This window comes from Nostoc sp., assembly GCF_036917095.1.
In the GTDB taxonomy this organism is placed as follows: Bacteria; Cyanobacteriota; Cyanobacteriia; order Cyanobacteriales; family Nostocaceae; genus Nostoc.
In genome coordinates, this window is record NZ_JBALFH010000044.1 from 749,728 (window position 1) to 807,398 (window position 57,671).

The following is a 57,671-nucleotide window of genomic DNA, read 5'->3' on the forward strand; positions in this document are numbered from 1 at the left end:
AGTTACTCTTAAAGCGGATCGCTTCCTGTTAAGAATCTACCCTGACAGAAGTGTATAAAGATATAGTTAAATTTAGCAATTCTGTCCGAGATTTTTAATTTGCAAACTGAATAGTTTGATACGGCGCTCAAAACTCCGATCCACTACCCTAAACAAGGTAGTCAATTAACGACTCAATATCATCTGTCTGGGAAATGTAATGAATAGTTTACAATACCAGTGGGTGAGAAAATCTAAAGAAAATATAAAAGAGACTCAAATAACTGTGGTGTCTGGAGGACAAAAGTGTTTCTGAGACTAGCACATCAACATAGACAATTCGTCCAAGACTTGGTAATGAACCTGCAAGCCTTGGCGATTGTACTAGAGCGGCGTGGGTATCCTGCGTCCTGTTACACCTGTGGCGACCAAATGAATAGTGCATCATTTATGGTTAGCTTGGGTGATAACCATCTGATTCGGTTTTTAGTGTCCGATTACGGGATTACTTGGACGGAAATGCGGGATGACCGCGAATTAATGAAGTTAGAGGGTGCGGAGGCAATTAGCCAATTAGACGAACTGGCTAATATTGTCAAGCAATCTATGCAAACTGATACAGGCTCTAAAACTCTTGCCAAGAAGTATTAAGGTTCCAAAGGTCGATCGCAAATTAGAAATTGATTATCGGTAACTGGCAATCGGTAATAGTGCCCTAGTTAGCGATCGCTCTCACCTATTCTTCATTACCACTCAGTGATTGGCTCGTGGCTAGCCCATCGCACATTTTGTTGTATCTGCCAAAACCTCACGAGCGAGATTTTAAGCCTTTAGCTAGAAGGTGGCAAACCGCACTGCTAATAACAATCAACATAATTAATAATTAGTAATTCATAATTAAAGGATAGGTCAAAAAGGCCTGCAATTATCAAGCAAGCAACCCTATTTTCCTTGGAGCCTGAATCTATTTAGATAATGCAATTATGAATTATGAATTTTTAATGAATTTTCTCGCTGACACATCAGCCACAAGCTTGAAAAAGGCATCCTCTGGCAGAAGTGGAGAACAATCGACAGCTAAAGTCCATTGCCAATTAAAATAAAGGGTGCCCAATAGTACGGCTGGCTAAAATCACTAATTCCTGCTAAGGGTACATTGTGACTGCTTTCCTTCCAGTCTCCAGTAATTAATGAGATTTGAGCTTGTCGTAAAGCTTCAGTTTTAGTTAACTTATCAGTGGAGAGGATAGCATAAAAAGCGCTCATGAGTGCCTGTGTACCACCATCATCCACAGACCACAACGAGGCGATCGCGGCTCTAGCGCCGGTTTGCTGCATCTGATAGCCAAAGCCCAAAATTTCCTCACCGTTACCTAACTTGCCTCCCAAGCCGGTTTCACAGGCGCTCAATACTACCAAATCTACATGGGGGAGCGACCAAGTGGCGACATTTCTAAAGTTAACGCGATCGCCATTCCCAAATAAAATAAACGAATCTTCTGGTTTACCTACTACAAAGGCTGCATGAGTTGCTAAATGGACAATTGTATAATCATCCATTTGGGGTACAGCGGCTTTGGGGCTAAAGGCATCGTTTAAAAGCTTCGTAGTTTCAGGAACCGTAGCTGCTAAACTTTCCACTTCCCGCGTTGCAAAGGGCAAGCCAGCGAAAGCAATCTGCCGATTACCAACCTTGATTTGATAATTACCTTTAGTAAAAGCACCTGCTAAAACCCGCAAAGTAGATTGTTTTGGGGTGTTTAAGTTAGTCAAGCTGGCAGATGTAATGTGATTTACATTGAAGCGCTGCACTAGCCATTGTTTGCCATCATATAAAGCAGTTAAAGGAATGTAGCGTAATTGGTCATCTGGAGCATAAATCAGAGTTTGTGTACCTGAAAGCTTCAGGTCTTTTTCTATCGGCTTAATTAGCCAGTCATACAATTGGCGTGCAGGTGCTTTGATATTTCGACTGGGATTGATTAAAGCTTGGCGGAAAGCACCAATTGTTTGATAAAGGTTTTCACGTTTTACGGCAACGGTGCGATGAATTGGTGGAGATTCAGGGGTTACCAATACCAATTCCAAACTATCTTTTAAAATCAGTGGGTAGAGTAGTGCCGATTTTTGAGGTAATAGCGCCAAATTATCTCGAAGTTCGTTGAGACTCTCCAAATCCAAATTTTGCCGCCTAGCTGTAAGGGTAATTTGCTCTACCTGTGCTTTCACTGAAGGACTATTGATAAATTCGTTAAATCCATCCAGGAGTTGCTGTTGATTTAGGACTAATTGCTCGATCCGTTGTTTCTGTTCGAGCGATCGCTCTTTGGGGGAAATTTTCCGTAGTGTTGTCAGTTCTTTACCCAGCACAACAGCATTATCCAGGGTTTGCTCTAACTTTTGTTTAATTGGTTTTTCTGTTGCCGCTATATTAATACCTTTGACAGTACGTTGATTACCTGGCACATTCTGGAGATATTCCTCTAGTTCTTCAACTTTGAGTAAATCCATTGTCCTTTGCGCTTCAGCAACACGTTCCTGTTTGAGTAATTGTTCGCCCAAAATACGATATGTCTGGCTAACAGTTATGCTATAAGCATCTGGTTGTAGCGTACTAAGTGCTGATGGATTTAAGCGAGCTTTCTCACGATTAATTAAGCAATGTTTGTAGAAAAAAATTGCTAACTCTGGTTTGTTTTGGATATCGAATAAATAACCTATATTACTGTAGGTTTTGCCAAGTCGAACGAGATCCCCAAGTTCTTTGTTAATTAATAGGGCTTGCTGATAGGATTGAAGTGCTTCGGGATACTTTTTTTGGGTTTGGTAGATTCTGCCAATGTTGTTGAATGTTACAGCTTCCCAAGAGCGCTCTCCAAGTTCTCTGCTAATGGCTAATGCTTCCTGTAATCTCTGCAACGCAGCTTTCGATTGACCTTGCCGAGATTCTTTGATAGCTTCTTCGTTAAGCCTTGCAATTTCTGAAAGCTGATTATTCTTGGGTAAAGCTTGAGCTTTTTCTCCGGAGTCGTACCTAAATTTTGCATTTGTGCTTACCTGATTATTTTCTGGGTAAGCCATCCCAAAACTTAGTAAACTAAGTAGAGTTAAAGTAACAACACCAACATACCGGAGATTAGGCTGCATAACAAAACACTCCCTATACTCGGAAGGTAAATATTAAATCAATAAGTCCGGCAGTGCAATTAATTTTTATGCTATTCAATGATTTGGAAAATTTATAGGTGCTGAGAAACTTGAAGATGTCAGAAGAAAAACCCAGCCAACCAAAACTACCACCAACCAGCGCTCTTGACAATCCATCAAGTCATGAATTTGGGAATTGGTTTGAATATCTTGTGAGAGTGCAACCCCACCACACTGACTATGCCGGTCTTGTCTGGCACGGTTCCTATATAGCTTGGATGGAAGAAGCACGGATTGAATGTTTGCGATCTATAGGGGTTGAATTTGCTGATTTAGTCGCGATAGGTTGTGATTTACCAGTTGTAGAACTGTCTGTGCGCTATCACCGTTCAATTCAATTGGGTATGGCAGTAGTGGTAAAAACGCGCATGGCTGAGGTGACTGGCGTCCGAATCAATTGGGATTATGCCATTGTCTCAACTGATGGACAACAATTGTACGTCACTGCCAAGGTTACATTAGTAGCTTTAGATCGCGAAAGAGGCAAGATTATGCGTCAGTTGCCGCCGAGTTTTAAGGATGCATTAGCCAAGATTTCAGCATTAAATAATGATTGACCAATAAAGGTTGTAAACACCACAAAAACTTTGACGCCAGTTACGTCAAAGTTAAAAATTTTGTCATTTCATAATCTATACTTCACTTTTGCTAATGAAAAGTGAAGTATAGATTTTTACTTTACAGTTTGGATCTGCGACATATTTTGAGCAAACTGGGTTACGTAATGCCAAATATCTTGTGGAGTAATGCCAAAACTAATATTTAATAAAACAAGGATTGCCGCAAGAGTTAATGCAGTACTCACGGTTGCTTTCAACAATTTCCATAATATTATGAAGACTATCCAAGCTATAATCAACGTAATAATCATATATATTAATTCCTTAATAATTGCCCTTGTCTGAGAAGGTCTTTATTTAGAAAGGGTAAATTTTTATCTGAAGTCAAAATTACTATTGCTAAAGCTATTAGACCTAATTTGAAATAGATACTAAAGCTAAGATTTTTGTCTAACTGTGCCAATGCCATATTAGCTGAAAATGATCCAATTATTCGGGTAAAAGGCAACTTATTTGGCAATTTGGCAGAATTGCTGGAAAGGCTTTTTTAAAAAACTTGTATCAATAATCACAATATATAAGAGTTAGATTAGGACTCCGATTTGATTTTTGAAAACATCCTGAGACTGAAAAGGCTGTTGTATCAGGGTTTAATTTGAAATTTTGTTCAGAAATCAGACAGGAGTCCTAATAGTTGCTAAAAAAATCTATTCAGCAACTAGTAAGATAATTACTGTATCAACTCGAAGGAGTCAAAAAACTTTCTGACATCACTGACTTGAGGATTTTTATTGCTTCCAACAAAGAGTATATACAACCGTTGATTAACAATAAAAACTCTACCCGTCATAAAAATTCCTTCTTTTTCATCCCACAGCTTCATTTCTATGCCAGGATATGCACCTAGAGTAATATTTTCCTGACTTAGTAATTTTTTCCCATCTTCTAATATCCCTTGTACAGCGAAATCCAATAATTCACTTGAAGGAATCTGAGTCACATCATTGTTAAAGTCAGCATAGCTAACCATAAACACATTTGTTTCATTAGTACTCAGATACATTTTTGTAGACTCAACACCGTCAGGCTTTTCACTTTTATCTGGTGTGATGTCTGAAATTTCCTCACCGGGCATGAGAATAGAGAATTTACCTTCATCTGGAGAGAATTTTTTCCATTCTGGTGCTGGTGCGATACCTTCGGTGCCGCACGCATTGCAGTTCGCACTTGATGTCGGTAATTGGGTTAGATTTAGATTCTGGCTATTTCTTGCATCAACTTTGGGACTATTGAATGTTGCTGCTGATACCAAAACCAAAGCTGTTAGAAGTAATTTGTTGGACTTGATGATTGTTTGTAACATTGAATTGCCTGTTGAACTCGACAATTCCATCATCTACAACTGATACTTGGGTACAAACTGGCGTTGTAATTGAGTTAATTTAGTTAAATAGTCTTTTTAATGACTGCGAAAATATTGACGGTATAACTCACATCTCGGCGTTACTTCATCACCTTGTAACTTTACTAATCCTAGACTATATAATTTAAATCTTATAACATTGGGCAAATGTACTGGACTATTACTAGAAGCAACCTCTTGCATTGCATCCCATAATTCTGGTTGTTGCTGCAAAATAGATTCTAGGCGTTGCAGATGTTTACTATAAATGCCTTCTGCTGTGGCTGCGGTTTGCAAAAATTCCGCTAAATTGATTTCTTGCCGAGCAATTTGATACAGAGCTAAACGCACTAAAAATGGATGCCCTCCCACCAATCCTGTCAACTTTTCTACCTCTATATCGCTCCAATTGAGTTGATGCCGTTGGGCTAAATCCTTTTTATTGGGTTGATGGATTAGTGCGATTGCCTTTGTGATATTGAGGAAGTGCGATCGCATTTATTGTTGAGGGGATGAAGGGCGATCGCGTTTAGTTTGGGTTTGAATGGGATTGAGCTATAAATTCCTAGATTGAACTACCAACGCTCTAACATCAAGCCATCAACATAATCAAAGTCTGTATCATCCGTAACTAATATCCAGCCCTGCTCTAAACATTGTGCCGCAATCCAAACATCATTCATTGGAATTGGTCGTCCCTTCCGTTTCAAAGCCAGTCGGGTTTGAGCATAGACTGCTGCTGTTTCTCGACTTAATGGTAGAACTACACAAGCCTCAATAAACTCCAGATAACGAGGTAAATTTTGTAATGGACGAGTAGAGTTTTCCGCGCCAAAAAGTAACTCCCCCACTACGACGGTAGGTAAAATCACCTCTGGTAATGCTAGTACTCGTGCAACTATCCCATTGTCCCCATTCAAAAAACGCACCGCCACGGAGGTATCCAGAGCAATCTCACCACTCATTTACATCCACCTGACGACATTCTGTGGCGATCGCCCGTTTTAATTCTTGGGCTTCGACATCACTTAAAATACCTGCAAATTTTGCAAGAGGATGAGTTTTGCGTGTTGCTTTTACTCTACGAACAAAATCCAATACTGACTGAACTATATCATCAGGAGCTTGTTCGAGTTCCTGGATCAATTCTTCACGATTTGTCATGCATTCAATTTGTCTTGGCTAGTTCTTTCTATTTTCAGTATATCCAAAGTCCCAAAGCGATCGCATTTTGGTTATTTTCGGGAGAGTGCGATGTTTGACGACAAGCCTCTGTGCGTCTACGCATTTTTGTTGCAGTGGGGAAAATGCGATCGCAAAGCTTAATTTTGGGGAAGTCCTTAGATTAAAATTAATTAATTGTAGTTGTGGCGTACAGTAATTAGCGTGAATTACGAAGAACTCATTAATGATATTAGTAATATTAACAACACAAGTTTAGCTACTGTTGTACGAGCCGTTAACAAAATTTTAACTATTCGTAACTGGTTGATAGGTGCTTGTATTTTTGAGTACGAGCAAAACGGAGTTGATAGAGCCGCTTACGGTCTTGAGAAACAGTTTGATTTTAGTTCGACAAAAAAACGTGATTTTTAAATGGGGTTGATGGGAAAGTGCGATGTCTAACGACAAGCCTTACGGCTACGCATTTATTGGGATTTGTGGGAGGGCACTCCCTTGAGGTAGCTTTTTTTGTACTAATTATCGCCGCTGAATTTAACCGTTAGCCTTCAGCATTAGGCTGAAGGCTAAATAAGAATTGGTCAAGAACCAGAAAATCTGCCTTTTGGGGATATGAGTAAAGGTTTTTATCGCAGAGAAATTATCCGCGAGTGAGTTTCTAACTTTTCAGTTGCGATTAAAACTTCTTGTCTTGCCCATTTATCTGCTGCCAAAATGTCATCTAAAGAGGGATTTGTACGGTTATCATTTTGATGGCGATCGCACACCCATTCGATACACCGGGGAATATCTAAAAAGCGAATTTTTTCATCTAAAAATAAAGCCACAGCTTGCTCATTTGCGGCATTCAACACAGCTGGCATCGAACCACCAGCCTTACCCACAGCATAAGCCAACTGCATACAAGGATACTTCTGGTGATCTGGTTCGCGGAAGGTTAAATTTCCAGCTTTGACTAAATCTAGTCGTTCCCAGTTGGTATAGATGCGATCGGGCCAAGATAGAGCATACAGTAAGGGTAAGCGCATATCCGGCCAACCCAGTTGGGCTAAAACTGAAGTATCTTGCAGTTCAATCAGCGAGTGAATAATGCTCTGGGGATGAATGACAATTTCAATATCGTCATAATCCAACCCAAACAGAAAGTGAGCCTCAATTACTTCCAGTCCTTTATTCATCAAAGTAGCAGAGTCTACTGTGATTTTCCGCCCCATCGACCAATTAGGATGTTTGAGGGCGTCAGCAACGGTTACATCTGCTAACTTTTCTACATCCCAGTCTCGAAAAGCCCCACCCGATGCCGTGAGTAAAATTTTCCGCACGCCTCCCTTTGGTACACCTTGCAGGCATTGAAAGATTGCGGAATGTTCGGAATCGGCAGGGAGTAATTTTACACCGTGTTTTTCGACTAGGGGTAGAACCACAGGGGCCCCAGCAATCAGAGTTTCTTTGTTTGCTAAAGCAATATCTTTACCAGCTTCAATAGCTGCGATCGTGGGTAGCAAACCAGCACAACCAACGATCCCAGTTACAACAGTTTGGGCATCGCCGTAACGAGCAACTTCTATCACTCCAGCGTCGCCACCCAGTAGAATCGGTTGGGGATCGAGGTCAATGATAGCTTCTTTGAGCGCTGGTAATTTATCTTCTGAGCAAATGGCTGCTATTTCCGGTCGAAACTGCCGAATTTGAGCAGCCAACATCTCTACATTGTTCCCAGCTGCCAATCCCACAATCCGAAACTGATCTGGGTACTGAGTGACAATATCTAAAGTCTGAGTACCAATAGAACCAGTGGAACCAACAAGAGTAATCGCTTTCACAATTGCTTAAGGATTTACAGACAACTCCCACTATAAATTGCCGGGGACTCTTTAATAACAGGAATCACTATAATCGATACACTGACGAGGAGGTGAGGGGCAGAAGGAAGGTGTCGGCGTGTCTCTATCTCCTCTTGTCCTCGTCCCTGCGCCAGCCTCAATCCGTTAATTTCAAGGTCTTATAACAGATAAATCTAAAAAAATGCATGAATATTTGCCATGACAAATAAACAACAAGATATGATAAATCTCCTGGATGAAATGTACTGGAATGCAAATTATTCTAGTTCAATAGATTACTTTAGCCAGTTTATAAATGAATTAAAAAAATATGAGCTTGCAGAAATATTAGCTTACCAAGCTAAGTTCCCTTTTCTCTATGTTATTAGCTTTCTTTTATCGACTCCGTTACTATGGATGAATAAGTCGGTTATGGACTGGGTTGTAATTATGTCCGCGTTGAACCCAAGACCAAAACCATTCAAAATAGATATTGAAGATGCAGGTTATATAGATATTCCTTTTCTGTGTAAATACATGAGAGTTAATGCTATAGAACTATTTTTACAACAAGAAATATTCAGTAATCAAGATAAAGAAAAGATACTTCTTTACTCCAATAAAGTAGCAATATTTTTATTTATGGATGAGTTAGATATTGAATTTCTAGATGGTGAGGATTGGGTACATCTGGATCTAATAGAAGTTGCAAAATTAAATCTTGTTTCTAGTGGAAGAATTAATCAATTTCAATATACTGAAGATGAGCTTACGGAATACATACAAAAAGAGCTAAAAGCCTTTTCTATACTTGAGGAGTAATAAAAGCGATTAATCCTGCGTACTATTTTATACAATTGTATTGTATAGTGCGTAAGTCTTAAACTATTTCATCGGCTTTTAAAATACGTCTTCAAGCTGCTAAATTTTCATATAACTAGACAAAAATTATATTTATAAATACTATATTTTAATGATAAATTCTGAGAAAATTGGCAAAAGTAACCAAATAAGAAATAATTTCAAGTAGTTGCGGATTTGTCCAGTTTGTTAATGATGTTGGTGGAGGATTTAATATGCAAAATATTACTCATAAATTGCTGTGTTGCAGCCATAGGTAAAAGGATGCATAAAGGAGTTTGTTGAAGCACTCAATCTTATGGTCAAAGTTCAGATAATTATAAAAAAAGTTTTATGGAAAAATGATTTCCTGTTTCCAGCAGCAATATGGCTTGCCAGCCGAATATTCATCTGGACTGCTATGTTACTGGTTGCACCAAAGCTACCGTTAGCAGCAGAAGAATTTTTGCCCAGTTTTGGCTGGGGGGTTTTTGATGCATGGGATAGTATGCATTATCGAGCGATCGCTACTTCTGGCTATGAATTTGTGAATGACGGCAAGCAACATAATCTTGCCTTCTTTCCCCTGTTTCCCTTAAGTATCTGGGTTTTGATGAAGTTGGGCTTACCGTTTGAATTAGCGGGTACGTTGGTAAACAACTTGGCATTTTTCGCAACGCTTTACTGTTTATACTTTTGGATCAAAGAGCATTATGGCATCAATATAGCGCAGTGGGTTGTTGCTGTGGTTTCCTGGTATCCATCTTCAATGTTTACGGGGGTGATTTACACAGAGGGGCTGTATTTGTTTTTGAGTACATCAGCTTTGCGGGCGTTCGACCGAAGGCATTATGGCTGGACTGCCCTTTGGGGTGCGATGGCCACAGCAACACGTCCTACAGGTATGGCACTAATTCCAGCATTAGCGATCGCAGCATGGAAAGAACGCCGACCACCCATTGCCTATATAGCTGCTTTGACTACCGCTATTGGCATACTTCTATTCAGTTTGTATTGTGCGATTTATTTTGGCAGCCCTTTAGCTTTTATCGAAGCACAGCGGGGATGGCGACCAACTCTGGGGTTTGACTGGCAGGGTTGGTTAAATATGCTCATGCAAATTCTAGTCGGTACAAAGAATTGGCAATATGGTTGGATTCAAAAACCATTTGGCGGCATTCAAGACCCCTGGTATCTCTGGTTATTTGGCGCGATTGTTGCCAGTAGCTATCTTTTATGGCGTTTCCGTCAACATCCTCGTACTGTGAAATTGTTCTATGGCTTTTATGCTTTAGTCTTATTTTTGTTGATTCTGGCAAGCGAACAGTGGATCAATAACTTGCTCAACTTGTTCATGGTTTTGGTTGGTGGCTATGTGTTGTGGCGTTTACACACACAACTAACCGCAGTTACAGTTATTTATGGCTTTTGTGGTATTGGTTTGCTGCTAGCCTCTGGAGGTACTATATCCTTGAGCCGTCTCGCCTATGGTATTGTGCCTCTGAATATAGCCATTGGTGTGCAGCTATCTCGCCATCCTCGTCAGGGATATTTGATATTGGGTGCTTTTGTGATATTACTAGCCAAAATAGCTGTAGGATTTGCCCAAGAGCGCTGGGTTGGTTAGAGGGTTCGATCCATTATTGCTAAGAAGTTGAATTTAAATTCCCTAATGAATGTAACCAATCAAACGAAGATAGCGATCGCTTCATTATTTCTAGGTGTAGGTGCCATATCTTTTGGCTCTATTTTTATGAAATTGAGCGAAGTTGAACTCAGCCCCAGTGCTACTGTATTTAATCGCTTTTGGCTTGCTAGCGTGGTCTTCTTGCTCTGGCATGGCTACAAGGCAATACGACAGCGATTTTCCTTAGACAAACCTGTAGAACAACAGCCATACACCACTCAGGATCTTTGCCTATTGCTAGGCGCTGGTATTCTTTGGGCTGCCACTTTAGTTTTTTTGGCTTGGTCGCTGACTCAAACTAGCGTTGCGATTTCTAGTGTATTGCATAATCTCGCCCCCATATTTACTAGCTTAGGCGTATGGCTGTTATTTCGTCAGGGTTTTGAGAGCCAATTCCTGATTGGGATGGTCATCGCACTTGGGGGAGCGATCGCCATTGAATTTGAGGAACTACAAATCGCCACAGACGAAGTTCAAGGAAGCTTTGCTGCGATCGTTTCTGCGATTTTCTTGGGTGCATACTTGCTGATCGTAGAAAAATTACGAACTAAATTTTCTCCGGTTACAATCCAGTTGTGGATCTGTGCGATCGCTTCTTTAGTTATCTTCCCCATACTTTTGTTTACTCAAGATCGGGTTTTCCCCTCTACAGTCAGTGGGTGGCTTTGGGTCATTTCCCTAGCCCTGATTTGCCAAGTTTTAGGTCATGGGCTTTTAACCTATAGCCTTGCCAGATTTTCCTCTGTAGTTGTCTCCTTGGTGCATCTGTTAGAGCCAGTATTTAGCGGCATTTTCGCTCTTGTAATATTTTCCGAAGAATTAACTTTCTCAAATTGGGCAGGTTTTGCTGTAGTTTTAATGGGTTTATACTTAGCCATATCTAGCCAGGCTGCTGTTACTTACCCGTTCCAGAAATCAGTTAAAAATATAGTTAACACTTTCGTTAAAAGTATGACGTTAAAACTGTCATTACTAAAGCAACAATTCTCCGATACACCAGCTTTATTAGGAACAGTCTCATTATTATTTGCCCTAATTCCCATATCTTTAGCACCATCTCTGACCAAATTATGTCAACAAGAAATTGGTGCAAATGCTGTAGTATTTCATCGCAGTTGGATTGCTACAGTTGTCTTTGGGTTGTGGAATGGAATTGAGGCTTTCCGCTACCAACAGTCCGACAACCAATCTATAGAACAAAAGCCTTTTACGACACAAGAAGTGTGGCTATTGTTAGCAATGGGAACAGCTGCTGGAACTTATCTCCTCTTGTGGGCTTGGTCGCTGAGTCAAACTAGCGTTGCCAACGTAGCTTTACTGTCTAATTTGAACTCCTTATTTGTTGCTTTGGCTGGGTATCTGTTATTCGGTCGGCGCTTTGATAACAGATTCGTTATTGGTCTGGTCATAGCTTTGGGGGGAGCGATCGCCTTTGAACTCAATAAGGTGCAATTTGCAACTGACCAAATACTGGGTGATGCATTAGCATTGCTAACTGCGGTTTTCATGGCTACGTGTATGCTGTTGATAGAACGACTCCGAACCCGATTTAGCACCGCAACTATAATGCTGTGGCGTTGTGGAGTGACAACAATGCTTCTACTACCCGTCCTCCCATTCCTCGAAAATCGACTATTCCCCTATTCCTGGACAGGTTGGTTTTTCATAATTTTCCAAGCTCTTTTTTGCCAAGTGTTGGGTCAGGGACTTTTGGCTTATAGCCTCAGCAGAATCTCTTCAGGCGTTGTCGCCGTCACCCTTCTCCTCGAACCAGTCTTGGCATCCATTTTTGCGTGGTTCATTTTTTCAGAACAAGTCGGTTTGTTTGACTGGGCGACTTTTGCCGTAGTCTTGGTGGGTATCTATCTAGCCCAATCTAGTCAATCCATTGTTCAAGTAACCAACGAAGGATCGTAGTATCATGACTGAAAATAAAGAGTTACCACATCATTAACTTATGGTGAAATCAGTGTAAAACCTTCAGACGATCCGATTATTTTACTACCAGTTAAATTGATTTGCTGTAAAGCTATATTATCTAGCAGCAAATAAGATTTATTAGATAACATTTTTTGTAAAAGTGGCGTACTTGCAGCAGTTACCTTGCAATCGCTATAAAAGTCTAAACTAGGACGGCCATAAGCAAAAGAAGTATAAATTTGTGTTCCTGGTGAAACGTTTGCTCGAATTAAGCCCGCTACTGGTTTAACTGGAAAAGCTTCCTTTAATTCCCAAATCCATGATTGCGAACTCATCAGCAGTGCTAAAACTAAGTACATCCCAGAAAATAACACTGGAATAAAGTTGCGATCGCGCTGTTTTATTAGCCAAGCTGTGATGCCCATACTTACTGCCAAAACAACACTCATCACTATTAAAACAGGCTCTTTCTTTGCAAGAATAAAGTAAACACAACCTCCTAAACCAGCAATAGCAATAATAGCGATAAATATTGTCCAACTTCGCACTCGAAAATGACCGTGTTGCCAAATTTCGCTAAGTTTAGCACCAATTGCCAAAGCTAAAAATGGATATACAGGCATAACATACCACGGGAGCTTAGTTCTCATTAAAGAGATAGTTACTAAGTAAAGAATTGTACCAATAATAATTAGGCATCCCCAGGAAGTATGACGTTTTTTCCAAGCTAGATAAAAACCTCCCGGTAAAAATAATAGCCAAGGAAAACTATACTTAATTATCTCAATTAAATAGTACCAGGGAGGCCCGCTATGACCTTCAACAGCTTGGGCAACGCGAGCAAAGGTTTGTGCTTGAAAATTCACTTGGAAGAAATTTTGGCCATAATGTTGCCATTGAGCAGCAAACCAAGCGATCGCTGGCGCATTTCCTAAAAACATTCCCGCTAATAAATAGGGGCTTGTTAACAAAGCAAATTGCCGATCTGCAATCAGGAATAAACAAGCGATCGCTCCTAGCGGCAAAACCATCATCCCTTTAGTTAAAGTTATTAACCCTAGACAGAATCCCACACCGAGAGCATACCGACGATTCTGACGTGCTTTTAGCAAACAAAACAACAACAGCAAGAAAAAGGTAATAGTTGCACCATCTAGCATTGCTAGCCGTCCGTGACGCACTACAGGCAGCATCGTCAGGTAAACTAAAGCGGCAAATAGAGCTGGTAAACTTTCGTTAAAAAGCAAACATCCCACTAAGTAAAGTAAAGGTACTCCCAAAGCAGTTAACACTGCACCTGGTAGACGTGTTGTCCACTCATTCACCCCTCCGATAGAGTAAGTCCAAGCAATTAGTAAGTGCATTAGTGGTGGCTTATTATGATAAGGTTCACCTCCCAAAGTAGGGTAAAGCCAACGCATTGAACCAAGTGGGGCACGCCAAATTTCACGGGCAACCTGTGCCACAGTCCCTTCATCCCAATCTCGTAAAGGGGAGTTCCCTAAAAATATCAGCCATAAAACTAGAGATATTACCAGTAGGCTAAATAACCATTCTTTTTCTCGGAATAGACGCATATTTAAAATCGGGATAATCATCTCAAAGGCTGTAAGGCGATATTTTACCCCAGATTCTGCAATGGGAGTTTGGTTACTTTTGTAAAAGGGCGTTTATATGGTGCGATCGCTCAAAATGCCAGAATACTAAAAATTACTTATTAGCCAGGATACTTTGACTAAAACAACTATGTGGTAGGTTGACAAAGCGATACAAGCGTATGATCTTAGAGTGTTTAGAAGGTAAACCAGATGAGTAACCACATTAAGAGTCTATGCTAACAGCACGACCTATGACTATTGATTTGTTTGCTGGGGCTGGCGGTTTTGGTCTAGGTTTTGAGATGGCAGGTTTCTCTATTCCTTTATCCGTTGAGATTGATACCTGGGCTTGTGATACACTGCGCTATAACCGCCCGAATATGACAGTTATTCAACAGGATATCCGTAATTTAAACACTGCAAGTAGCGTTAAAGATATCTGTCACTTCAAACCTGATGTTGTTATTGGTGGCCCTCCATGTCAAGGCTTTAGTATTGCCGGGCCAGCACAAAAAGATCCTAAAGACCCTAGAAATAGTCTATTCATTCACTTTGCTGAGTGGATATGTTTTCTCGAACCTAAAGCTTTTGTAATGGAAAATGTTAAAGGTTTACTTTCGCGCAAAAATATTGAAGGTAGAAAAGTAACAGATATCATTAAAGAAACTTTTGAAAATCTCGGATATTTTGTAGAACTCTGGTCATTAAATGCTGCTGAATATGGTGTACCACAAATTAGGGAGCGAATTTTTATTGTTGGAAATAAAACAGGAAAAGAGTTAGGTATTCCTCCAAAAACACATTCCTTAGATTTCTTGCATCTTAATAGCTCTCAATTATCAATATTTGCCTGCATGGGTTTACTTCCTGCCATAAGCTTGTGGGATGCTATATCAGACTTACCATCACTGAATGCATGTGAGGGTGAAGAGGAACAACTTTACATTTCAGAACCTTTGAATAACTATCAAAGCTGGATTAGAAATGGCAGTAAAACACTTTACAATCATGTTGCAATGGATCATTCCCAGAGACTTGTAGAACGCTTTAAACATATTAAATGGGGTGAATCAAGTTCAGACGCACCAAAAGAACATGGGGCTAGACGCCGTAGTGGAAATGGTGAGTTATCTGAAATAAGTTATGACCAAAATAACCGACGTTTAAATCCATATAAACCATCACATACAATAGCAGCTTCGTTTTACGCTAATTTTCTTCATCCTTTCCAGCATCGCAATTTGACAGCCCGTGAAGGGGCACGTCTTCAATCTTTTCCTGACACTTATCGTTTTCTAGGGAAGAAGACTGTTGTATCTCACAAATTATTACATCGGGAAGAGAGATTTGATGAGAAGTTTCTTTGCCAGTACAATCAGGTAGGTAATGCTGTACCACCTATTCTTGCTAAAGCGATCGCACTTCATCTTCAAGAGAAATTAGAGCTATGCCCAAAAGCGATAGGAACCCTTTAGTTCACGGCTCTAATCTTGAACAAAAGGAGAATCACCGTACAAAATACAGAGATGTTAATAGTAAAAAATATCTCACTGAAATTAGAACTGAGTATGATAATTGGCGTTCTGCTAATCTTGAATTAGTTGGGCCGACATTAACACCTACCGTTCAAGATGACGCAATTATTGCTACTAGGGTAGAATTTCTATCAAAATATAAGGATTTTTTAGATCAGCAGCACTATGCTGAGAAGTTTGATTCTCGGTCAAACCTTCACTCTAGCGTGCTGGAGGAATTTCTCTATTATCTGTTTAAAGATTTAGTCAGAGACTTTGGAGAAAATGCTCTCATCGGCAAATCACATACGTTCAAAGATATTTTCTTTGTGCCGCCAAAATACTCTGAGATGCTGAAGCGACCGTATGCACGTATTGAAAAGAAAGATCATGACTTTGTAATTGGAGCCACTATTCAAGTATCATTTGAAGCAGCAACCCCACCGGAGAAAGATGAAAATCCTGGTGAAATACTTTCACTTCTTAAAGAGGAACCGGAAAATTACTCTGAAGTTACAGTTACAGGAAACACCGAAACGCACATTTTCGATATTCCAGTTGTTGCAATTGAATGTAAGACATATCTCGATAAAACTATGCTCGAAGGTTCATCACGAGCAGCAGAGGACTTAAAGGCAAGAAATCCAAATAGTTTATATGTCGTACTTATGGAGTGGATTAAGCTGACAAGTGATGTCAATCTTCGGAAGTACAAGGTTGACCAAATTTACGTACTACGTCAGCAAAAAAACACTGATCGAGAATTTAGATATGAAGAAAAATATGTTAAAAATTCAATTAATCCAGTTGTCGTTCAACACCTATTCCATAAAGTGCGAAAGCATCTGAAAATGGACTGGACTGGCGGAATTGAAAACGGTATAGAGCGTGGGTGGCTAATTGACGAGTAGCGATTGACCTATTCACCATGCTGTTGATAGAAAATTAAGATATCGAGAAAGCAACTACAATTCATCAATTGTTACTAAACCGCCCTCGATAAACTGTATGACAAGTTCATGCTCATCAAGTAAAGCAGTTCCTAATAGAGGTAGCCGTCCTGTAGCAAGTACATTCACTTCCCGTTCTTCTCCATTCCAAATAATGTTAGCTTGATGTACTGGCAAGATTACATTACTATTGTCAGCTAAATTTGCATACATATCATACACAAAAGGAAAACCCAATAGACTAACTGCTACTGGAGGGAGAGAAAGAAACTCTGTAAAACCTGTATCGATAACAAATTCAATGGTAAAGTCTGGTTGATTGGGCAGTCGAAATATGATACTAACGGTTGCGCGTCCGTTCTTGACAATACCAGAAATCACCGATAATCGCGCTCCATCTCACCACTGAAGGAAACAGCGACTTTATAACCAATGCGAATACCAAAAAGTCGAGCAAATGGGTGTTTATTACGTAAATATCGTGCCGATTCTAAGCCTGTTTTATCAATTGCATATTCACCTGTTTCTATATCGATAATCACCATTTTACCGATGTTTTCTTCTAGCTCTACTTGTTGACGAATGCTATTTTCGTATAATTCTTTCGCACGTCGTGCAACTTCTTCGCGGCTTAAAAGTATGGCTTGCACGCTCTTACTCCTTAATTCTTGATTTATATTAATTCTATATCTAATACATAATTATCTGCGATCGCCCGTTCCACCCACCTACTTCAATGTTATTACTCTAGTCTTTTAACGCTCAATACAGCTATATCCTGTCGGCGCTTGTGACACGACGATTAATTCCACTCATGATTAAGGGTTAAGTTTTTTGTACTTCTAGTATTTACACTGAAAACAGCTAAATTCCATAATTACGATAAAAACAAAAGTTTACATAAATTGGTCTGAGGGACAAAATCCAACGCTACCAATGGGATTTGTTGGATTTTTATTATTATTCAGCCCGATATACCACTAATTTAGTCATTTTCACGCAATACTTTAAGACAATTTGCCTGTAAGATTACCTAAAGATAAGTCTGAATCAGTTGTAAGCAATGATTCCTTAGACAAACCACTTCGATCACTTGCGGGAATAGGTATTGATTTCCGTTGTTGATCCTGCGACGGTGTATTTCACGGTCAGCTTTACGAGCTTTTTAGCCTTCTAAATTGCTGCTTGCTCCTTATCCGAATAGGCGAGAATACACCCGCAAGTGATATTTTTTATTTACAATCGTAGAAATTAGCATGATATCTATGTGAATGCTAAATCTAAATATGGTGGTTACATCACTCAAAGGATAGTTGATTACGGATAACTCAAGGGAGAAAGTGAAAAAAAACTCTCAGTTACTTCTTACAGATAGCCCCGAATCTTTACGAGATAAATTTTACTCTCTCAAACAGCCAATGGATATAGCTGACCTTTTAGAGGTTTCCTATCCTCGGCTTGTTTATCATATATATCTTGTTGAAACTGACAAACGTTATAAAACTTTTGAGATTCCTAAAAAGTCTGGTGGTATTCGTCAGATATCAACTCCGATAACTGCACTTAAAATTATTCAGACAAAACTTAATCAAGTATTACAAACAGTCTATGAGATAAAACCATCAGTGCATGGGTTTGTGATGGGGAAAAATATTGTAACTAATGCTCAAGCTCATACTAAAAAACGCTATGTTCTAAATCTTGATTTAACTGATTTTTTTCCGTCGATTAATTTTGGTCGAGTCCGGGGTATGTTTATGGCTACACCCTATGGTTTACATCCAGATGTAGCAACTGTTTTAGCACAGATTTGTTGTCATAACAATCAGTTACCTCAAGGTGCGCCAAGTTCACCCATCGTGACTAATATGATTTGTGCCAAGATGGATAGTCAATTGCAACGTTTAGCTAAAGAGTACAAAGCAACTTATACAAGGTATGCAGATGATATTACTTTCTCAACAACTTTACCTAAGTTCCCTGAAGAATTAGCATATAAAGTTGCTGAAGAAGATGTAGATAAAATTTTGATTGGTAATAAATTACTATCAATTATTAATGAGAACGGATTTGAGGTAAATGAGCAGAAAATCAGACTGCAAAGCAGAGGTAATCATCAAGCAGTAACAGGATTAACAACAAATCAGTTTCCTAATGTTGACCGCAATTATGTGCGTCATATTCGCGCTATGCTACATGCTTGGTCTAAATTCGGACTAGAAGCTGCTGAAGAAGAGTATTTAACCAAATATGAAGCTAAAAGTAGATTACCTACAAAAGACAAACCAACTTTTCAGCAAGTACTTCGAGGCAAGATAGAGTTTATTTCTATGGTTAAAGGAAAAGATGACCCAATATATAGAAAATATATAAAGCAATATAAAAATCTGGTTAGCTTTAGCCAGACATAACTAAGCAATTAAGGAAAAGTGCTTTTATGATGGAAGGAGATTTGTTTAAAGAAATTGAAAATCTCAAAGAGAAACTTAACGATTTAGAAAATTATATCAAAGTTAATGATTATGAATCATATAAGCGAGTTCAGCAATATATGTCAATAATTCCATATTTTGCTTTGGATTATCTTAAGAAGAATGAATGGCTGAGAAAACAACTTGAATTTGACTATAGAATGATGGTCAGAGCTAGGATTGATGATGATTTTTTAGAGTTTTGTAGATATGCCAATTTTCAAATTGAATTGATGATTGATGTGTTTATAAAAGCTCAAGAAGAAAGAGGTGATATTACTATAGAAAGAGGAAATTTTGGTGAAATTAAGTTAATTATAAATAAAAATCAAAAAAATTACGAAGGTACAAATTTGGCAAAACTAGAGTTTTGTTTAGACTCAATAGGATATAATAAACCTCCTATGAAAGAAATTATTAGGAAAATTATGAGATTAAGGAATATTGCTAGTCATAGAGATGCTATATACGAGAATATCGTATCTCGGATTAATAATTCATAGTTAATGCCTATATTAGTAAAATTAAAATTACTGCTGAATTTACTTTTAATTTTTTATCTATTTTATAGAGCAAAGGCAATGGCAATTAATATATTTTTAGCAAGTTGGGCAATTGCAGATAAAGAAGATAATTTACTAGAAAATGATTTAAGTGAAATATTTAATAAGAATGGTATTACAGTAAAAGAAATAAAATTAAATAATAGTGAAAAGGGTAAATGGGTTAATCTTGAAATAGAAAATCTAGATGATGAGGAGCAAGTAGTCCAAAAAATCAGAGAAATTACATATAATAAACTAACACTTCAACCAAAAATATCTCATGATATTATTATCGCAAATTTACCTGAATGTACCGAGGAAGATATTAAACAAAAATGTGAAAAGATTGATAAATGTATGAGGGTAAACATTAAGAAGGTAAAGATTAAGGAGGGCACAAGGAATAAATTTGCCTATGTCACACTAGACAGTCTAGAGGTTGCACAGAATTTAGTGACAAATCTTAATAACCAAATTTGGAATGGTAACGAACTTCAAGTAAAGTTCAGTCAAAAATATCCAAATAAACAAATAGGAAAAAATAATTTAGAATTGCAAGAAACTATAGATAAAGTACCAGTCAAAGCTGATCTAAGTTCCCTGAAAGATTTTTATAAAAGTAGTGACTACGATCTAGTTACTCAAAATTTGAAAATTTTTATAGCTGAAATATGTCAAAATTTAAACAACCCTCCATCGAATTAAAATTAAATAACTATTAAAACAGCATAGTAAGAAAATAGGTACCAAAAAGAGTGAAATGAAATGTAATCCTCAATTCTACACTCCACACAAAAACGGTAGAGTAATAAATACTCTACCGTTTTCTAATTTTTTATTTGAGATTTAAATCCCAAACTCTAAATCTTACTCAACACCTTGGGGTAACAATTCCCGACGCTGTTGAGAACTAACTTGCACAATGCCATTTTCATCCACATCAACAAGGGCTGTATCGCCATCCTTAATGCGACCAGACAGAATTTCTTCTGCTAGGCTATCTTCTAACAGGCGCATAATTGCCCGACGTAATGGCCTTGCGCCGTAGCTGGGACTGTAACCTTCTTGAATCAAACGATCCTTGAAGCGGTCTGTGACTTCTAGGGTGATACCCTTTTCGGTCAGACGACCAAATACTTCCTTGAGCATAATTTCGGCGATTTGGGTCACTTCCGGCTTGTTCAACTGACGGAAGACGATAATTTCATCGAGTCGGTTGAGGAACTCTGGACGGAAGTACTGCTTGAGTTCTTCGTTCACCAAAGAGCGAATCCGGTTGTAAGTTGACTCGCTGGCATCTTCGGAGAATTCAAAGCCGATACCGCTACCGCCTTTTTCAATTACCTTAGAACCAATATTGGAAGTTAAAATCAGCAAGGTGTTCTTGAAGTCTACCGTGCGACCTTTTGCATCAGTTAACCGACCGTCTTCCAAAATTTGCAGCAGCATGTTGAAGACATCGGGGTGTGCTTTTTCGATTTCGTCGAACAACACCACCGTGTAAGGACGCCGCCGCACGGCTTCAGTCAGCTGACCACCTTCGTTATAGCCAACATAACCTGGAGGGGAACCAATCAGCTTGCTGACGGTGTGACGCTCCATGTATTCGGACATATCTAAGCGGATCATCGCTTCTTCGGAACCGAAGAAGTAAGCAGCTAAGGATTTCGCCAACTCGGTTTTACCTACACCAGTAGGCCCAGAGAAGACAAAGCTAGCAATGGGTCGATTGGGATTCTTCAAACCGACACGAGCGCGGCGAATTGCCCGTGAAACTGCCTTCACAGCTTCGTCTTGACCAATTAAACGCTGGTGCAAGGTGTCTTCCATGTGCAGCAGCTTTTCAGATTCAGATTCGGTGAGTTTGTTCACCGGTACCCCAGTCCAGGAAGCGACAATATGGGCAATGTCTTCTTCTGTAACTACAGGTTCTTCACCTTCTGTGCCAGTTGCATTGGTCTTGCTTTGAGCGATCGCCCGGATTTCGGCTTTGATTTCCATTTCGCGATCGCGCAATTCCCCAGCTTTGTCAAAGTCTTGAGAGCGCACTGCGTCATCTTTTTCTTTTAATATCTGACGCAGTTCTTTGTCTAACTCTTTGGCTGCGGGTGGCAGTTGGGAGTTAATCAAGCGCACTCTAGAACCAGCTTCATCAACTAAGTCGATGGCTTTATCTGGGAGGAAGCGATCGCTAATGTAACGGTCTGACAATTTCGCCGCCGCTACCAATGCTTCGTCGGAGATTTTCAGTTTGTGGTGTTGCTCGTAGCGTTCGCGCAAACCATATAAAATTTCAATTGTTTCATCAACTGTAGGTTCGCCAACCATCACTGGCTGGAAACGCCGCTCTAGTGCTGCATCTCGCTCGATGTGCTTCCGGTATTCATCTAGGGTTGTAGCACCGATACACTGCAACTCACCTCTAGCCAAAGCTGGCTTGAGGATATTCGCTGCGTCAATCGCACCTTCGGCTGCACCCGCACCAATTAAGGTGTGTACCTCATCAATCACGAGAATGACATTACCCGCCGAGCGGATTTCATCCATGATTTTTTTCAAGCGTTCTTCAAATTCACCCCGGTACTTGGTTCCTGCTACGAGCAAACCAATATCCAAGGTGACGACGCGTTTATCTTCGAGGATGTCAGGGACATCTTTGGTGGCAATGCGTGAAGCTAAACCTTCAGCGATCGCTGTTTTGCCAACTCCTGGTTCCCCAATCAGCACTGGGTTATTTTTGGTTCGGCGACCCAATATCTGGATCACTCGCTCAATTTCCTTAGCGCGTCCCACCACTGGATCGAGCTTATTATCTATTGCCATCTGGGTGAGGTTGGAGCCAAATTCATCCAGAGTCGGGGTTTTTGTGCGCCCGGATGAACCGCCTGGTGAAACTTCGGCAGTTTCTCCCAACATCCGGATGACTTGGGTTCTTACCTTAGATAGATCCACACCGAGGTTTTCTAGCACCCTGGCTGCGACGCCTTCCCCTTCGCGGATTAGGCCCAACAGCAGATGCTCGGTGCCAATGTAGTTATGCCCCAGTTGGCGTGCTTCCTCCAAGGAGAGTTCTAAAACTCGCTTCGCCCGTGGCGTAAACGGAATTTCCACGGCAACGAAGCCCGATCCCCGTCCTATAATTTTTTCAACTTCAATTCGGGCATCTTTGAGATTGACGCCCATTGATTTCAGCACCTTTGCAGCCACCCCAGTGCCTTCGCCAATCAGACCCAAGAGGATCTGCTCGGTTCCGACAAAGTTGTGACCTAAACGGCGGGCCTCTTCTTGGGCCAGCATGATTACCTTAATGGCTTTTTCAGTGAAGCGCTCAAACATGGCTTTATCCCATCATCTGCGGTCGTGCCGGTATGCTGATTTTAGCACAGGCAAAGCTTTTGGATGCCTGTATAACAGATTATAGACATCCTGAAGCTATGACTTTAGTTGATGGGCTAATTGTTAACTATTGACTACTCTTATCTTGCTAGTGTACTGAGGAGCTTTAGTTCACCAGCGTTTTTGGGATTTATTACAAATAGCTGACTGCTTAGATTAAGGGTTTCTTGACTCAATCCCAAACATTTATATTTAACATGTATATTTCTTAATATCAAGCAAAAATATTTTATATAACATTTACTCATGAAGTATGTTTTTTAGATAAAATATTTAAATAAAAATTAGCGCAGCAAAGCCGCATTTTTTTGCTGAGGCCGATCGCAAGCCCCAATCAGGGACTGAATAAATAAAAAAATACTCAACTACTGATTGTGGGGTGGACATCTCGATCCACCCCACAAGATGGGAAAATTTATTTGTTGGAAGTTCCTAATTTTAATTTAATAATGCCCAACTACTTAAAAAGCAAGTGCCAAGAGGATTTATGCAGGCGATCGCTGATGGTAGAATACCACTGGTCTAAAGTTGCTTGAAATTTGGGGTGTTGTAAATCTGGGAGCCAAAGGATTAGGGCGTCCTCATCGTTATCTTGGTAGTAACGCCGACGCCGCCCAGCGGTTTTGAAGCCAAATTTTTCATATAAAGAGATGGCTCCCAAGTTGGAAGCTCGCACTTCGAGGGTAGCCCGCTCCATTTTGCGAGCGCAAGCTGTCTTGATGAGTGAATATAATAAAGCTTGTCCCAAACCTTGACGGTGATATTCGGGATGAACTGCCAAAATTGTAATGTGGGCTTCCTCTAAAATTGACCAAAAGCAACCCATTCCCAGCAGTCTCGAATTAGAGACAGGGGAAAATAAACCCAGTAAATCGCTGTTGGGACTGTCCAACTCTCGTTGGTAGCCCTCCATTGTCCACAGACCGCCAAAACAGGCTCGATCCAGTTCCAACAATGCACTTAGATGCTCTGGAGTCAGTAATTTAATTTCTAAGTCTAATGAAATCACATTTATTGAATAACGTTACAAACCCTTTGTAAACTGGGAATCGGGAGACGAACTCAAAGCCCGTAATTTGAACAAGGAAAACTTTTATAGTTATGGTATCGACTCACCCCACAGGGGTTCAACATTCTGGAAGTCAATATTTACCTCAAAGTCGCGACACGAACACAAATCCATCGCCTAATCAAGAACTTTTACCCTTGACTGCCAGAGTTCATAGTCATGACCTCCTGGAAATTGGTGGGTGTGATGTCACAACCCTAGTTGAGCAGTTTGGTTCACCTTTATATATTTTAGATGAAGAAACCCTACGTTCGGCTTGTCAGCAATACCGAGATGCTTTCAAGCAATACTACAAGGGCGAATCTCAAGTATTGTATGCCTCAAAAGCTTGGAATTGTTTAGCTGTTTGTGCGATCGTAGCCTCTGAAGGTTTGGGAATCGATGTAGTTTCTGGGGGCGAACTTTACACCGCCTTGCAAGCGGGTGTTAGTCCCGATAAAATTTACCTTCACGGAAATAATAAATCTCGTGAAGAATTAATTTTAGCGATCGAGTCTGGTGTTACCGTTGTGGCGGATAACTGGTATGAGTTGCGTACCCTTGTGGAAATTGCCCAACCCGGTCAAGCAATCCGCATTATGCTACGGCTTACCCCCGGTATTGAGTGTCATACCCACGAATATATTCGCACGGGACACTTAGATAGCAAATTCGGCTTTGATCCCAATGATTTAGATGAAGTTTTTACCTTTGTCAGTCAACAACCTGCCCTGAATTGCGTAGGAGTACACGCTCATATTGGTTCCCAAATTTTTGAGCGCCAACCGCATCAAGATTTGGCCGCTGTCATGGTGCAGTGGCTGCGGGATGCCGGGAAGTATGGTTTAAATATTACAGAGTTAAATGTTGGTGGCGGTTTAGGGATTAAATACACAGAATCAGACGATCCCCCTAGTATTGAAGAGTGGGTGAAGGCGATTTGTGAAGTAATCCAAGCAGCTTGTGCAGCCGAAAATCTGCCCTTGCCGAAATTACTTAGCGAACCAGGGCGATCGCTAATTGCCACAGCTTGCGTCACTGCCTATACTATTGGATCATCCAAAGTTATCCCAGAAATTCGTACCTACGTAGCGATTGATGGGGGAATGTCCGATAATCCCCGCCCGATTACTTACCAATCAGTTTATCGGGCAGTAGTTGCCAACAAAATGTCTTCACCTTTAACCCAAACAGTCACAATTGCTGGTAAACATTGTGAATCAGGAGATATTCTGATTAAGAATGCAGTACTCCCAAAGACTGAACCAGGAGATATTCTCGTAGTTATGGGAACTGGTGCGTACAATTACAGTATGGCATCTAACTACAACCGCTTGCCCCGACCGGCAGCAGTTGTTGTGGCGAATGGCGAAGCAAATTTAATTTTGCAACGTGAAACTTATCAAGACTTAATTCGACAAGATAGCCTACCAGAAAGGCTAAAGAAATAGTCATTTGTCCTTGGTCATTGGTCATTAGCCAGGAACTAATGACTAATGACTAATGACTAATGACTAAATGTAATTAGAGGCAAAAGTGTAATCCAGATGTCATGAGAGATTGGTGGAAGCAATGGCTGACAAACCTAGGATGGTCACAGTCCTTGCTACTTGGGACTCTGGATATTGTGTTAGTGCTAGCGCTGACTTACATGATACTGGTTATTATTAGTGAGCGCCGAACACTGTGGATGGTGCGGGGATTCATTATCTTAATGCTAGCCTCAGCACTAAGTGGCAGATTAGGGCTTCCTCTGCTAAGTTTTGTACTGGAAAAGTTGGTGATTGGTTGTGCTGTGGCGATGGCAGTTGCTCTACAGTCAGAGTTTCGACGGTTTTTGGAGCAATTGGGGCGTGGCGAATTCCGCCAGTTGTTTCAACCAGATCGGCTGGCAATGCCCAAATCTGATAGTGTAATTGATGAAATTGTTGAGGCTGTTAAAGAATTGTCAAAAAACCGCATTGGAGCTTTACTAATTGTGGAAACCACAGGGCCAATTGATGAGCGAGATTTTTCTGTGCCAGGAGTAAAGCTAAATGCGGAGGTTTCTAAAGAACTAATCCAGACAATTTTTCAGCCGAAAACTTTGTTACACGATGGAGCGACACTGATTCGTGGCTCACGGATTGTGTCATCAGGTATAATTTTACCACTTTCGGGACGCACAGCCTCGCGCCAGTTGGGAACACGCCACCGGGCGGCAATGGGAATTACTGAGCGGGTCGAAAATTGCATTTGTGTTGTTGTGTCTGAAGAAACGGGTTCTATTTCCTTAGCGGAACGGGGAACCCTAAATAGACCGCTGACGAATAGGAAGCTGAAAGAGTCATTAGAGGCTCTTTTATCCCCAACTGTGGATAGGGAAGCTGTTGCTCCTGGTCTGTTGAGTTTTGTTCGTCGGATAAGTGGGAAGACACTAGCACTGGTTTCACGTTTACTCAGATTACCATCGACCGCTTCTCGAGATAAAAAATGACAGCACAACAAACTAAACTGCAAGATTTGCCTACTGATTTAAAACGAGAACTATTGCCCCAGCACGTTGCGGTGATTATGGATGGCAATGGTCGATGGGCTAAACGTCAGGGTCTACCCCGAATTATGGGTCATAAGCGAGGAGTAGATGCTCTCAAGGATTTACTGCGCTGTTGTCAAGATTGGGGAATTCAGGCGCTGACAGCTTATGCTTTCTCGACAGAGAACTGGAAAAGACCGCAGGAAGAAGTGGATTTTTTGATGACTCTGTTTCAAAGAGTTTTGCGTCAAGAACTGCGGGAAATGATCGAAGAGAATGTTCAAATTAGGTTTGTAGGAAATTTGCAAGACCTGCCGCGATCGCTCCAACAAGAAATATCCCGTTCAATGGAAGAAACGAAGGATAATCGTGGTATCCGGTTTTCAGTAGCAACTAATTATGGCGGACGGCAAGAAATTTTACAAGCTTGCCAGGCGATCGCAAAACAAGTCCAGCAAGGGGTGCTACAACCCGATGAAATTAATGAACATGTGTTTGAGAGCCACTTGTACACAGCTGGAATTACTGACCCAGATTTATTAATTCGCACCAGTGGAGAAATGCGCCTCTCAAATTTTCTGCTCTGGCAAATGGCTTATGGAGAAATTTACATCACCGATGCTCTCTGGCCCGATTTTGACCGGGCTGAGTTTCACCGCGCCTTGTGTGCTTACCAGCAACGGGAGCGGCGGTTTGGGAAAGTCTAAAATAGTTCGCTTTAATTCACTTGCGATCGCATTCAGCAGCCATAAGGCGATAGTGTTGGGAGCGATCGCTATCGACTTTGGTCTAAATTTACAGTAATTGTACTTAGCCCTTTGTTATGGCCCAGAAAACACCGCTTGTTCTACATCATCCCGACTGAGAGAATATTTGAATGACCGTTGGATATCTTGCCCATTTTCCCCAGATTGGACATATCGCACTACGATTTGCTCAACATCGAGCCATAATTCAGCTTGCCAACTAGGCCGCTGCACATGCCAGCAATGCCTCTGGGTGTCGTCTTGTTTACAGCCTTGGTCTTTTAGCCACTGTTCAATTTGTGGCAGGGGATGATTATATAGGGGAGTATCAGAGGGAAGAAGAGACATAGGAATTTTAGATTTTGGATTAGGAAATTTTTTAATTTTTAATTACCATAGGGGTAATTGGTTGCGATACATGGATAATCTGCTGTTGTACAGATGGAGTTGGCTGTAGCATCTGCGAATGGATCGCAGCCTCGCCACGAGTTAAACCGATGGCAATTGCTAATAATAGACAACCTACAAATGTTAACACCAGCATAAATAAAGCAAAGATTTCGCCCGATGAGAGGGGGCGATCGCTCGCATCGAGGTAAGCTGATTTTGACCAGTCATGAGTACGCGAGACGGGACGATTCAAATCAGGGGGTGGTTGAATCACTCCAAAGCGGGAATAGCCAATTTTTAAATCGTAGCTTAAGCGACGTTCTGGATGGCTAAGGGTGGCGTAGGCTTCGTTGATTTGCTGAAATTTGGGAGTGGCGATCGCAGTCGGCAAGTCTGTAGTATCAGGATGATAGCGTTTGCTCAGTTGCCGATAAGCACGACGAATGTCAATTACCGATGCCCAGGGATGCAGTCCTAGCAGGGAGTAATAAGTTGGTTCGCTGCTTTGTGGCATTGCCCCGTTTTGATTCACATCTGTTTGAGTCACTTTGCTCAAAGATATTTTTTATATTTTAAATCCTTTATGAAGTTGAGAAGACACAGCAGGTCTAGCATCTGATAATAAGATATCTTAATAAAGCATTTAATTAGATGCGGTGCATGTTCTGGTCAATAGCTTTATTACGATTGATATTTAATCCCTAACGTATTAAATCAGCACGGGGTTTAAAGGTTTCAATTTGCCGTAACTTTTCGTACACTTCCCGTTCTTCTTGACTAATATTTTTCGGTGTAACTATTTGAATTTCTACTAATTGATCGCCACGCTTACCGTCATCGCTGGGGTAGCCTTTATTCCCTAGTCGAAATTTTTGGCCAGACCTAACTCCTGGGGGAATCGTCATTTTCACTGGGCCGTCCAAAGTTGGTGCTTCTACCTGTCCTCCTAAAACTGCTTCACTAGGAGTAACTGGTACTTGGCAGACTATATTTAAACCATCTACCTTAAATAATGGATGAGGCTCAACGGTAATTTTTAAGTATAGGTCGCCACCACCAACGCCTTGGTTCCGCAAACGGATGGTTTGACCTGTTACCATACCTGGGGGCATATTAACTTCTAGCGATCGCCCATCTTCCAAACGAATCCGTTCATTGCCACCTTGATAAGCTTTTTCTAGTGGGAGCGTTAATCTGGCTTCTATATCCCGACGGGTTGTGCGAGGTGGAGTGTTAACGGTGTAAGCAACTTTTGTTCTGGGCGAACGAAACGGATCGCTATTATTGCCATTATTGGAGTTATTTGCCGCACTCTTATTTTTAACGCCGATAACTTGATTAATAAAGCTTTCAAAATCAGAGAATTGGCTTGGATCTACGTCCTGACTGCCGTTGCGATCGCTAGCAGTATTCTGCCAACTTTTAGCCTTTGGCGTCTGTTTGTTGCCCGCAAAGCCTTTTTGCTTCCAGTAGCGGCTAAACTGGTCGTACTGCGATCGCTTGGCTGGATCTGAAAGAACTTCATAAGCCTCGCCGATATCCTTAAATTTCTCCTCAGATTCTTTGTTACCCGGATTGAGATCGGGGTGATATTGCCTTGCTAATCGCCGATAAACCTTTTTAATTTCCTCACCAGAGGCGTCTTTAGATACTCCCAAAATCTCGTAGTAATCGCGAAAATTCGGCAAATTTTGCATAGTTCAGTTATTTAAATTTTAGATTTTAGATTAATTAGGAGTTAGGAGTTAGAAGGTGAAAGATTTAATTTTTAATTTTTCACTTCTACTCTTAACTCTTATGACGAAGTACTAATTAGGTAGACAGAATTAAACCTAAAATGTCAACCAGTCAAATCAGCTTCCTCAGCTACTTTTACCTGTTGCCTTTTACTTACAACCAATCATTGTCTTCTTCATCATCCCAGTTATCTTGGTAGCTGGGGCGGGATTTGCGTGGAGGACGGTTGTCATAGGGAGAAGAACGATTATCTCGGTTATAGTCTCTGCCATAGTCTTTACCGTAATCTCTGCCATAGTCCTTACCATAGGAGTCGCGTTCCCGATATGTATCTCTGGGAAATTCGCGTTCTTTATCTTTATCACCAGTAAAGATGTCACGGATTGTACCAAACAAGTCGTCGTCTTCATCTTCAGCATAAGACTCGCGGACTTCCCGATTTAGCTCATAGAGAGCATCTTGCAAGTCGGCGTAGGCTTGATCGATGCCGCGATCGCTATTTTCTTTAAGACTCTCTCGTAGCTCTCGGCAAATATTATCAATTCTTTGGCGGCGGCTGCGGGCAAACTGCATACCAAATTCCAACGCTACTTCTCTAAGTTGTCGTTCTGCTTGGAAAATTAACGCCTCAGAACGAGTCCGCTTTTCTACCCTTTCTTTACGTTCGCGATCGACATCGGCGTATTTTTGAGCATCTTGAATCATCCGATTCACTTCCGACTCGTTCAAGGTTGAAGCACCTTGAACGGTGATACTCTGTTCTCGCCCAGTGGTTCTATCTAGGGCTGTTACTTGTAAAATCCCGTTAGCATCAATATCAAATGACACCTGAACTTGGGGAATTCCTCGCGGTGCTGGCGGGATGCCATACAGCTTGAAGCGTCCTAAAGACTTGTTGTTTGCTGCCATTTCCCGTTCGCCCTGCACCACGTGAATTTCCACAGTATTTTGGTTATTTTCAGACGTGGAAAAAATGTCAGAACGGCGAACTGGGATGGTGGTGTTGCGGGGAATAAGTTTTTTCATCACGCCGCCAATAGTTTCCAATCCCAAAGATAACGGCGTGACATCCAAAAGCAGCACATCTTTGAGTTCGCCGGCGAGAATTCCTGCTTGAATTGCTGCACCCACTCCCACTACTTCATCGGGGTTGACGTTTTCGTTGGGTTCTGTGCCAATCAAGTCCCGCACAAGCTGCTTCACCATTGGCATCCGTGTAGAACCGCCAACTAACACAACTTCTTCAATGTCTCTTGGTGAGAGTCCGGCATCTTTGAGGGCCCGTTTGACTGGTGTCCGCAATCGCCCTACCAAATCACCACACAAGCCTTCAAACTCGGAACGAGTTAAACGAGTTTCCAGATGTTTGGGGCCGTCTTCAGTGGCAGTGATGAAGGGTAAGTTAATATCGGTGACGCTGACAGCAGAAAGTTCAATTTTGGCTTTTTCTGCCGCTTCCATCAGACGTTGCAAAGCTTGGCGATCGCGTCTTAAGTCTACCTCTTCTGTTTCCAGAAATTTCTCTGCTAACCAATCTACGATTATTTTGTCAAAGTCATTACCACCAAGTTGCGTATCTCCACTGGTAGCTTTGACTTCAAATATTCCATCGCCTACTTCTAAAATTGACACGTCAAAAGTGCCACCACCCAAGTCAAATACTAAAATAGTTTCCGTGTCACCCCGATCCAATCCATAAGCCAAAGATGCAGCAGTCGGTTCATTGAGAATCCGCAGCACCTCTAAACCAGCAATTCTGCCAGCATCGCGGGTTGCCTGCCGTTGAGAATCGTTAAAATAGGCGGGTACTGTAATCACTGCCCCTGTAACTGGTTCGCCCAAGTAACGGCTAGCATCGTCTGCCAATTTCTTCAGCACCATTGCCGAAATTTCTTCTGGGGCAAAATCTTTATTAAGACGGGGGCAGGCAATTTTAATATTACCTACTTCGTCTTTGCGGATAGTGTAGGGTACACGCTTGGAATCTGGGTTAAGTTCGCCATACTTCCGCCCAATGAAACGTTTCACTGCAAAAAAGGTATTTTGGGGATTGAGGACGGTTTGTCGCCGTGCCATTTGCCCAACCACCCTTTCACCTTCTTTGCTGAAGCCAACTACGGAGGGTGTTGTTCGCATTCCTTCTGCATTGGCAATCACCACCGGCTTGCCACCCTCCATAACGGCGACTACTGAGTTGGTTGTACCCAAGTCGATGCCGACTACCTTGCCCATGCGTTACTCTTCTCCTAAAGTTTCTTATATATTTATTATGATTGGGCGGAACTACCTCTAGTTTTGTGCCGCAGGATGAAAACACCTCAATGGTATAATAGTCATCATTAAGGCAGTAAGCTAAGAAGTGCAGCTAGAGGAGATAGTTGCAAGACTAGGATAGCATTGAGATGGTAGGTGTGCCCAAGCAGCCTCAATTCTTGATATCCGCCTACTTCTGTTTCCAGTATCTGCAAGTTGCTAAATGCACTTAAAAAGAGGCAAGGGGGCAGGGCGCAGGGAGCAGGGGGGATAGAACAAAATTAGGATTCGATACTTCGGCAAAGCTCAACGATCGCCCTACCTGTTGCGCTAGCTTCCCGTAGGGTACGAGAACCACTGGTGGAGAAGTGGGGGATCAAACCCATGTTCTCCCCTTCATTCCACGACAAGCAAGGGGTCATTTCCCCCTGCCCCCTGCCTCCTGCCCCCTGCCTCCTGCCTCTTCGTTGAAAACTCTAATATTGCCACTATTTTAAAGATTTGAATTTAACAGAGCGATTACAAACTTCCCTGAGTGAGATAGCGCGAGAACGCGATCCTTACATGGCAACGGCTGGGCATTTTTTTGTCCAAGAATACATCCGCCAGGAATTTTCCCAATGGGGGAGTGTGGAAATCCACACCTTTGAAGTCAGAGGTAAAGCTTGTGAGAACTTGATATTAAATTTACCCTCCCAAACTAGAGGGCAAAAAAAGGATTTGCCACCTATTTTAATTGGCGCTCATTATGATGCCGTTCCGGGAACACCAGGAGCTGATGATAATGCCACAGGTGTAGCGGTGTTGCTGGAATTAGCGAGAAAGTTTGCTGCCGAACCTGTAAGATATCCCTTAAGGCTGGTTGCTTTCGATATGGAAGAATACGGCTTATTGGGTAGTGCTGATTATGCAGCTCTGTTGCATCAACAAAAGCAACAGCTACGCTTAATGATTTCCCTAGAAATGCTGGGCTATAAGGATTCTACACCCGGCTCCCAAAGTTACCCTCCTCCTCTGGAACGCTTCTACCCAGATAGAGGAGATTTTATTGCTTTAATTGGCAATTTGCGGACATTGCCTGACTTAATAAACATGAGCCGTAATATTCGCAAAGCTGGTGTATCTAGTCAATGGCTACCCGTACCAAATCGAGGTTTAATAATTCCCCAAACCAGACTTAGCGATCATGCACCTTTTTGGGATTTGGGTTATCCGGCAATGATGGTGACAGATACGTCATTCTTGCGAAATCCCCATTATCACAAAGTTAGTGATGCGATCGCTAGTTTGGATTTAGATTTTCTGAGCGGTGTATGTGAAGGGTTGGAAATTGCGATTCGGCGATTGTGAAAAAAATTAGACATCTAGTGAAATTAAATATGCATTATCCAAAACCCTTGTAGAGACGTGGCCCTGCTATGTCTCTACATTTTTTTTTACCAGATACCCAATACCCAATACCCCATTCCCAACTCAGTTGTTACCAAATACCACTTTGTGAGTCTGAGGATTGTACCAATTGACACGAAATAATTAGGCTAATGAATGCCAAGATCAAAAAAAAGGATGCCCCAAGGATATTGAAACTACTATGCCAGAAATACACCAATCAATTGCCCAGCATTATCACGAACGGACTAAATACAACCCTGATACTCTCGCCTCCAAAAATCAGCGGTTAGACTGGGCTAAACAGCCAGTCCCCTTTAAAGAGTACAAAATTGGCTCTACTTTCGATCTCAAACCCTATATCCAAGAAAAAGCCGAGACATTTGCTAATAACCCAGATGCTCAATGGTGGCAAAGACTTTCAAGGCTGCTGTTTCGCAGCTATGGATTGACGGCGAAAATGCCTTCTATGGGTAGTGCGGTGTATTTACGGGCTGCTCCCAGTGCAGGCGGATTATACCCTGCCGAAGTCTATGTGGTTTCCCGTGGTACGTCGTTATTGCCACCTGGTTTGTATAATTACCAGTGTCGAACTCATTCCCTGATGCATTATTGGGAAAGTGATGTTTGGCAAACTCTGCAAGCAGCTTGTTTCTGGCATCCTTCTTTAGAAAATACCCAACTAGCAATTATTGTCACTGCGGTATTCTATCGTTCTGCGTGGCGCTATGAAGATCGGGCTTACCGCCGGGTTTTTCTAGATGCGGGACACCTGTTGGGTAATATCGAGTTAGCTGGGGCGATTACTGACTATCGCCCTCATTTAATCGGCGGTTTTGTGGATGAATCAGTCAACGATATGCTTTATATCGATCCGGAACAAGAAGGTGCGATCGCTGTCTTACCTCTGGCAGACTTATTAGATGTGAATCAAAATTTGCCACTGGGATGTACTGCTTTACCTTCCGCCACCGAAACCAGCTATCCCCAAATCCCCGATGGCGAACTGCTGACATATTTCCATCGACACACCCAAATCCAACCAGGTATAACTGGCAATCTCAATCTACCAACTATTAAACAAGAAAAATCTTTGGAGGATAAATACAATTTTCCTTTCTGTTTAAAAATTCCCACCAGCACTGCACCTATAGACTGGGGAGAAAAGCTGTCAGAACTGGAAATCACTATGTACAAGCGACGCTCTACCCGTGCCTACAATGGTGATGATTTAAGCTTCGATGAATTGAAAAATTTACTCGATTTCACTTACCAACCCAAAAATTACATCGACCAAAGTTTAGATATTTCTCCAGACTACTTCGATCTAAATTTAATAGAAACATTCATTGCTGTTTGTGGAGTTAAAGGATTAGAGGCGGGTTGTTACTATTACGCACCCAAAGTGCAAGAATTACGCCAAATTCGGTTTAAAAACTTTCGGCGAGAGTTGCATTTTCTCTGTTTAGGACAAGAATTAGGGCGGGATGCAGCAGCGGTGTTGTTTCATACAGCCGATCTGAAAGCTGCGATCGCACAATATGGCGATCGCGTTTACCGTTATTTACATATGGATGCCGGACATTTGGGACAGCGCCTGAATTTAGCCGCAATGCACCTGAATGTAGGCGTCAGTGGTATCGGTGGATTCTTTGACGATCGAGTAAATGAAGTTTTGGGTATCCCTGCTGATGAAGCTGTTTTATATATCACTACATTGGGACGCCCAAGATAAAAATAATCCCAGAGGTGCAAAGAATACAGAGAGTTTCTTTCTGTGTTCTTTACGTCTTTGTGCAAGTGATATTTGCTTAGTGTAAACTATCAGACATACTTTACATTGCGAGATTTTCATGAAAATTAAACCGACATATACTTCTGTAGGAAGCTAAATATCAAATAACTTATCCATAGAGTTCTGAATCCGTAGAGGACTTTATAAAAGATTTAAATAACTGCTTTAGGAGAATAAAATTAGATTCCCCTTCCCCTAGTAATTATTTTTTAAAGGAGTACTTTGTGTAAGATATTCTGTTGGAGGAACAGTAAATCAACATAAATATGAAATTCTTAACGGACAGCAAAGAATAGTAACTTTTACCATATTAGTATCTTGTTTAATCAAGATATATGAACACTTCAAAAAATAACCTAAAAAATCTGGTATTTTAAAAAAATTTTGTTACACAACCACTAATGTTATTTCCAGAAAATGAAAGCCAACGCCTAGAAGTACTTAATCAATATCAAATTTTAGATACGCCATCAGAAGAAATTTTTGATGAATTAGCTCAATTAGCTGCGAACCTTTGTGAAACACCAATCGCTCTCATTAGCCTAGTTGACGCAGAAAGGGAATGGTTCAAGTCCAAAATCGGAATAATTATATCGGAAGTTCCTCGAAGTATTTCCTTTGGTAGTTATACTATCTTGCAAAATCAAATATTAATTATCCCTGACACTTTGCAAGATGAACGGTTTGCAAAAAATCCCCTTGTAACATCGAATGATTATTTTCGCTTTTACGCGGGAGTTCCCCTCATTACCTCAAGCGGTTTTGCATTAGGTAGCCTTTGTGTAATTGATTTTGTACCGCGAAGCTTGAGTGTTAAAGAGCAGACAGCCTTACAACAATTGGCTCGACAAATCATCAGGTATTTAGAGTTACATCGGCAAAAAGTAATTGATGATAGTCAAAGGAGTTTTAATCTCCTTTTCTCTAAAAATCCCAATCCCATGTGGGTATATAACCAAAATAATCTGCAATTTTTAGATGTAAATGAAGCTGCTGTTGTTTGCTACGGTTACTCACGAGAAGAGTTCTTGCAAATGCGAACAACTGACATTCGCCCTCCAGAAGATGTGCCTATCTTACTGGAATATTTAGGGCAAAAGTACCATAACTTACACTTTGCTGGACAATGGCGACATCGGCGAAAAGACGGGCAGATTATTGATGTTGAAGTTGTCACACATACAATAAACTATGGCCGTTATAACGCTCGGTTGGTTAATATACGAGACATTACAGAACACAAACGAGTAGAAAGAACTCTTCAGCAAACTGAAGCTAAATTTCGAGTCATTTCTGAAGCCATTCCTGTTCCATTCATTATTTCGCGTGTGTCTGATGGGTTCATTTTATACGCTAATCCAGAGTTTCTTCAAACATTTCGGTTTTCTCCAGAGTCCAAAGTTAATCACAAAAGTTTATTAGATATATATCATAATTTAGAAGATTTAGAAGTAATTTTAAAAATTCTTAATCAACATGGCTTTATTCATAATTATGAACTTCAATTAAAAAGAGCAGATGGAACTTATTTTTGGGCGATCGCTTCACTACAATATTTAAATTTTAATAATGAATCAGCAATTTTAACAGCATTTTATGATATTAACGATCGCAAAAATGCAGAAACAAAACTCCAAGAGCACAATGAGTTCTTGCGGAGAATTTTTGAGAGTATACCGTTGATGATTGCCCTCTTTGATACCAATGGTAGACTCCAGTGGGTGAACCAAGAATGGGAAAATGTTATAGGTTGGAAATTGCAAGATTTCCAAACATGTGATGTCTTGGAAACGTTATACCCTAATCCTGAATATCGACAATCTGCAATTAATTTTATTCAGTCTGCACAACGTAATTGGGGTGACTTTAAAACTCAGGTGCGCGATGGTCGTTTACTAGATATGTCTTGGACTAATGTTTACCTTTCAAATGGTCAAATTATCGGTATTGGGCAAGACATTACAGAACGTAAGCAAACTGAACTAGCTCTAAAAGCCCAAGCCGAACGGGAGCAATTGATGCGAACCGTTGCTCAACGGATTCGTCAATCTTTAAATCTCCAGGATATTCTGAATGCAACAGTTCAAGAAGTGCGAAATTTACTTGGGGTCGATCGAGTATTAGTTTATCAGTTTGACTCAGAGATGATCGGCACAATTATGGCTGAATCGGTGGAACCGGGATGGACAGTTTCTTTGGGCGTAGAGATTTATGATACTTGTTTTCAAGCAGGCGCAGGAGTGGAGTATTATCAAGGACGCAAACGAGCGATCGCTAATATTTATGAAGCTGGACTAACTGATTGCCATATTCGCTTGTTAGAACAGTTTGAAGTCAAAGCAAATTTAGTCGTGCCCATTTTACTAGAAGTAAGCTCTAAAAACCCAGGCTCTCATCTTTGGGGTTTACTGGTTGCTCACCAATGCTCTGGTTTCCGCGAGTGGGAAGAAAATCAATTAGATTTACTCGATCGAGTTACAGTTCAATTAGCGATCGCAATTCAACAATCCAGTATCCTTGAGCAAGCTCAAACTGAACTTATTCAAAGACAAAAAGCTCAAGTCAAGTTAAAAAATGCCTTGGCTGAAAAAGAAGTTCTGTTAAAAGAAGTTCATCATCGAGTTAAAAATAATTTGCAAATTGTCTCCGGTCTATTACAACTTCAGTCTCAAACACTCAAAGATCCAGAAGTAATCAGAGTTCTTCGAGAAAGTCAGAACCGGATTGAGTCAATATCTCTAATTCATAAAAATTTGTATATTTCCGCTAATATCGGACAAATTGATGTTGCTGACTATATCCAAAATTTGGCAGCAAGCTTGCTAATTTCCTATCAAATATTTCCTGGTAAAATTGCTTTAGAAACTGATATCGATTCAGTCAGTTTGGATATTGACCAAGCTATTGCCTGTGGATTAGTTATTAACGAATTAATTTCCAATGCCCTCAAGCACGCTTTTCCCAACCAACAAGCAGGCAAAATCAGTATTGCTCTACGCAATATCGGTAATAGTATCGAGATGACTATCCGAGATAATGGGGTTGGTTTACCAGATAATTTTGATTGGAGAAATACTAATTCTTTGGGTCTGTCGTTAGTATATGACTTGGTTACAGAACAACTAGAAGGCGACATTACTCTAGAACGCGATCGTGGAACAGTATTCAAAATCCAATTCACGCAGTTAACTTTGCATCAGTAAATATCAAATGGGTCAAGCTAGGATTTTAGTTGTTGAAGATGAAGTGATTGTGGCTAGAACTATTGCTAGCCAACTCAGCCAACTAGGATATATTGTTACGGGAACAGCTTCGTCTGGAAAAGTTGCCATTGCCAAGGCATGGGAAACTCAACCAGAATTAATATTAATGGATATTATTCTTAAAGGTGAGATGGACGGTATTGCTACTGCCAGTAAAATTCGCGAGCAGTTAGATGTCCCGATAATTTTTTTAACCGCATACGGTGACGATCGGACTTTAGAAAGAGCAAAAATTACCCAACCTTTCGGATATATTGTTAAACCATTTACTATAAAAGATTTAAAAATAGCAATCGAGATCGGTCTGTTAAAACATCAGTTAGAACGCGATCTGCGAGAGAATCGAGATCGGTTAGCAACCCTTTTAAACTCAATGAGTGATGCTGTAATCGCCACTAACGAGCAGGGAAGGGTGACATTCATGAATCCCGCAGCTGAGGCGCTGACTGGCTGGCAGGAAAAAGATGCTTTAGGAAATGAGGCAACGAAGATTTTTCATATTGTCGATGAAGTTACAGAGGCTACATTAGAAAACCCAGTGACAAAAGTGTTGCGGGAGCAACAGGTTGTTTATTTAAAAGAATTTACATCACTGATTACAAAAGACGGAAAAAGAGTTCCAATTGGCGATAGTGCTTCACCACTAAAGCGACAACCCGACCAGATAAATGGTGTAGTAATAGTTTTTTGGGATCTTAGCGAACGACGCCAAACAAAATTGCTAGAGCAAGCATTGGAGAAGGAGCAAGAACTTAACCGTCTCAAATCCTTATTTATATCTACCGTATCTCATGAGTTCCGTAATCCCCTAACTGTTATTCAAACCGCAGTAGAACTCATGGAAATGCAAGGAGCAAATTTGACAGATGCAAAAAGAGGCATCTATTTAAAGCGAATTCAAGGTGCTGTGCAATCTATGGAAAAACTGATGGAAGAAGTGTTGTTTATGGGTCGAGCGGAGGCAGAAAAGCTCGTATACAATCCGGCTCCACTTAACTTAGAGCAATTCTGTCTAGAGTTGATCGAAGATTTTTCTCTTGTTGAAAGTAGCGTGGATGAAATTGTTTTTAACTGTCATAGCGATCGCACCGATGCTGTAATGGATGAAGGACTCTTACATTACATGTTCAGTAATTTACTCTCAAACGCGATTAAATATTCTCCAACAGGTGGGAAAATTCAGTTTGATTTAATATGCGACCCGATTGAGAAAGTAGCAAATTTTTATATTCAAGATCGAGGTATAGGCATTCCCGAATCAGACCAAGCTCGACTTTTTGAATCATTTTACCGAGCCTCAAATGTTCAATCAATTCAGGGGACTGGATTGGGATTAGTAATCGTTAAAAGGTGCGTTGATGCTCACAGGGGTCAAATCAGCGTCACAAGTGAAGTTGGAGTCGGTACTACATTTACAGTAGTTTTGCCCTTAAATTCTGAATTATCCTTGACTGAAGAATTATGAACGATGGCATTTAAAACTCGCTTTTGTTATGAACTCACATCCCGATTTTTGTTCCCAACTTGGGTTTGGTAGTGACGCCATTTTTCCTGCTGACGCGCTCTTTTTTCCTCTGTGAGGCTATCAAAACAATAGGGGCACGAGATCCCTTGCTCATACTTGGGAGACGCCTTATCTGACTCAGAAATCGGCCGCCCACAACCGAAGCATCGCTCATGACTTCCTTCTTCCAACCCATGACTGACAGCTACCCGCTCGTCAAAGACAAAACATTCCCCTTCCCATAAGCTTTCTTGTGCTGGAACTTCCTCTAAATATTTGAGAATCCCGCCCTTGAGATGATAGACTTCTGCAAAGCCTTGGGCAAGCATGAAGGATGAGGCTTTTTCACAGCGAATACCACCCGTACAAAACAGAGCAACTTTCTTGTGTTTAGTTGGGTCGAGGTGATGGCGCACATAATCAGGGAATTCCCGAAATGAGCTAGTTTGGGGATTTTCTGCTCCTTGGAAAGTACCGATATTCACCTCATAATCATTACGGGTGTCAATCACGGTTACTTCTGGATCGCAAATCAAATCATTCCATTCCTGGGGGTTGACATAAGTGCCAACTTGCTCGTTTGGGTCAATTTCAGGCAACCCCAAAGTAACAATTTCTGGCTTCAACCGCACCTTCATCCGCTCAAAGGGAGGGGTTTCGGTATACGACTCTTTGTATTCTAAGTCTGCTAAACGGGGATCGGAACGCAGAAACCAGAGTACAGAATCAATCGCCTGACGCGAACCTGCAATTGTACCGTTAATGCCTTCTTGTGCTAACAAAATGGTCCCCTTCACGCCTTGCGCTTGGCAGTAAGACAGCAAAGCATCTCGTTTTTCGGCAAAATCTGGCAGCTTGACAAATTTATAGAGTGCTGCAACAACTTGGATATTTTCTGGCTTCATCCCTTTGATAATGGAACAATATAAGTTACAATAACAAGGGCAATCAAAGTTACCTACTATTTTAATAATTTTATGGGGGTTTAGCTCAGTTGGTAGAGCGCCTGCTTTGCAAGCAGGATGTCAGCGGTTCGAGTCCGCTAATCTCCATTGGATATGATTTATCTGCATGTGCGATCGCAAAAAGGTCAATCAAAAACCCATTCCCTATGAAGGAACGGGCTTATTTATCCTTGGTAGGCAAGGGGGAGAGGGAACTTGGTGTTGCATCTAATTGCCCCTATCCAAAGCCATACTTAGTTAGAGAAATCTCTGGATAAAGAGGTGAACTGTGACTTGACAGCACTAAGGTAATTGCGATCGTTCAAAATTTGCGGCGGTAATTTGTTAGCACTGACAGCAGCCTTAACTAAATCTTCCGCAACAATATTTCTGTTCTGGCGTTCAAAGATCAAAGTTCCTCCGCTGGGAATGCCCTCCTGCTCTAAACCACCTTGGTAAGCAAGAGAAACGAGATTAAAGGGTGTGAGATAGCTGGCATTCTGGGAATTACTGCTTAATGTGTTAGAGTTGATCGCTATGTTTGTTTGCCCAGCATCAGCATAGTTGTTATTTGTAGGTGATTCAGCCTTAGCAACTCCAGATGTAAGCGCAAGAGCACTAATAATAACTACAGAATTAATCAAAGTTGCAAGTTTCATAGGTTTATTCTTAACTATGTAAGGTTTAATCGCTTTCTTCTTAGTAACAGTGTCTCCTTTGTTATAAACTTTAACCTCCTACATTTAGTTCACCCGATGGGGTGAATTGTTACTCACTCCTTTGGGTGAGGCTATAAAGCTATCAGGAATAGTGGAGTCAACATTTAGTTTACTTGTTTGAATAAAGGCGAAAATGGTAAAGATGTGACAATTAAAGACTGCTACAATAAGCGTTTAAGTTGGCATCATCGAGAGCGAGTTTATCAAAGTTTTACTTATTATAATTAGGGGGTTGTTTGAAAAAGCGTCCATTAGGATTAGTGGCAATTGTTGTCTACAAATCATTTGCCGCTTTGCTGCTTATGGTTACTTCCATTGCTTTATTATTGACATTAAAAAATTATCAAACTCTAGAGGCTTTTTCAGAAAACTATGTTTTAGAAGGTAAATCGATAATTATTGATTGGGTTTTAAAGAAAGTTCTCAACTTAAATCCCCGAACATTGGCATTTAGCGGCATTGGAACAGGAGTTTATGCTATTGTGACCAGTATTGAAGCCGTTGGTTTATGGTATGAAAAGCGTTGGGCACATGTCTTAGTATTGGGACTTGTCGGTATCAGTATTCCGCCAGAAATTTATGAATTGATTCGGGGGTTCTCTCCGATAAAAATATTGATTCTTGTGTTGAATTTGGCAGTGCTTGGCTATTTATTCAGAAATTTTCCTAAACATCAAAACTAATACCAATTCAAAATACAAAATTAAGAAAGCCTTATTTAATCTGGGTTTTCAGGTTTTTATCTGTGAATTTTTTTCTGATATAATTTTTGATTCGATAGTTAGGGTATATCGTTGAAGAGGTAAAACTGAGCGGTGTTTAACGACAATTGGCTGAGACGCATTCTGTAGGAGGATGTTGCCACAGACTTCTCTTTGGGTTTACGCAAAACCAAGACCCCACGTTGTACAATCGCTAGAAATATAATCTGGAGAGCGACTTGCCTAGATCGATTCAGTCTACTCAACCACCACTGAAATTTATTCCCCAACGGTTGAACCCGCTGGTACTCCAGATTGTTCGGTGGTTACTGCCGATCGCACTACGGTTCCGCACTCGACCTTGGTTAACGGCTGGTATTGTCCGTATTGAAGCCAAGAATGTTGAGGTATTAGCTGAACTTTATCAACAATTTCAGGCTGGAAAAATTCGCTTTTTGTTGGCATTTCGCCACCCAGAGGTGGAAGATCCTCTGTGTATGCTGTATTTGCTTTCCCGCATTGTGCCACGGGTTGCTCGTCAGGAAGGTATTACACTACAATCCCTTGTTCACAGCTATTTTCTCTACGATCGCGGTATGACGGTTTGGGCTGGAAAGTGGCTGGGTTGGTTGTTTTCTCGGATAGGGGGTGTGCCGGTTCATCGTGGTAGGCGACTAGATCGGCAAGCTATTCAAACTGCACGGGAGTTGTTTGCTAATGGCAAAATCCCGATCGCAGTGGCACCCGAAGGCGGTACTAATGGTCATAGTGGTATTGTTAGCCCACTGGAACCCGGTGTTGCTCAACTGGGGTTCTGGTGTGTAGAAGACTTGCATAAAGCTAACCGGGCTGAGACTGTAATCGTTGTACCGATCGCTATCCAATATCGCTACGTTGAGCCACCTTGGTCTAAACTGGATTGGCTGCTGAGTAAGTTGGAAGCTGATAGTGGCTTATCGCCAATGGAAATTGAGCAGGGTGAGGGCGAAGAGATTTACTATCAACGCCTCTGTAGGTTGGCTGAATATCTGATTACCGAGATGGAAGAGTTTTATCGGCGCTTCTATCATCAAGATATCCCAAAAACCATCTCAACTGATGAATCTGCTACTCCTAATCAGGTGTTGATTGCCCGACTTCATCGCTTACTAGATAAGGCTTTACAAGTTGCCGAGCAATATTTTGGAGTTCAGGCGCAGGGAAATCCCATCGATCGCTGTCGCCGTTTGGAAGAGGCTGGCTGGAATTACATTTATCGGGAAGATTTGCCAGATATAAATGCTTTACCACCGTTGAAACGTGGTTTGGCAGACTGGATTGCCCAAGAAGCAGACTTGCGAATGCGGCACATGCGGATAGTGGAAAGTTTTGTTGCAGTCACAGCTACTTATATTCAGGAACAACCGACGGCGGAACGGTTTGCAGAAACAACTTTGCTTGTATTCGATATGCTTTCTAGAATTCAGGATACAACACTTCCAGGGCGACCTCGGTTAGGTTTGCGACAGACACAAATCACCGTAGGGGAGCCAATTTCAGTAACCGAACGCTGGAAAAATTGTCAAGGCGATCGCTTGGCGGCTAGGCAAGGTGTGAGCGATTTGACAAAAGATTTGCAAATCGCTTTAGAGAAGATGATTAAATAACGAAAATTCTAAGACTTTTTAGCTCGAATTTTGTCAAAGATTGCACCTTCATCAAAGAATTTTTTCTGAATCTCGTCCCATCCTCCTAAATCTTGAGCTTTGAAGATAGTTTTAATTTTGGGAAAATTGGCTGCCGTTTCTTTGGCGATCGTTAAGTCAACGGGACGAAATCCCAATTTGCTAAACTCTCGTTGCGAATCTGGGGTGTAAAGAAATTTGATAAACGCTTCCGCGATCGCGCGAGTTCCGTGTTTATCGACATTTTTATCTACAACAGCAACAGGATTGTCGATGGAGATATTTACATCAGGCACAACAAATGGGACTTTTTCACCATTTTGTGCTGATAAAATCATCTCATTTTCATAGTTGAGCAGAACATCAGCTTGACCATCTTTGAAGAACAGTTCGCTGGCATTGCGAGCAGTTTTGGGCAATAAAGGTGCATTATTATAGACTTTGGTGATAAAGTCTATTGCTTGATTTTCATTTTTGCCTGTTTTGATCGCAGAACCCCACAGGCTAAGGAAGTTCCAGCGAGCGCCACCAGAGGTTCTGGGATCGGGCATCATCACATTTACGCCATCTCGTGCCAAATCTGCCCAAGTTTTGATATTTTTGGGATTACCTTCACGAATTGCGATCGCCTCTAGAGATTTGGTAACAATTGCATCGTTAGGCGCTTCTTTTTCCCAACCCGGTTGAATAAAACCTGCCTCAACTAGTTTGTTAATGTCAAGGGCAAGTGACAGGTGTACCACATCAGCTTCCTTACCGTCAATCACGGCAAGAGTTTGGGAACCTGAGCCATCATAGCTTTGATTGAAAATAACGTTTTGGTTATGTTCTTTCTTCCATTGTTCGATAAATTTGGGAACGATCTGCTGGTATGCCGCACTAGTAACCGAGTAGGAAACAAATGTTAGGGTTACATCATGGGAAGTTGCGCTAGCACTACCAGTATTATTGACATTACGTGGAGAGCACGCAGCGATCGCGGTACTCAAGCTAACTCCGACTAAGAATAGAGACACAACGCTCCACGAAGAATACTTGTACAACCTTCGTATTAGTTGGACGCGCCACTGTTTTGCAGCGTCTAAAGCTTTAACAGTATAAGTCTGAACTAATTCAGTCAAATATCTCCTTGATTTAGGAGTACGTTGCCCCTGGTTCATCAAATTTTCCCCTGAATCTGCGGTAACTAGAGCAAGATGCTGTAGTTAAGGGGCATTATAAAACAGTAGTTAAGGATAAATAACTTTTTATTAACCTAAATTTAAACAAGTTATTGAATTACAAAGGGAACTCCAAATAAAAAAATACTCAACTACTTCTTGTGGGGTGGACATCTTGTCCGCCCAAGGCTTGGGGCGGGCGAGACGCCCACCCCACAAGATTGGATAATTTATTTGTTGGAAGTCCCAAATCAGGAGAACTGGTTTTGGAAGCTTCTGGATTGCGAATGATGTATATTACTATCTCATTAACTAGCGATCGCAGTATTCACTCATAGCAGCTTATCTGGTGTAATTGGCAGATCGCGAATCCGCTTACCTGTGGCGTGATAAACTGCATTAGATATGGCAGCAGCTACCCCAACAATCGGCAGTTCCCCCAGGCTTTTGGTTCCTAGTGCATTCACATAAGGATCGTGTTCTTCAACAAATTGCACTTCCATATTTGGGATATCTGCATGAACCGGAATCAGGTAATCGGAAAGGTTAGCACCAACTATTCTGCCCTGATTGGTATCCATTACAGTCTTCTCCATCAGCGCCATACCAATTCCCCATGTAATTCCGCCGATAACTTGACTCCGCGCTGTCTTGAAGTTGAGAATTCGCCCAGCATCATAAACGCCTACGCAACGTCTGACTTTGATTTCTCCCAATAATTCATCAATTGCAACTTCGACGAATATCGCCCCAAATGAATGTTTGGCGTATTGTTTGCTTTCTGGGCTGAGTGAGGATTCCTCTGTAACTGCTAAACTTTCTAAACCGTGACGGCGCAGAATTTCGGTGTAGCTGTCTCGCTTCGATGGGTCTTGTTTTAAAAATATTTGCCCTGACTCAACGGTAATATCTTCTATTTGAAACCCATAAAGCAGAGAATTTGCATCTACTATCGCCATTTGAATTATTTTATCCCGTGCCGCGATCGCTGCTTTATGCACCGCCGGAGAAACACTAGCAACTGTAATTGAGTTCCCTGTCATGGGGGCTTTGGGGAGATTGCTATCACCCAGTTCAAACTGCACTGGTAAGCCTAACACCTCAGCGGCTACCTGCGTCATCACTGTATAAGTCCCAGTACCGATGTCTTGAGTGCCACTTTGTACTTTCACTTCTCCAGTAGCAAAAATTTTTACCTTAACTGATGCAGTTTGAGCGTTGGTGGGAAATGTCGCACTTGCCATTCCCCAACCAATCAGGAAATGATTATCCCGCATGGAACGGGGAATTGGATTGCGTTGTGACCAACCAAAAATTTCTGCCCCTTTTTGGTAACATTCTTTCAGGGATTTACTTGACCAAGGTAATCCTTTATGCGGATCGATATCTGCATGATTTTTCAGTCTTAGTTCAATCGGGTCAATATTTAAGGCGGATGCCAGTTCATCCATTGCCGATTCTAAGGCAAACATTCCTGTTGCTTCTCCTGGCCCGCGCATAAAGGTTGGTGTGGCAGTATTCATGCGTGCCAAACGGTATTTAATTTCCAAATTGGGACAGGCGTACATGATTGTTGTTGCTGCACCCACAGGTTCTACAAAGTCATCAAACGTGGAAGTTAAAGATGTACCAATGTGATTGATGAGGGTTAGTTTACCTTCTTTGGTTGCACCTAATGTTAGCTGCTGCTGAGTTTGGGATCTGTGCCCGCAAGCTGTGTACATTTGCGATCGCGTTAGCACAACTTTCACAGAGCGCTTTACTTGACGAGCTGCGATCGCTGCCAGGATAGTATGCGATCGCAGCATGGCTTTACAACCAAATCCTCCCCCTAAATACTTGGAGATGACGCGGACATTTTCTTGAGGAATATTCAGAACAGATGCGATCGCTCTTTGTGTTGCAGAAATGCCTTGAGTGGTTTCATACAATGTCAAATTATCCCCTTCCCACATCGCTATGGTTGCAGAAGGTTCTAGGGGATTATGATGTTCCATTGGCGTGGTATAAATTTGCTCTACCACCACATCTGCCTGTGCTTTCCCTGATTCAATATCGCCTCTGGTGATTTTAGCTGGCATCATGCCAAAAAATACTGATTCGGGTTCAAATATCTCTGCACGTGCCGTTGTGACTGTAGCAATGGCTTCTTCGTAGATAATTTTTATCTTAGACGCAGCAGTTTCGGCTTGTTCTAAAGTTTGGGCAATTACAATCCCCAAATGCTGACCATCGTAGTAGATGTTATGGTCTTTTTCGGTTGACTGAGGTTGTGGAGGGCCAAAGAAGGGTATTTTTACCAGAGATGGGGTTTGCTGGTAAGTAACGATATCTAACACACCAGGGGCGATTGCAGCTGCGGTTGTGTCTATTTGGATAATTTTACCGCTGGCGATCGCACTTTGAAAAATCACTCCATAAGTTAAATTCTCTATTGGGACATCGGCTGTGTAAGGTGCTTCTCCCGTTACTTTCAGTCTGCCATCAACGCGATCGAGTGGTTTACCGATAATTTTATTCATAATTTTTCTGCTACAACTGAGAGTGCGCGTACCAAAGCGCGTTTGACTAATTCAATTTTGAATTCATTGTGTGTTTGCGGTTTTGCTTCTTTGATAGCGACTGCGGCTGCATCTGTAAATGTAGCTTCATTGATTGGTTTTCCTTGGAGAAATTCTTCAGCATCCCTTGCCCCCCAAGGTTTGGGTGCTACTCCCCCAAAAGCGATGCGTGCTGATTCGATCGTGTCTTGTTTTATATCTAAAGCAACAGCTACGGAAACGAGAGCAAATTCGTAGGAAGCTCGATCTCTGACTTTTAAATAATGGGACTTATATGCAGAATCTGGAACTTCAATGGCAACAATTAATTCTCCAGGCTGTAATAGAGTTTCTTTTTCTGGCGTCTCACCTGGCAAGAGATAAAAATCATGAATTGAAACTCGCCGTAATTTTTCTGTCCCTTGAATGCAAATCACTGCATCTAATGCCGTCAGGGCTACAGCTAAATCGGAAGGATGCACAGCAATACAATGTTCGCTAGCTCCGAAAATAGCGTGCATTCGATTGTAACCTGTAATTGCCGAACAACCTACACCGGGAGTGCGTTTATTACAAGGAAAAACCGGATCGCGAAAGTAGCCACAGCGGACTCGTTGCAGTAAATTACCGCCCACTGTTGCCATATTTCGCAGTTGTGGTGAAGCACTTTGCAATAAAGCCTGAGTAATTACTGGATAGCACTCCTGAATTTTGGGATGAAAAGCCACATCACTCATTCGAGAGACTGCACCAATGCGAATTCCGTTAGCTTGAGATTCAATATCTGCTAAGGGCAAACTATTAATATCAATTAATATATTCGCTGTTTGGACTCCATCCTTCATCAATCCCAATAAATCTGTGCCACCAGCAATAAATGCAGCAGTTTGGTCTTGCTCAACTGTAGCGATCGCAATTTCTTGTGAAGTAACTTTAGCATAACTAAATGGCTGCATCTGACATTTCCTCTAACACATCCCGAATCGCCGCAATAATATTAGGATATGCTCCACAACGGCAAAGGTTTCCACTCATTTTTTCTCGAATTTCTGCTTCCGATTGGGGCGCTTCTTCTAATATCATCCCCACTGCTGAGACAATTTGGCCTGATGTGCAGTAGCCACATTGAAAAGCATCATGAGTAATAAAGGCTGTTTGCATGGGGTGGAGTTTGCCATCTTGTGCTAATCCCTCAATTGTGGTAATTTCAGCGTCGATGTGCATTACTGCTAGAGTCATACAAGAGTTAATTCGCCGACCATTAACTAAAATAGTACATGCACCACATTCACCGCGATCGCAAGCTTTTTTAGTGCCAATCAGACCCAGCTTTTCCCGTAGTGCATCCAGTAAAGTCACACGAGGTTCTATCTTCAGGGTATAGGAGACATTATTAACGTTCAGTGATAAGTCTACTTCTTCCGAACCCAATATTTTCAAGTCCTGGGTAAGTGAGTTTGAAGTTATTGGAGCTAAAGAATTTTTTTCCATATCTAACGTAGATACTAAGAATTACATCTATTATCCCCCTTCTCTCTCTGAATTTTCACCATACTTTTTGTGAATGCAGCACTTGAGGAGTTTGTTCATTTACAGCAAGTTTCATTTATTTGAACCATATGCCTCTACTGCGTGCTCTATTTACTTATAGCTGTAACAAGTTAAATCTTAGTGTTATAAATTTAGATTCTGGAAGGCATTGCTACTTTGAAAAAAAGTTATACTTGGTGCTAATCTTATCGAGTAATTTGAAAATATCAAAAGTGACTGTTTTTAGTCAAGTCCTCAAACATAACAAATTCGTGGAGTAGTTGAGAATTATTCGCGTAAACTCAACACAACTTAATCAAAATGTTAATTTTTGTACAATAATAAATTTCTATATTAGTTGGGTTTAAAATCCTCAAAATCAATATTTTTGTAATGAAACACCCATGTATGCAAATCAACGCGAATAAATATAGAATCCTCCCCGTACTTACTTGAAGTACGAGGAAGATTCAACCTAATCCATAATTATTAATTCATAATTGAAAAGGGTTTGGCAAAAGTGCCTGTAGAGGGAGTTTTGTTTCAGGTGGGGTTGAAATCCCTATACCTAACATAATTATGAATTATCAATTATGAATTTTTTATTATCCTTAATTAGCAATGCTGATGATTGCGGGCATTAGGATATAGTTGCAAGCTTGCAGATATGCCTTAGATTAAATAGATTTTGAGAGATGTGTGATTACGCAACGATCTCAAAGTCCGTAGCTGCTAAGACAGGTGGTTGTGTGTATAGATTGTTATCGTTATCAATGTTGGCAAATTGACTACCTGTCCCAAAGCCTGGCGATGTCAAGTTTTGGTTGTAGAACAAGTTGCCAGTTCCAAGACTGTAAGTAATGAGTCCAGAGCTGGTTGCAGCGGCTGCATCAGTAGCTACTATCTGAATATCGTACAGATTATTGAGTCCGACGAAAGTTGTCCGATCCAGAACAATTTTGTCATAACTGCGGCTGAAGTCAGTAATTCTATCTACACCCAGATTAGCACCATAGAACGGAACTCCTGAATTGAACGCGAAGCGATCGCTACCAGCACCACCTCGTAAGATGTCATTACCAGCATCACCATAGAGGTTGTCATTGCCAGTTCCACCATAGAGGCTGTCATTACCCTCACCACCAAAGCCGCTTAACGGTGTAGCTGTGCCACTACCATCAAGCAAGTCATTTCCAGCACCGCCTGCGAACGATACCGCATTTACCGCAGTTCCGCCCAGGTTGTTGACATCAAAGATGTCATCACCACCACCACCATTGACTTCAAACCTCTCTGCGGTGTCTACTGTCAGGGTGAAGGGAACTAAGTTGAGCCGATCGAAGATTGCTCTGCCTTGCGCGTCTCCTTGCAAGCGGAAGCTATCTCCCGCAGCCGCCGCGCCGTTGACCTCAACCACGTCATAGCCAGCGTTACCACTGATTCTGTCGCTACCGTCACCGTTGTTCCAAATCAATCGGTCGCTGCCGGCTCCACCAATGAACGTGTCGTTGCCACGATTTCCTACCAGGGTATCGCTCCCGCCCCCACCGGATAGAAAGTCGATACCATCGCCACCTCGCAGGAGATCATTACCAGCATCACCATAGAGGTTGTCATTGCCAGTTCCACCTGTGAAGGTGTCGTTACCCTCACCGCCAAAGCCGCTTAACGGTGTAGCTGTGCCACTACCATCAAGCAAGTCATTTCCAGCACCGCCTGCGAACGATACCGCATTTACCCCAGTTCCGGCTAGGTCGTTGACATCGAAGATGTCATCACCACCACCACCATTGACTTCAAACCTCTCTGCGGTGTCTACTGTCAAGGTGAAGGGAACTAGGTTGAGCCGATCGAAGATTGCTCTGCCTTGGGCATCTCCTTGCAGACGGAAGCTATCTCCCGCAGCCGCCGCGCCGTTGACCTCAACTACGTCATAGCCAGCGTTACCACTGATTCTGTCGCTACCGTCACCGTTGTTCCAAATGAGTCGGTCGTTGCCGGCTCCACCTGTGAAAGTGTCGTTGCCGCGATCGCCTATTAGGGTATCGCTCCCGCCCCCACCGGATAGAAAGTCGATACCATCGCCACCTCGCAGGAGGTCATTACCAGCATCACCATAAAGGCTATCATTGCCAGCACCACCATAGAGGCTGTCATTTCCACCAAGACCACTGAAATTATCAGAAGCGGCATCACTAGTACCTATGTCTGCTCCATAGGTTGGGCCTGGGCCTGGAATCCAATTTACTGCCATGATTAATTCTCCTAATGTTTAATTTCTAAATGAATAATGAGCTACTAGTACTTCATTTATAGGAAAAGCATGAAAGTACTAGTTTCCCTCTACAAGCTATAAAATCTATAATTTTTAGCTCCTAAGTATTACTCAGAGATATCTTCTTCTTTTATGCAGAATATCGATTTTTGTAAAACTTTTTCACTATGGATTTTACAGACAAACCTTACTACACCCCGACTTTTTACGTCATAGGGAAAATAAAAAATCGCTTGTGAATGCCTTTCGTAAAGCAGCTTTCAACTGATTGGGTGATTTTCGCCAAAGTTCAAACAAATGTGAATAGCTTTGAATAAATGACAATATTAAATAGTAATCAGTACTGCTGTTGTGATTTTGATGACAATCATGGAATTCGTTAACCAGTATTAATAAGCGAGTGTTTATCGTAAAATATAGTAAGTCTTTATCCAAAGTATTTATAAGTGCTAGCAACTTAAAAGCAGCTACGAAAAATTGATTATTGTTATTTCTAACAAAGGGCTTTTACTGAAGATTGAAGCATTTATTTTTGCATTTACTCTTAAACAAGTATTTATCTAATGAGTAAAATGTAATACTTTAGTCTGATTCAATATTTCCGTTCTGGAGTTATATCATGTCCGGATAAATAGTTATGATTCCCACAGTCATTGCACCCCACCCCGCTCTTCGGGAGGGGAGACAAAGCATAGCTTTGGCGGGGTGGGGTTCTTCGGGTTTAATAAGTAATCAAGCGGACATGAGCGGATAGAAAATTCTTGGTATTCGGTCGTACCCTGGTTATCAGCCAAGGTATGAACGAATTCTAACTCGCGGCTAAATTGCCCCAACCGACATAGGGTAACTTTGCAGCCGTTACCCGAACTTGGTCGGCATTTGCCACTAACTGACCGCAAGCATCCCAAGTACCAGAAATAAATGTGCTTCTGGTACCTTCTTCGATCGCAACTGGGGCGGTGTAATCGCCAATTTGCACTTGCAAAGTTTCTAGGTTCACTGTGACGGCGGCTTGGGGATTGGCAGCGACTAACTCTTGCAGTTGTTTAACTGTAACAGCATCAGCTGTCAGACAAGGTATGCCCATTGCCACACAGTTACCGAAAAAGATTTCGGCGAAGCTTTCACCGATTAAAGCTTGGATTCCCCATTTTGCGATCGCTTGGGGTGCGTGTTCCCGTGATGAACCACAGCCAAAGTTACGGTTAACTATTAAAATATTCGCGCCTTGGTACTGGGGTTGGTCAAAGGGATGTTCGCCTTTAAGTGCTGTCCGATCGTCGATAAACGCACCTTCGCCTAACCCATCAAAGGTAACGGCTTTCAAATATCGCGCGGGAATGATGCGATCGGTATCTATATCATTACCCACTAAGGGTATACCGCGCCCTGAAACTGTTTTAACTTCACTCACCATAATTTTTATAAGAAACGAACCGCAAAGAACGCAAAGGGAAGAAAGTTTGAGAGAGTTTTCTCTCTCACAAGATGGGGTTACAGTAACTCGCGCACATCAGAGACTTCGCCTTTAATCGCAGCAGTGGCGACCATCGCCGGACTCATTAACAATGTCCGACCGGAAGAGGAACCTTGCCTTCCTTTAAAGTTGCGGTTGGAGGAGGAGGCGCTGATTTGTCTTCCTTGTAGCTTATCGGGGTTCATGGCTAGGCACATGGAACATCCCGGTTCGCGCCACTCAAATCCAGCTTCTTGAAAGATTTTATCCAGTCCTTCAGCTTCCGCCTGTTCCTTCACCCGTTCAGAACCGGGGACAACAAAGGCTTTGATTCCCTCTGCAACGTGGCGACCTTTGGCGATTTTTGCAGCTTCTCGCAAATCGCTAATTCTGCCGTTGGTGCAACTACCAATAAAGCAGACATCTATTTTAGTGCCCTTGATCGGTTGACCGGGATATAAATCCATGTAGCGGTAAGCTTCTTCGGCAATGAATCGGTCTTCTTCCAGCAGTTCTTCCGGCTGAGGCACTGACTGGTGGACACCGATACCTTGACCGGGAGTAATCCCCCAGGTAACAGTAGGAGAAATTTCCGCAGCGTCAAATATCACCACATTATCGTACTCGGCATCAGCATCGCTCTTGATGGATTCCCACCAAGCCACTGCTTTGTCCCAATCTGCATCTTTGGGTGCAAAATCTCTGCCTTTGAGGTAATCGTAAGTGACTCGATCGGGATTGACATAGCCGCAACGCGCACCGCCTTCGATCGCCATATTGCAGACAGTCATCCTCTCTTCCATATTCATTTGCTCAAATGTCGTACCTGCAAATTCGTAAGCATAGCCCACGCCACCTTTAACACCAAGTGTGCGGATGATATGTAAAATTACATCTTTGGCGTAAACACCAGGGTTGAGAGTGCCGTTAACTTCGATTCTGCGGACTTTCAGTTTGGAGAGGGCAAGGGTTTGGGAAGCGAGAACATCCCGGACTTGGCTAGTACCAATACCAAATGCGATCGCACCAAATGCTCCATGACTGGAAGTGTGACTATCTCCACAAGCGATCGTCATTCCGGGTTGAGTCAGTCCAAGTTCTGGAGCGATGACGTGAACTATACCCTGACTGCCAGAACCAATATTGTAAAAAGTTATGTTATTTTCTTGACAGTTATTTTCCAGCGCCTGGATCATTTCCTCTGCCAAGCTATCGACAAAGGGACGCGCCTGGTTTTCTGTCGGCACAATATGATCGACTGTGGCAACAGTCCGCTCTGGAAACAGTACTTTAAGACCCCTCTCGCGTAACATAGCAAAGGCCTGGGGACTGGTGACTTCATGAATTAGGTGAAGCCCGATAAATAGTTGCGTCAGCCCTGAGGGAAGTGTACCAACGGTGTGTAAGTCCCAAACTTTGTCAAACAGGGTACCTTTGCTCATACGTCAATCAGTATTTAAAGAGTCCGGTCTTAAATAGTATCAAAAAAAAGTCTCGGTTTTTGCAGATCGCTTCATATTACTTACATCTTTCTCTCTGCCTCTGTGGTTTGATTCTTCTTTAACGAACCGCAGAGACGCTGAAAGCGAAAATACTCCGAAATATTGAGATGCAAAGATGGAAATAAGTTTATCCTTTTGAACAAGGATATGTTAATACAATACGAGATAATTGCACTACCAGCATTATGCCCATAGATTTACGGGAATTTTATCAGGCTAGCGATCCCAGCAGAACTCTGTTTGTCAATAATAGCTCTGATGGCAAGTATTACATAGATTTTTCCTCAGTCCGAGGTGGGGATATTCTTGGCAAGCTGAAGCAGAAAATTACCTTTTTTAAGCCTAATGAACCCACTTGCACTTTATTTACTGGGCATATTGGTTGTGGGAAATCGACAGAATTATTACGGTTACAGGCAGAACTGGAAAAGTTAGGCTTCCATGTGGTCTATTTTGAGTCCAGTGAAGACCTGGAAATGACTGATGTCGATATTGCTGATGTGCTGCTAGCGATCGCTCGGCGTGTGAGTCAAAGTCTGGATAAAATTACACTGGAGACACCCAACAAATTTAATGAGTTGCTGCAAGGTGCTTGGAAGGTCTTAAACTCCGAGGTGACGGGAGTAAAAGTGAAGGTTCCCAATGTTGGCGATTTTGGTGTCACCTCTGAAAAAGAGAAGTTATCTCTGTCTGTAGGCATTGGTGAAATCACCACCAAAATCAAAAATGACCCAACCCTGCGAGAAAAACTCAATCAGTATTTAGCACCGCAAAAAACTAAACTGCTAGAAGCAATTAATCAAGAATTATTGGAACCTGCGATCGCTAAACTCAAACAGCAGGGTAAAAATGGTCTGGTGGTAATTGTCGATAATCTTGACCGCATAGATAATCGTGCCAAACCTTGGGGTCGTCCGCAGCAGGAATATTTATTTGTCGATCAGGGTGAGTTTTTGACAAGGCTTAATTGTCATCTACTCTACACCATGCCCTTATCTTTGAAGTTTTCCAACGATTACGGAATGCTGACTCAGCGTTTCCCAGAAGATCCCAAGGTGTTACCAATGGTACCTGTACAAAGGACTGATGGCAGTGTTCATGTAGAAGGAATGGCACTCATGCAGCAGATGGTACTCGCTAGAGCTTTTCCTGACTTGACACCAGAGGAGCGTTTAAATAAAGTTACCGAGATTTTTGATAGTGCTGCTAGCCTAGAGCGGTTATGTAAAATGAGCGGTGGTCATGTGCGGGACGTGCTGAGGCTGCTGAATACCTGGATTATGGAAGAAATGAGTCTTCCCCTAACCCGTGAAACCTTAGAGCAAGTTATTCGTTCTCGGCGGAATGAAATAATGTTACCGATTTCTGATGATGAGTGGCAATTGTTACGTCATGTCAAAGAAAGGAAAAAGGTGAGTGATGACCAAGGATATCAAAAACTGATTCGCAGTCGGTTTGTCTTTGAATATCGTGATGGTGGCGAGTCTTGGTTTGATGTTAATCCGGTTTTGGCTGAGGCGAAGGAGTTGCAGTGAAGTATCTTTCGCTTACCCACTCACCCACCAGGGATTAAAATCCCAGGCTAATAGCTGAAGTCCTCTTAAGAGGACTAATAATTACTTCCAGTCCACTAGTCCACTTCAGTGGACTTCAGCTATTAGCCTTGCACTTAAGTGCAACGCGGGATATGTTAACTCAACGTCAAAATAGATGGTAAAAATCCGCACCTGAAAAGCATATTAGCTCTATGAGTCCACAGCAATCACCGGAAGATGACCATGTAAACAGCGATCGCTCTCTGAAACAATTAGCTTGGGCGATCGAATCCTCTGTGGGACAGTTTAAGCTGATTTTGGCACGGTGTAATTATACGAGTTTGCGCGATCGCTTAATCTCCAGATTGCAAGAAATTTGTCAAGTTGAAATTCGTGTCTTGGCGGTGCAGCAATCGAACAGGACACTTTATACAGCGATTCAGGAAGAATTTGGCGAAGAAATACCAGCCTGTGTGATGGTTGTGGGTTTGGAATCAGTGCAGAATTTGTCTGTGATGTTAACTTCTGCGAATCAGGTGCGGGAAGAGTTTCGCAAGAATTTTGCTTTTCCCTTAGTGTTGTGGATTGACGATGAAATTTACAAGCAACTAATACAGCTTGCGCCTGATTTGGAAAGTTGGGCGACTACGAGAAATTTTGCTATATCAACACAAGAATTAGTAGATTTTGTCATCGAAACCGCTAATTGTTGGTTTAGTAATAACTTAAAGTTTGGTGCCGATGTATATATAAGACTAGAAAATGAGTTAGAAGCAGCGCAAAGATATTTACTCAACAAGCCAGATGTTTATAATTTAGAGATTCAAGCTAATTTAGAATCTTTATTAGGTTTTGTCAAACAGATAAACAATCAAAAAGATTCGGCGCTACAGCATTATCACAAAGCTTACAAGCTTTGGCAGCAAAGGAATAATTTAGAACGACAGGCAAAAATCCTCGGTGAGATTGGCTTTTGCTGTTATCTCAAAGCTTTTAAACATCAAGATATCAATCATCCAGATTGGGATACGGCTTGGCGTTATGTTCAAGAATATATAAATTTTATTAGCCGTTTTCATGATTCAGATTTAATTGCTAATTCAGTAGTAAAGTTCGGTGATATCTTGCGAGACTTGCAAAAGTGGGAAACGTTGCAGAGTCTTTCCGAACAAGCTTTAGTAATCCATCAAACTAACAACCAGCCAAGGGAATTAGCCAAAGATTACGGTTTTTTAGCTGAGGTAGCTTTGGCTAAAAAAAACTGGGTTGAAGCAAATCAGCTTGTTCAGCAAGCCTTAAAAGTTTTTGCTGCAATTTCCAACCTGGAATCAGCGAGTATATCAGGGGTTATATCTGAGATTTCCGAAAGAGATTTGAAATCAAAAGATTTGAGTTTATATCAGTTTCTTTTAAGTCGTTCTCAATACCATTTAGGTCAAATTCAACAGGCAACTCTCAGCTTAGAAACGGCTAGGGATGTGGGTAATCCCCTAGAAGATGTCAGGCTTTACTTGGATATTCTCAGGTTTTTGCAGCAGCTTTATTTTGAGCAGAAAAAATATCTCAAAGCATATAATATCAAACAGCAACAGCGTTCCATTGAACAGCAATTTGGTTTGCGGGCTTTTATTGGTGCGGGTAGGTTAGAAGCAACAAAACAGGCATTTGTAGAGACATTGCGCTCAAACTCTCCCCAAGGAAACATTGCCCCAGAAATTGCTGCATCTGGTCGCCTATTGGATGTAGAACGTTTAATTGAACGCATGGGTCGCCCTGATTATAAGCTGATAGTAATTCATGGGCAATCGGGTGTAGGCAAAAGTTCCCTGGTGAATGCGGGATTGGTGCCAGCTTTAAAGAATAAAGCGATCGGTACTCAAGATTATTTGCCCGTGGTAATGCGTGTTTATACCAACTGGGTAGAAGAATTA

The 57,671-nt window shown here is 41.6% G+C and carries 48 protein-coding genes and 1 tRNA gene (1 of these 49 running past the window's edge); 24 read left to right on the top strand and 25 right to left on the bottom strand.

Annotated elements, in window-relative coordinates:
* Positions 1–285 precede the first annotated feature (285 nt).
* On the top strand, positions 286–630 hold the full coding sequence (locus V7L01_RS27735) for a DUF1815 family protein (protein ID WP_335040535.1): 345 nt from the start codon (positions 286–288) through the stop codon (positions 628–630).
* Between the two features lie 426 nt (positions 631–1,056).
* On the opposite strand, the gene V7L01_RS27740 is transcribed toward V7L01_RS27735, so the two are convergent.
* Positions 1,057–3,126, bottom strand: a complete 2,070-nt coding sequence (locus tag V7L01_RS27740; RefSeq protein ID WP_335040537.1) for a CHAT domain-containing protein — start codon at positions 3,124–3,126, stop codon at positions 1,057–1,059.
* A 116-nt stretch (positions 3,127–3,242) separates the two neighbouring features.
* On the opposite strand from V7L01_RS27740, the gene V7L01_RS27745 reads away from it, so the two are divergent.
* On the top strand, positions 3,243–3,743 hold the full coding sequence (locus V7L01_RS27745; protein WP_335040539.1) for an acyl-CoA thioesterase: 501 nt from the start codon (positions 3,243–3,245) through the stop codon (positions 3,741–3,743).
* A gap of 116 nt (positions 3,744–3,859) precedes the next feature.
* On the opposite strand, the gene V7L01_RS27750 is transcribed toward V7L01_RS27745, so the two are convergent.
* The 5 genes from V7L01_RS27750 to V7L01_RS27770 form a co-directional block, all read right to left on the bottom strand.
* Positions 3,860–4,057 (bottom strand): hypothetical protein, encoded by a 198-nt coding sequence (locus V7L01_RS27750; protein ID WP_335040541.1) that lies wholly within the window; start codon positions 4,055–4,057, stop codon positions 3,860–3,862.
* Positions 4,058–4,476: 419 nt separating this feature from the next.
* The gene (locus tag V7L01_RS27755) at positions 4,477–5,109 is read right to left on the bottom strand and encodes a hypothetical protein (protein ID WP_335040543.1); all 633 of its coding nucleotides are present in this window, start codon (positions 5,107–5,109) and stop codon (positions 4,477–4,479) included.
* Positions 5,110–5,205: 96 nt separating this feature from the next.
* Entirely contained in the window at positions 5,206–5,646 is a 441-nt protein-coding gene (locus V7L01_RS27760; protein WP_335040545.1) for an AAA-like domain-containing protein, read from the bottom strand.
* A 77-nt stretch (positions 5,647–5,723) separates the two neighbouring features.
* A complete protein-coding gene (locus tag V7L01_RS27765; RefSeq protein ID WP_335040547.1) occupies positions 5,724–6,113 on the bottom strand; it encodes a type II toxin-antitoxin system VapC family toxin in 390 nt (129 codons plus the stop codon).
* Entirely contained in the window at positions 6,103–6,312 is a 210-nt protein-coding gene (locus V7L01_RS27770) for a DUF2281 domain-containing protein (protein ID WP_221708583.1), read from the bottom strand. The genes V7L01_RS27765 and V7L01_RS27770 overlap by 11 nt, the downstream gene beginning before the upstream one ends.
* Positions 6,313–6,534: 222 nt before the next feature.
* Between V7L01_RS27770 and V7L01_RS27775 the strand changes: the two genes are divergently transcribed.
* Complete coding sequence (locus V7L01_RS27775) at positions 6,535–6,744, top strand: hypothetical protein (RefSeq protein ID WP_335040549.1); 210 nt, start codon at positions 6,535–6,537, stop codon at positions 6,742–6,744.
* 212 nt (positions 6,745–6,956) lie between these two features.
* On the opposite strand, the gene dxr is transcribed toward V7L01_RS27775, so the two are convergent.
* Positions 6,957–8,153, bottom strand: a complete 1,197-nt coding sequence (gene dxr / locus V7L01_RS27780; protein ID WP_335040552.1) for a 1-deoxy-D-xylulose-5-phosphate reductoisomerase — start codon at positions 8,151–8,153, stop codon at positions 6,957–6,959.
* 219 nt (positions 8,154–8,372) lie between these two features.
* On the opposite strand from dxr, the gene V7L01_RS27785 reads away from it, so the two are divergent.
* From V7L01_RS27785 to V7L01_RS27795, 3 genes are all read left to right on the top strand, one after another.
* A complete protein-coding gene (locus tag V7L01_RS27785) occupies positions 8,373–8,975 on the top strand; it encodes a hypothetical protein (RefSeq protein ID WP_335040554.1) in 603 nt (200 codons plus the stop codon).
* 337 nt (positions 8,976–9,312) lie between these two features.
* Positions 9,313–10,620, top strand: coding sequence for a mannosyltransferase family protein (locus V7L01_RS27790; RefSeq protein ID WP_335040556.1), 1,308 nt, complete (start codon positions 9,313–9,315; stop codon positions 10,618–10,620).
* Positions 10,621–10,665: 45 nt separating this feature from the next.
* Positions 10,666–12,597, top strand: a complete 1,932-nt coding sequence (locus V7L01_RS27795; protein ID WP_335040558.1) for a DMT family transporter — start codon at positions 10,666–10,668, stop codon at positions 12,595–12,597.
* A gap of 38 nt (positions 12,598–12,635) precedes the next feature.
* Here V7L01_RS27795 and V7L01_RS27800 read toward each other — a convergent pair whose 3' ends face one another.
* Positions 12,636–14,177, bottom strand: coding sequence for an ArnT family glycosyltransferase (locus V7L01_RS27800; protein ID WP_335040848.1), 1,542 nt, complete (start codon positions 14,175–14,177; stop codon positions 12,636–12,638).
* A gap of 272 nt (positions 14,178–14,449) precedes the next feature.
* Between V7L01_RS27800 and V7L01_RS27805 the strand changes: the two genes are divergently transcribed.
* Both V7L01_RS27805 and V7L01_RS27810 read left to right on the top strand, forming a co-directional pair.
* Positions 14,450–15,673, top strand: coding sequence for a DNA cytosine methyltransferase (locus V7L01_RS27805; protein ID WP_335040560.1), 1,224 nt, complete (start codon positions 14,450–14,452; stop codon positions 15,671–15,673).
* The gene (locus tag V7L01_RS27810; protein WP_335040562.1) at positions 15,646–16,623 is read left to right on the top strand and encodes a Bpu10I family restriction endonuclease; all 978 of its coding nucleotides are present in this window, start codon (positions 15,646–15,648) and stop codon (positions 16,621–16,623) included. The genes V7L01_RS27805 and V7L01_RS27810 overlap by 28 nt, the downstream gene beginning before the upstream one ends.
* A gap of 54 nt (positions 16,624–16,677) precedes the next feature.
* On the opposite strand, the gene V7L01_RS27815 is transcribed toward V7L01_RS27810, so the two are convergent.
* Complete coding sequence (locus tag V7L01_RS27815) at positions 16,678–17,043, bottom strand: clan AA aspartic protease (RefSeq protein WP_335040564.1); 366 nt, start codon at positions 17,041–17,043, stop codon at positions 16,678–16,680.
* Entirely contained in the window at positions 17,040–17,312 is a 273-nt protein-coding gene (locus V7L01_RS27820) for a hypothetical protein (protein ID WP_335040566.1), read from the bottom strand. Before V7L01_RS27820 ends, V7L01_RS27815 begins: the two co-directional genes overlap by 4 nt.
* A 690-nt stretch (positions 17,313–18,002) precedes the next feature.
* On the opposite strand from V7L01_RS27820, the gene V7L01_RS27825 reads away from it, so the two are divergent.
* The 3 genes from V7L01_RS27825 to V7L01_RS27835 all read left to right on the top strand — a co-directional run bounded on the left by V7L01_RS27825 (position 18,003) and on the right by V7L01_RS27835 (position 20,383).
* Entirely contained in the window at positions 18,003–19,073 is a 1,071-nt protein-coding gene (locus tag V7L01_RS27825; RefSeq protein WP_335040568.1) for a reverse transcriptase domain-containing protein, read from the top strand.
* 26 nt (positions 19,074–19,099) lie between these two features.
* The gene (locus V7L01_RS27830) at positions 19,100–19,636 is read left to right on the top strand and encodes a hypothetical protein (RefSeq protein ID WP_335040570.1); all 537 of its coding nucleotides are present in this window, start codon (positions 19,100–19,102) and stop codon (positions 19,634–19,636) included.
* 78 nt (positions 19,637–19,714) lie between these two features.
* Positions 19,715–20,383: an RNA recognition motif domain-containing protein gene (locus tag V7L01_RS27835; RefSeq protein WP_335040572.1), complete on the top strand. Its 669-nt coding sequence runs from the start codon at positions 19,715–19,717 to the stop codon at positions 20,381–20,383.
* A 162-nt stretch (positions 20,384–20,545) separates the two neighbouring features.
* Here V7L01_RS27835 and V7L01_RS27840 read toward each other — a convergent pair whose 3' ends face one another.
* Both V7L01_RS27840 and rimI read right to left on the bottom strand, forming a co-directional pair.
* Positions 20,546–23,014: an ATP-dependent Clp protease ATP-binding subunit gene (locus tag V7L01_RS27840; RefSeq protein ID WP_069071487.1), complete on the bottom strand. Its 2,469-nt coding sequence runs from the start codon at positions 23,012–23,014 to the stop codon at positions 20,546–20,548.
* A gap of 517 nt (positions 23,015–23,531) precedes the next feature.
* Positions 23,532–24,083: a ribosomal protein S18-alanine N-acetyltransferase gene (gene rimI / locus V7L01_RS27845; protein WP_335040574.1), complete on the bottom strand. Its 552-nt coding sequence runs from the start codon at positions 24,081–24,083 to the stop codon at positions 23,532–23,534.
* A 92-nt stretch (positions 24,084–24,175) separates the two neighbouring features.
* Between rimI and lysA the strand changes: the two genes are divergently transcribed.
* The 3 genes from lysA (at position 24,176) to V7L01_RS27860 (ending at position 27,344) form a co-directional block, all read left to right on the top strand.
* Positions 24,176–25,573, top strand: coding sequence for a diaminopimelate decarboxylase (lysA, locus tag V7L01_RS27850; protein WP_335040576.1), 1,398 nt, complete (start codon positions 24,176–24,178; stop codon positions 25,571–25,573).
* Positions 25,574–25,674: 101 nt separating this feature from the next.
* On the top strand, positions 25,675–26,598 hold the full coding sequence (gene cdaA / locus V7L01_RS27855; RefSeq protein WP_335040578.1) for a diadenylate cyclase CdaA: 924 nt from the start codon (positions 25,675–25,677) through the stop codon (positions 26,596–26,598).
* Positions 26,595–27,344: an isoprenyl transferase gene (locus V7L01_RS27860; RefSeq protein WP_335040580.1), complete on the top strand. Its 750-nt coding sequence runs from the start codon at positions 26,595–26,597 to the stop codon at positions 27,342–27,344. The genes cdaA and V7L01_RS27860 overlap by 4 nt, the downstream gene beginning before the upstream one ends.
* A gap of 114 nt (positions 27,345–27,458) precedes the next feature.
* Here the strand turns inward: V7L01_RS27860 and V7L01_RS27865 are convergent, their stop codons facing one another.
* The 4 genes from V7L01_RS27865 to dnaK all read right to left on the bottom strand — a co-directional run bounded on the left by V7L01_RS27865 (position 27,459) and on the right by dnaK (position 31,742).
* On the bottom strand, positions 27,459–27,731 hold the full coding sequence (locus V7L01_RS27865) for a DUF3143 domain-containing protein (protein WP_335040582.1): 273 nt from the start codon (positions 27,729–27,731) through the stop codon (positions 27,459–27,461).
* 31 nt (positions 27,732–27,762) lie between these two features.
* Positions 27,763–28,287 carry a J domain-containing protein gene (locus V7L01_RS27870; RefSeq protein ID WP_335040851.1) on the bottom strand — a complete coding sequence of 175 codons (525 nt, stop codon included), beginning with the start codon at positions 28,285–28,287 and terminating at the stop codon, positions 27,763–27,765.
* Positions 28,288–28,474: 187 nt separating this feature from the next.
* Positions 28,475–29,470, bottom strand: a complete 996-nt coding sequence (locus tag V7L01_RS27875; protein ID WP_335040584.1) for a J domain-containing protein — start codon at positions 29,468–29,470, stop codon at positions 28,475–28,477.
* Between the two features lie 193 nt (positions 29,471–29,663).
* Positions 29,664–31,742: a molecular chaperone DnaK gene (gene dnaK, locus V7L01_RS27880; RefSeq protein ID WP_335040586.1), complete on the bottom strand. Its 2,079-nt coding sequence runs from the start codon at positions 31,740–31,742 to the stop codon at positions 29,664–29,666.
* Between the two features lie 522 nt (positions 31,743–32,264).
* On the opposite strand from dnaK, the gene V7L01_RS27885 reads away from it, so the two are divergent.
* From V7L01_RS27885 to V7L01_RS27900, 4 genes are all read left to right on the top strand, one after another.
* On the top strand, positions 32,265–33,113 hold the full coding sequence (locus V7L01_RS27885) for a M28 family peptidase (RefSeq protein WP_335040588.1): 849 nt from the start codon (positions 32,265–32,267) through the stop codon (positions 33,111–33,113).
* 241 nt (positions 33,114–33,354) lie between these two features.
* Entirely contained in the window at positions 33,355–34,887 is a 1,533-nt protein-coding gene (locus V7L01_RS27890; protein ID WP_335040591.1) for a SagB/ThcOx family dehydrogenase, read from the top strand.
* A gap of 461 nt (positions 34,888–35,348) precedes the next feature.
* On the top strand, positions 35,349–38,150 hold the full coding sequence (locus tag V7L01_RS27895; RefSeq protein WP_335040593.1) for a PAS domain S-box protein: 2,802 nt from the start codon (positions 35,349–35,351) through the stop codon (positions 38,148–38,150).
* Positions 38,151–38,157: 7 nt separating this feature from the next.
* The gene (locus V7L01_RS27900; RefSeq protein ID WP_335040595.1) at positions 38,158–39,675 is read left to right on the top strand and encodes a hybrid sensor histidine kinase/response regulator; all 1,518 of its coding nucleotides are present in this window, start codon (positions 38,158–38,160) and stop codon (positions 39,673–39,675) included.
* Between the two features lie 26 nt (positions 39,676–39,701).
* Here the strand turns inward: V7L01_RS27900 and trhO are convergent, their stop codons facing one another.
* A complete protein-coding gene (gene trhO, locus V7L01_RS27905; RefSeq protein ID WP_335040597.1) occupies positions 39,702–40,619 on the bottom strand; it encodes an oxygen-dependent tRNA uridine(34) hydroxylase TrhO in 918 nt (305 codons plus the stop codon).
* Positions 40,620–40,693: 74 nt separating this feature from the next.
* On the opposite strand from trhO, the gene V7L01_RS27910 reads away from it, so the two are divergent.
* Positions 40,694–40,766, top strand: a tRNA-Ala gene (locus V7L01_RS27910).
* Between the two features lie 146 nt (positions 40,767–40,912).
* Here the strand turns inward: V7L01_RS27910 and V7L01_RS27915 are convergent.
* Complete coding sequence (locus V7L01_RS27915) at positions 40,913–41,317, bottom strand: hypothetical protein (RefSeq protein WP_335040599.1); 405 nt, start codon at positions 41,315–41,317, stop codon at positions 40,913–40,915.
* A gap of 296 nt (positions 41,318–41,613) precedes the next feature.
* Here V7L01_RS27915 and V7L01_RS27920 point away from each other — a divergent pair, with 296 nt between their 5' ends.
* Entirely contained in the window at positions 41,614–42,060 is a 447-nt protein-coding gene (locus V7L01_RS27920; RefSeq protein WP_335040601.1) for a DUF2127 domain-containing protein, read from the top strand.
* A 257-nt stretch (positions 42,061–42,317) separates the two neighbouring features.
* Positions 42,318–43,724 (top strand): lysophospholipid acyltransferase family protein, encoded by a 1,407-nt coding sequence (locus tag V7L01_RS27925; RefSeq protein WP_335040604.1) that lies wholly within the window; start codon positions 42,318–42,320, stop codon positions 43,722–43,724.
* A gap of 8 nt (positions 43,725–43,732) precedes the next feature.
* On the opposite strand, the gene V7L01_RS27930 is transcribed toward V7L01_RS27925, so the two are convergent.
* Positions 43,733–44,902 (bottom strand): sulfate ABC transporter substrate-binding protein, encoded by a 1,170-nt coding sequence (locus tag V7L01_RS27930; RefSeq protein WP_442937031.1) that lies wholly within the window; start codon positions 44,900–44,902, stop codon positions 43,733–43,735.
* A gap of 161 nt (positions 44,903–45,063) precedes the next feature.
* On the opposite strand from V7L01_RS27930, the gene V7L01_RS27935 reads away from it, so the two are divergent.
* Positions 45,064–45,240 carry a hypothetical protein gene (locus V7L01_RS27935; protein WP_335040608.1) on the top strand — a complete coding sequence of 59 codons (177 nt, stop codon included), beginning with the start codon at positions 45,064–45,066 and terminating at the stop codon, positions 45,238–45,240.
* Here V7L01_RS27935 and V7L01_RS27940 read toward each other — a convergent pair.
* The 6 genes from V7L01_RS27940 to leuC all read right to left on the bottom strand — a co-directional run bounded on the left by V7L01_RS27940 (position 45,235) and on the right by leuC (position 54,145).
* Positions 45,235–47,424, bottom strand: a complete 2,190-nt coding sequence (locus V7L01_RS27940) for a xanthine dehydrogenase family protein molybdopterin-binding subunit (protein WP_335040610.1) — start codon at positions 47,422–47,424, stop codon at positions 45,235–45,237. The two genes, V7L01_RS27935 and V7L01_RS27940, sit on opposite strands and share 6 nt — an antisense overlap.
* Entirely contained in the window at positions 47,421–48,398 is a 978-nt protein-coding gene (locus tag V7L01_RS27945; protein ID WP_335040613.1) for an FAD binding domain-containing protein, read from the bottom strand. Before V7L01_RS27945 ends, V7L01_RS27940 begins: the two co-directional genes overlap by 4 nt.
* Positions 48,385–48,933, bottom strand: coding sequence for a (2Fe-2S)-binding protein (locus tag V7L01_RS27950; RefSeq protein WP_335040615.1), 549 nt, complete (start codon positions 48,931–48,933; stop codon positions 48,385–48,387). The genes V7L01_RS27945 and V7L01_RS27950 overlap by 14 nt, the downstream gene beginning before the upstream one ends.
* 742 nt (positions 48,934–49,675) lie before the next feature.
* Complete coding sequence (locus V7L01_RS27955) at positions 49,676–51,226, bottom strand: calcium-binding protein (protein WP_335040618.1); 1,551 nt, start codon at positions 51,224–51,226, stop codon at positions 49,676–49,678.
* An 829-nt stretch (positions 51,227–52,055) separates the two neighbouring features.
* Positions 52,056–52,664 carry a 3-isopropylmalate dehydratase small subunit gene (gene leuD / locus V7L01_RS27960; RefSeq protein WP_335040620.1) on the bottom strand — a complete coding sequence of 203 codons (609 nt, stop codon included), beginning with the start codon at positions 52,662–52,664 and terminating at the stop codon, positions 52,056–52,058.
* Positions 52,665–52,741: 77 nt separating this feature from the next.
* Entirely contained in the window at positions 52,742–54,145 is a 1,404-nt protein-coding gene (gene leuC / locus V7L01_RS27965; protein ID WP_335040623.1) for a 3-isopropylmalate dehydratase large subunit, read from the bottom strand.
* Positions 54,146–54,390: 245 nt separating this feature from the next.
* Between leuC and V7L01_RS27970 the strand changes: the two genes are divergently transcribed.
* Positions 54,391–55,740 carry an ATP-binding protein gene (locus tag V7L01_RS27970; protein ID WP_335040626.1) on the top strand — a complete coding sequence of 450 codons (1,350 nt, stop codon included), beginning with the start codon at positions 54,391–54,393 and terminating at the stop codon, positions 55,738–55,740.
* A gap of 212 nt (positions 55,741–55,952) precedes the next feature.
* A protein-coding gene (locus V7L01_RS27975; RefSeq protein WP_335040629.1) for a WD40 repeat domain-containing protein crosses the window boundary here: on the top strand, positions 55,953–57,671 show its start. Its footprint extends 3,627 nt past the window's final position; only the first 1,719 of its 5,346 coding nucleotides appear in the window; it begins with the start codon at positions 55,953–55,955; its stop codon lies off the right edge, out of view.

Excerpts from the sequence above, each read along its gene's own strand:
- V7L01_RS27740 (WP_335040537.1), bottom strand. The coding sequence starts at position 3,126 with ATGCAGCCTAATCTCCGGTATGTTGGTGTTGTTACTTTAACTCTACTT.
- V7L01_RS27745 (WP_335040539.1), top strand. The coding sequence starts at position 3,243 with ATGTCAGAAGAAAAACCCAGCCAACCAAAACTACCACCAACCAGCGCT.
- V7L01_RS27750 (WP_335040541.1), bottom strand. The coding sequence starts at position 4,057 with ATGATTATTACGTTGATTATAGCTTGGATAGTCTTCATAATATTATGG.
- V7L01_RS27755 (WP_335040543.1), bottom strand. The coding sequence starts at position 5,109 with ATGTTACAAACAATCATCAAGTCCAACAAATTACTTCTAACAGCTTTG.
- V7L01_RS27760 (WP_335040545.1), bottom strand. The coding sequence starts at position 5,646 with ATGCGATCGCACTTCCTCAATATCACAAAGGCAATCGCACTAATCCAT.
- V7L01_RS27765 (WP_335040547.1), bottom strand. The coding sequence starts at position 6,113 with ATGAGTGGTGAGATTGCTCTGGATACCTCCGTGGCGGTGCGTTTTTTG.
- V7L01_RS27770 (WP_221708583.1), bottom strand. The coding sequence starts at position 6,312 with ATGACAAATCGTGAAGAATTGATCCAGGAACTCGAACAAGCTCCTGAT.
- V7L01_RS27785 (WP_335040554.1), top strand. The coding sequence starts at position 8,373 with ATGACAAATAAACAACAAGATATGATAAATCTCCTGGATGAAATGTAC.
- V7L01_RS27790 (WP_335040556.1), top strand. The coding sequence starts at position 9,313 with ATGGTCAAAGTTCAGATAATTATAAAAAAAGTTTTATGGAAAAATGAT.
- V7L01_RS27795 (WP_335040558.1), top strand. The coding sequence starts at position 10,666 with ATGAATGTAACCAATCAAACGAAGATAGCGATCGCTTCATTATTTCTA.
- V7L01_RS27800 (WP_335040848.1), bottom strand. The coding sequence starts at position 14,177 with ATGCGTCTATTCCGAGAAAAAGAATGGTTATTTAGCCTACTGGTAATA.
- V7L01_RS27805 (WP_335040560.1), top strand. The coding sequence starts at position 14,450 with ATGACTATTGATTTGTTTGCTGGGGCTGGCGGTTTTGGTCTAGGTTTT.
- V7L01_RS27810 (WP_335040562.1), top strand. The coding sequence starts at position 15,646 with ATGCCCAAAAGCGATAGGAACCCTTTAGTTCACGGCTCTAATCTTGAA.
- V7L01_RS27830 (WP_335040570.1), top strand. The coding sequence starts at position 19,100 with ATGATGGAAGGAGATTTGTTTAAAGAAATTGAAAATCTCAAAGAGAAA.
- V7L01_RS27835 (WP_335040572.1), top strand. The coding sequence starts at position 19,715 with ATGGCAATTAATATATTTTTAGCAAGTTGGGCAATTGCAGATAAAGAA.
- V7L01_RS27840 (WP_069071487.1), bottom strand. The coding sequence starts at position 23,014 with ATGTTTGAGCGCTTCACTGAAAAAGCCATTAAGGTAATCATGCTGGCC.
- lysA (WP_335040576.1), top strand. The coding sequence starts at position 24,176 with ATGGTATCGACTCACCCCACAGGGGTTCAACATTCTGGAAGTCAATAT.
- cdaA (WP_335040578.1), top strand. The coding sequence starts at position 25,675 with ATGAGAGATTGGTGGAAGCAATGGCTGACAAACCTAGGATGGTCACAG.
- V7L01_RS27860 (WP_335040580.1), top strand. The coding sequence starts at position 26,595 with ATGACAGCACAACAAACTAAACTGCAAGATTTGCCTACTGATTTAAAA.
- V7L01_RS27865 (WP_335040582.1), bottom strand. The coding sequence starts at position 27,731 with ATGTCTCTTCTTCCCTCTGATACTCCCCTATATAATCATCCCCTGCCA.
- V7L01_RS27870 (WP_335040851.1), bottom strand. The coding sequence starts at position 28,287 with ATGCCACAAAGCAGCGAACCAACTTATTACTCCCTGCTAGGACTGCAT.
- V7L01_RS27875 (WP_335040584.1), bottom strand. The coding sequence starts at position 29,470 with ATGCAAAATTTGCCGAATTTTCGCGATTACTACGAGATTTTGGGAGTA.
- dnaK (WP_335040586.1), bottom strand. The coding sequence starts at position 31,742 with ATGGGCAAGGTAGTCGGCATCGACTTGGGTACAACCAACTCAGTAGTC.
- V7L01_RS27890 (WP_335040591.1), top strand. The coding sequence starts at position 33,355 with ATGCCAGAAATACACCAATCAATTGCCCAGCATTATCACGAACGGACT.
- V7L01_RS27895 (WP_335040593.1), top strand. The coding sequence starts at position 35,349 with ATGTTATTTCCAGAAAATGAAAGCCAACGCCTAGAAGTACTTAATCAA.
- V7L01_RS27900 (WP_335040595.1), top strand. The coding sequence starts at position 38,158 with ATGGGTCAAGCTAGGATTTTAGTTGTTGAAGATGAAGTGATTGTGGCT.
- trhO (WP_335040597.1), bottom strand. The coding sequence starts at position 40,619 with ATGAAGCCAGAAAATATCCAAGTTGTTGCAGCACTCTATAAATTTGTC.
- V7L01_RS27915 (WP_335040599.1), bottom strand. The coding sequence starts at position 41,317 with ATGAAACTTGCAACTTTGATTAATTCTGTAGTTATTATTAGTGCTCTT.
- V7L01_RS27930 (WP_442937031.1), bottom strand. The coding sequence starts at position 44,902 with ATGAACCAGGGGCAACGTACTCCTAAATCAAGGAGATATTTGACTGAA.
- V7L01_RS27940 (WP_335040610.1), bottom strand. The coding sequence starts at position 47,424 with ATGAATAAAATTATCGGTAAACCACTCGATCGCGTTGATGGCAGACTG.
- V7L01_RS27945 (WP_335040613.1), bottom strand. The coding sequence starts at position 48,398 with ATGCAGCCATTTAGTTATGCTAAAGTTACTTCACAAGAAATTGCGATC.
- V7L01_RS27950 (WP_335040615.1), bottom strand. The coding sequence starts at position 48,933 with ATGGAAAAAAATTCTTTAGCTCCAATAACTTCAAACTCACTTACCCAG.
- V7L01_RS27955 (WP_335040618.1), bottom strand. The coding sequence starts at position 51,226 with ATGGCAGTAAATTGGATTCCAGGCCCAGGCCCAACCTATGGAGCAGAC.
- leuD (WP_335040620.1), bottom strand. The coding sequence starts at position 52,664 with ATGGTGAGTGAAGTTAAAACAGTTTCAGGGCGCGGTATACCCTTAGTG.
- leuC (WP_335040623.1), bottom strand. The coding sequence starts at position 54,145 with ATGAGCAAAGGTACCCTGTTTGACAAAGTTTGGGACTTACACACCGTT.
- V7L01_RS27970 (WP_335040626.1), top strand. The coding sequence starts at position 54,391 with ATGCCCATAGATTTACGGGAATTTTATCAGGCTAGCGATCCCAGCAGA.